The organism is Pedobacter sp. A2324 (genome assembly GCF_059693705.1).
The window spans coordinates 797,981-855,651 of sequence record NZ_JCASSK010000001.1 but is presented as its reverse complement, the minus strand read 5'-3'; the positions used below and the strand labels follow the sequence as shown (position 1 = coordinate 855,651).

Here is a 57,671-nt window from a genome sequence, read left to right as displayed (position 1 = left end):
ACGCATACCACCAATTGTAAAACGCCCATCATTGTTAGTGGATACGGAGTAAACAGTTCCGGTAGGTGTGTGTGTTGCCTTAACACTGGCACCCGGTAATGCGCCTTTGGCGTCTCTAATTGTACCAGTCATTGATGAAGTGGTTACCTGTGCGTTTGCACCAAAGGTAAGGCCTACTAAAGCAACAATAACGAGTACAAATCTTAAAAGTAAAGATTTCTTCATACTTTTTTTTTTAATTGTTTTTTGTTGTTGTTTGATAATGATCGTTAGTGATTGATTACCACAAGCTGACGGTGTTTACAACCGATTCAAATTGCGCACAAATGTAATTAATAAAATTTAACAGATTTTAACATTCGCATTAAAATATTTAACAATTAACACTAACTTAACATTGGATTTATGGCATATAACTCTTTATATATCAATAAAAGAGCAAATTCATTGAGAAAAGAATGCACAAAAGTGGCTTTAACTATAAATTCGGTTCAGATAATGCTTTTTTTATATCATTTTTGAAATTCGCACATCCAAATAGTAGAGTTAGTTAGGAAGGATGTGGTGCATTATCTATGGTACTTTCTTGAAATTGAGTTCGGATAGGAAACGCTGGATTGTCGCTGCGTTAACTGTAAGTAAAGAAAAAATGGGTTTTGTAATGAATTTCTATTTATGATTCATTAACAAACATTTTTTTTTAGTTTTGGGGATTGTAAGAAACTGATGTTTCTACATTGTAATGCTGATGTGTTTCATAGAAGCGAGGGTAATCTTTCCGGAGAGCCTCCTCCTGCCCAGGAGATTACTTAATATAAAACAATTAAAAGAAATCTCTTTATATAGATATGAACTACGACGTTATTGTTTTAGGCAGCGGCCCAGGTGGTTATGTAGCTGCAATCAGAGCTTCACAATTGGGAATGAAAGTTGCCATTGTAGAGCGCGAATCATTAGGTGGTATTTGTTTAAACTGGGGTTGTATCCCAACTAAAGCGCTTTTAAAAAGTGCTCAGGTTTTTGAATATATTAACCATGCTGCTGATTACGGAATTACTACTTCGGGAGCCACTGCAGATTTTGCAGCTGTGGTAAAACGCAGTCGCGGTGTTGCCGACGGAATGAGTAAGGGCGTTCAATTTTTAATGAAGAAAAATAAGATTGACGTAGTAATGGGTACTGGTAAAGTGAAACCAGGAAACAAACTAGAAGTTAAGGGTGCTGATGGTTCTCAAAAAGAATTAACAGCAAAAAATATTATTATCGCAACAGGTGCGCGTTCGAGAGAGTTACCTAACCTGAAACAAGACGGTAAAAAAATCATTGGCTACCGTCAGGCAATGGTGCTTCCTGAGTTACCAAAAAGTATGGTAGTGGTAGGATCGGGTGCTATCGGCGTGGAGTTTGCTTATTTTTACGCCACGATGGGAACTAAGGTGACGATCGTAGAATTTATGGAGAATGTTGTTCCGGTTGAGGATGAAGATGTTTCCAAACAATTATTGCGCAGCCTGAAGAAAACCGGTATCGATGTAATGACTTCAGCATCTGTTGAAGCGGTTGACACGAGCGGTGCAGGTTGCAAAGTTTCGGTAAAAACAGCATCAGGTATGCAAACGATCGAAGCTGACATCGTCCTTTCTGCTGCTGGTATTGTGGCCAATATCGAAAACATCGGTTTGGAAGAAACAGGTATCAAAACGGAGAAAGGCAAAATTGTTACGGATGAATTTTATAATACTTCAGTAAAAGGTTATTATGCCATTGGTGATGTGGTTGGCGGACAAGCTTTAGCACACGTTGCTTCTGCGGAAGGTATTATCTGCGTAGAGAAAATTGCTGGTCAGCATGCTGAGCCATTAGATTATAACAACATCCCGGGATGTACTTACTGTACACCAGAGATTGCTTCTGTTGGTTACACTGAAAAAGCAGCTAAAGCAGCTGGTTATGAATTAAAAATTGGCAAGTTTCCATTCTCCGCATCTGGTAAAGCGAGTGCTGCCGGTGCAAAAGATGGTTTCATTAAATTAATTTTTGATGCGAAGTACGGCGAGTTACTGGGTGCACACATGATTGGTGCGAATGTTACCGAGATGATTGCTGAAATTGTGGTTGCCCGTAAACTGGAAACTACCGGTCATGAGATGATTAAATCAGTACACCCTCACCCAACCATGAGCGAGGCGATTATGGAAGCTGCTGCAGATGCATATGGAGAAGTGATCCACTTATAGTTGGAATTCCTTTCGGAAATCTGATTCGTATAAATAAAAAAAGAAAACTCTTTAGATAAACTGAAGGGTTTTCTTATTTTTAATGCTTTCATACTTGATGCCAGCTAATTGATACTGAACACCTGATACTGTCTTGACAATACCTGAATAACTGACCCTAAATACCTGTAAATGAAACTTCACACCATAAATACCGGATTATTCAAGCTTGATGGTGGCGCTATGTTTGGTGTTGTACCAAAAGCCATTTGGCAACGTACGAACCCCGCCGACGCAAACAATCTATGTACCTGGGCAATGCGGTGTCTGCTCATTGAGCATGGTGACCGTTTAACTTTAGTGGATACGGGTATCGGCAACAAACAGGACGAAAAGTTTTTCAGCCATTATGATTTACATGGTGATGATTCGATGGAGAAATCACTGGCAGCACTGGGTTTTGGCAAAACCGATATTACAGATGTTTTTTTAACACACCTGCATTTCGACCATGTAGGTGGGGCAGTGATCCGTGAAGGGGCACAACTCACACCAACGTTTAAAAACGCGATATACTGGAGCAATGAGAAACACTGGCAATGGGCCACGGTACCCAATGCAAGGGAAAAGGCTTCATTCTTAAAAGAAAATATATTACCGATTCAGGAAAGCGGACAATTACAGTTTATTGACGAAACTGATGATATTGAGTGGCAAAAAGATATTCATATTGGCTTTGCCTATGGGCATACAGATGCTATGATGCTTCCGAAAATCAGTTACAAAGGCCGCACTATTGTTTACATGGCGGATCTACTTCCATCAGTAGGACACCTGCCCCTGCCCTATGTAATGGCATATGATATGTTTCCGTTAAAAACATTGACAGAAAAACAAGCCTTCCTCGAAGAGGCTGCCGACAACAATTATATCTTATATCTGGAGCACGATCCGGTGAATGAGTGTTGTACGGTTCAGCGGACTGAAAAAGGAATCAGGGTTTCAGAGACTTTCCGCCTGGCAGAGCTGGGGTAACCGAAACATCAAGGGCATAAATTTATTTTCACTTTTATTTGTATTTAATCTAAATAATGTGAATTTTTGTGTCCGATGGAAAAAGCTTGTATTGATATCAATCAACTCGTTAACGTGTTCTCTAATAATCATGGTTCTGTTTATCAATCTGATAAGCTAAACTGTTTTTATATCGATTTCGGAGGTAAGTTTGCCCGTTTCAATTGCCTTTCTCTTCAAAAACTTAAGAAGACTGTTGAAAAAATTGATATCGAAGATCTTTTACTAAATACTAAAAGAGCAGATTTCGAATTAGTTACTTTCAATGGGTGTGAGCACATCTATCTGCTTAGTGCGCTTGAAATTATCGCATTAAAGGATCTTTTGCATGGCACTTTTACCATGTTTAAATTAAACCACCTGGTGAACGATTGCCTGTACAGACTGGTTTACTAAACAAACCAGCGTATTTAAGACAAGGGAAACGGAGACAAAAATCTTTCTCTTTGTATCCAACCTTACCCCCATCTTACTGCTAATCAAACAGAATCCGTATAGCGTTATATCATTTGTTTTACATGCGATTGTCGCTATTTAAAATCATTACAAATAACTTATTATCAGCAATTTAGACTAATTTCATATTGCAAATAAATTCTACAAATGAACAAATTCGGTTTACATTTGTATTGTTATTAAAGCACAGAATTATGAAAGATCTAATGCGTATCAAATGTTTAATATCACAGGATATTGAAACACTTTTAAATCAGCAAATTAAAAAAGAGGCTCACTCTTCATCACTATATTTAGCAATGGCATCATGGTGTAACCAAAACGGTTATGACTACTCGGCCGATTATTTCACCAAGCAATCTGACGAGGAGAGAATGCATCAGCTTAAGTTATTCAAATATGTTTTGGATATGGGCGGTAATGCAATTTCTCCGGAAGTAACTGGTATCAAAACAGAATTCGGTGGATTCAGAGAAGTTTTCGAAGATGCACTTGAAGCTGAAATTGCCATTACTCAAAGCTTTAAAAATTTAGCATCAAGATGCCATAAAGAACAGGATTTCGTAACAATGGAATTTTTAAACTGGTTCTTGAAAGAGCAACGTGAAGAAGAGTACAAAGCGCGCAGAGCACTCGAATTATTCGAAGTGATTGGTGAAGAAGGTACTGGAAGATGGGAAATTGACAAGCATGTTAATGACATCACCTATTCTGAAGACTAGAATAACAACTAACAAAACATATATGGAAAAGCTGTTTCGAAAGAAATGGCTTTTTTTTGTTTTGAAATGAATCTATGTTAAAAAAGAAGCTCCTATGTTTTACATAGAAGCTTCTTTTAGTTTAGGTTGTTTGGTTTATGTTGATTATGAATAAGTCTTGTAAGCTTTATAAAAAAAGCGCCGTTACCAGCGCTTTTTTTAAACCAAATATATAATAATAATTAACGAGCATTACAAAAGTACACATATTATTTAAATACACAAGTGTTTTTCATAAATAAATTAAATATTTCTAATAAAAACTTAAATAAAAGGAAAAACAAGCGTATAAATATCATTAAAATACGTTCGAAAATGAATTATCAGATATTTTTTAAGACAAAACTTGCATTTTTAAATATCAAAATCATACTTTAAGCAAATATTTAAGTCTTATGGTAGAAAATTTTATAAAAAATTACTTAAATCAACCCAATACTTACGATGAAATGTTTTTGAATAGTGACAACTATCGAAATCATTATTCAAACTTCATTAACAACTTCTCAAAGGAATCGCTCGAAAATCTGAACAAAAAAGAAGAACTGGCAAAAAAGTTATTTATGAGCCAGGGAATTACCTTCACTGTATACGACAGCGGAGAGGGAATTGAGAAAATATTCCCCTTTGATATCATCCCCCGTATTATTACCTCAACGGAATGGTCATTCATTGAAAAAGGCATCAAACAACGGTTGCGGGCATTGAACCTCTTTTTGAAAGACGTTTACAGCAATCAGTTTATCATCAAGGATCAGATCGTTCCGATTAATGTGATCTATTCCTGTCCGCATTTTTTACGGGAAATGCACAATGTCAATGTGCTTCACGACATCTATATCCATATTGCCGGTATCGACCTGATCAGAGATCACGACGGGACCTTTTATGTGTTAGAAGATAACCTGCGCACGCCATCAGGCGTAAGCTATATGCTGGAAAACAGGGAAATTACCAAAAGACTTTTTCCTGATCTGATTCCACAATGTGGCGTAAGAAGTGTAACAGAGTACCCGGCCATATTGTATAAGAATCTAATGGCGCTTTCGCCAAGAGCCGTTTCAAATCCTACGATTGTACTGCTGAGCCCGGGGATGTATAATTCTGCTTATTATGAGCATACCACACTGGCCAGACTTATGGGTGTAGAACTGGTCGAAGGCAGGGACCTGGTGGTGAAGAATCAGAAAGTATTCATGAAAACCACTACGGGCTTGCAGCAGGTTGATGTGATTTACCGCCGTGTAGATGACGACTACCTGGACCCGTTGGTATTTAACCCGAACAGTGTGCTAGGCGTTGCCGGTTTAATGGGCGCGTATCGCAAAGGAAATGTGGCCATCGTAAATGCAGTAGGAAATGGTGTTGCTGATGATAAGGCCGTGTATACCTATGTTCCGGATATGATCAGGTATTACCTGAATGAGGAACCGCTTTTAAAAAATGTACCCACCTATCAATTAAGTAACCAGGATGAATTAAATTATGTTTTTGAGAACATTAATAAGATGGTGATCAAAAAAACAAACGGCAGCGGTGGTTATGGCATGCTTATGGGGCATTCCGCTACCGAACAGGAAACTGAAGAGTATAAACTGGAAATCCTGAAAGATCCCAGAAACTTTATCGCACAGCCCACCATCAGTTTGTCTTCTGCCCCCTGCTTCATCAATGGTAAACTGGCTCCCAGAAGGATAGATCTGCGTCCTTTTGCGCTTAACGGACCTGATGGAATATCTATCGTTCCCGGAGGCTTGACAAGAGTGGCCCTGAAAGAGGGATCGCTGGTGGTGAACAGCTCACAAGGCGGAGGCAGCAAAGATACCTGGGTTTTAACTTCTTAGAATAATAATATGTTAAGTAGAGTAGCATCAAGCTTATACTGGTTAAGCAGATATGTGGAGCGCAGCGACGGCATGTTGCGTATGTTGAAAATCAATTACGCCTCATCACAGGATACCATACAGGAGTTTACGTGGAAACCAATCATCAGAATTTTCTCTTCTGACGATGAGCCGGAACTGTTAAACATTCAGCACGACAGCCGGGCCGTAATCGAATATTTGCTTTTAAATAGGAACAACCCGAATTCCATTTTAAATATTGTTACCCTGGCAAGGGAAAATGCCCGCAGCGTACAGGAACATATCCCAAAGGATTTATGGCAATGCCTGAATGAGTATTACCATACGGTTAAGGATGAGAAACTGCTTTGGTATGTTCAAAAAGATGACCCCATTACAGCGTTGGATATCCTGATTAAACAGGTAATGTTGTACCATGGAACGGCAGATAGCGCAATGGAACGCGGAGAAAGCAGGAGCTTTATGAAAATAGGCAAGCATCTTGAACGCAGTATACAGTCTATTGATATCCTGGATATCAAATTCAGGTTTATTACGGATAATCCTGATTTACTTACGGATATTGCTTACTGGAAACACCTGCTGCTTTCCATTGGAGGCTACGAGCTGTACCTAAAGACTTACCGCCAGGGATTTGATGCCAAGAACATCATTGAGCTGGTGATGCTGAACAACGATTTCCCCAGATCTGCACTGTACTCCATGAACAATATCGACAGGTATTTCAGCAGATTAAAAAGTGAAAGCAACATTGAACACTATAACAATCTGTTGTTTAAAATCGGTAGATTGAAAAGCATGATTACCTATAGCTCGGTGAATACGATGGAAGAAGAGCAATTGCACCAGTATTTAACAGAAATCAGATCTGAACTTTACGGCATCGGTAATTTATTAAACGAATATTATTTCGCCAATTCATAAAATAAGCCAATAGCATTAGAAACCATATCATATGCCAGTTTTCAAAATCAAACATATCACAAATTACAAGTATGAATCGCCTGTTCGCGACAGTGCCAATCAGATTATCTTATTTCCAATAAAGGACGACTTCCAGAAAGTGGTTAAACACGACCTAAATATTTCAGGAAGCCCGGAAATTGAGCTGTTCATCGACTATTATGGAAATGAGGTGGGTACATTTACACAAAATGAACCCCATACCCAGCTTAAGATATTTTCGAAAGTAAGTGTGGAGACCTTTCCGAAACCATTACCGCAAGATGATATGTTCAGCAGTGAGCAATGGAACAGTCTCGAATATCTAAAATATGAAGTTCCCTATATAGATTATCTACGCCAGGAACCTTTTGATGGCATTATCCAGCTGAAGGAAACTGCCTTAAGTATCAAAAACGGTGAAGATACTCCTTTTCAAACGGCTATAAAATATTGTGCCCACGTTTTCAGCAGCTATGAATATATTAAGGGAATTACGGCAGTAGATACCACTATCGACGAGATTTTGAAGCTGAAAGCCGGCGTTTGTCAGGATTTTGCGCATGTACTTACTGCGATGCTTAGGCTAACCGGAATTCCTGCCCGTTACGTGAGTGGCTATATTTGTCCGAACCGCGATGGCATGCGGGGTGAAGGTGCAACCCACGCCTGGGCTGAGGCATATTTACCGGAATATGGCTGGCTGGGCCTCGATCCTACCAATAACTGTATTGCAAATGAGAACCACGTGCGCCTTGCAGTTGGCAGAAACTTTACTGATTGCTCTCCTGTTAAAGGCGTATACAAAGGTGGTTTTGAACATATTATGGAAGTTAATGTTTCAGTTGGCTATAATGATGAAGACCTGGACAGTGATAACTATTTTCAACCAAAAGAAGTAAATTATTCCAAGCCATCAGGATTGGCTACCACAGCAAGGACCCAAAACAGTTACCAACAGTATATGGAGGCCATGCAGCAACAGCAACAACAGCAATAGCAGGCCTTTGAAAGGGAATGTTTAAACTCAAGGCCCAGGAGTAAAAAAAGAAAATTGAAGATCACAAACTGACAACTCGTAGTGTTTTTTTTCTAAATTTGCGGCTTATTATAAATAACAATATGATTAAGAGACAGCAAATTAAAGATTTATTAAAATCGACAGCATTTGACACCGAGGTAACGGTTATGGGATGGGTTAAAACCTTCCGTAATAATCAGTTTATTGCATTGAATGACGGATCTTGCATGAGCAATATCCAGGTTGTGGTTGATTTTAATAATTTACCTGAAGAGCTGTTGAAACGAATCACAACCGGAGCATCTATTTCTGCGACAGGTAAACTTATTGAATCATTGGGAAAAGGTCAGACTGTGGAGGTTAAAGCTACGAATCTGGAGATTTTAGGGGACAGCGATCCGGAGAAATTCCCTTTACAACCTAAAAAACACAGCCTGGAGTTTTTGCGTGAGATAGCTCACCTTCGTTTCCGCACCAATACCTTCAACGCGGTTTTTAAAGTTCGCCACGCGCTGGCTTTTGCCATTCATCAGTTTTACAACGAAAGGGGTTTCGTTTACATGCATACGCCGGTAATTACCGCGAGCGATGCTGAGGGCGCAGGTGAAATGTTTAAAGTCACCACTCTGGATTTTGACAACACGCCCCGGACTGAGGATGGAAAGGTTGATTTTTCACAAGACTTTTTTGCACGTGCGACAAATCTGACTGTTTCGGGCCAGCTGGAAGGTGAGCTTGCAGCAATGGCTTTCGGAAAGATTTATACATTCGGACCAACATTCAGGGCTGAGAACTCTAATACAACCCGACACCTGGCCGAGTTTTGGATGATTGAACCCGAATTTGCTTTCGCAGACCTGGAAGATAACATGCAGCTTGCGGAAGATATGATGAAGTATGTAATCAAATATGCTTTAGACAACTGCAAAGAAGAACTGGAGTTTTTGAATACACGTTTAGCTGAAGAGGATAAACAAAAACCACAAAATGAGCGAAGTGAGTTTGGATTACTGGAAAAGCTAGACTTCTGTTTAGCAAACGATTTTGAGCGTTTGACTTACACAGAGGCCATCAGAATTCTAAAGTCATCGAAACCAAATCAGAAAAAGCAGTTTAAATATTTAATCGACGAATGGGGTGCAGATCTGCAAAGTGAGCATGAGCGTTACCTTGTTGAAAAACACTTTAAAAAACCGGTAATTTTAACGGATTATCCTGCAGACATTAAATCCTTCTACATGCGCCAGAATGAACCAGATGCGGAAGGCAGACAAACGGTAGCTGCTATGGATATTTTATTTCCGGGAATTGGCGAAATGATTGGCGGATCGCAAAGGGAAGAACGTTTAGATCGTTTGACCAAGCGTATGGAAGATATGAATATTCCTCAGGACGAACTTTGGTGGTATTTAGATACACGCCGCTTCGGTACAGCACCACATGCCGGATTTGGATTAGGTTTTGAGCGTTTGGTACTTTTCGTTACCGGAATGACCAATATCAGGGATGTAATTGCGTTTCCGCGCTTCCCGAAGAACGCAGAATTTTAAAAAAAAAGAGAGCCATTTGAAAATCAAATGGCTCTTTTCTGTTAATGACAGGTAGGTTGTGAAATGAATGTGAGTAAAATAAAGAGGAGCAAAACCTGAGTCTCACTCCCCTACCTTAAACTAAACATCAATTATCTCTATAGATAGATTTTTTTAACTTAATTTTTTACCTGCTTTGATGAACAGGTTGGCAATCTTTTTAACATCAGAGCCTGTTAAGAATTCATCAAAACTTTCAGCAGCCTGGGATTGAGTAGTAGCAGTACCATTGATTCCTGTAATCTGAATCCCGGCCTGAGTAGTATTTTGTTCACCTGCGTAAACGGCATCAACAGCTGTTACACCGGTATCATTACCAGTAGCGGTATAAGCGATCCAAGGTTTTAAGGCACTTGCACCTGTAACGTTGGCTGCAACCATCTGGCGAATGTGTGAAGCATGACGTGCTTCTACTGAGTGAATTTGCAATGCTGTAGTTAACACCGCATTACCTTTCAATATTGGCGCCTGACCTTTATAAGCCCTTACACCTGTATCTTCAAAAGCCAATGCCACTTTTAGGAAGGTTTGATAGTTGGTATCAACATCAGCAAATCCACCACCAGCAGTGAAATCAAAGTCATTGTAAACATAACCATCTGCGCCTGTAATTTGCAAAGCTCCTTTTAATAAATCAACGTGTGCACGTTCGTGATCGCGGATGGTTGTGATTGCAGCTCTTGGTGCACCTGTTGGAATATAAGTAGCAGTAGCTAAAGATAATGCGTGATTATAATAGTTGTACTCCAGATATTCTAATGCCAAAGCGAAGTTTAACACGTCGGTTACCGTACCTGGATTGGTTTGTCCGTAAGCCTTCTGGAACATAGATCCCATGGCAAGTGGTAAAGCAGCAAGGGAGATTTTTTTACCGATATTGTAAAAGTCTCTCATCGCTTTACGGCGAGGGTTTAATCTCTCATAGATCTCACCATCAACTTTTTCTATTTCGTCTAATATATTTAGGATATTCATGATTGTAGATTTTAAAGATTAAAGGTTAATTACGTTAATTTTCGTTTTGATGTATTTTCCGGCAATACCTAAAACCTTATCCGGAGTTAAGGCACCATCCAAACCGCTTGCATTTACTGCACCCAGGGCAGTCATACTTGCCAAATCTGCAAAAGATCCGTTCGAGATGATATCTCTTACATAAGCAGCGTGACGTGCTTCAACCGAAACGATCTTACCTGCCAATACCAGATAATCTGTACTCTTAATTCTAACCCCTGCTCCATTGTAGGCTGCAACACCTAAATCTTCAAAAGCCATTGCTGTAGCTAAAACACTTGATGCGCTGGTAAAATCGATAGAAGAAAAATCTACTTCTAAACTTCCTATAGCAGCTGTGCTTAAAGCATTTTTAAAGAATTCGCGGTGAGCAATTTCATGAAACTGTATATCCTGGAAGTAAGCTCTTTGAGCGGTTGTGAAAGTTGATGGTGGAGCAGAAGCTACTTTTACATAAAATGCAGCCTCAAGCTGTTCTAATGCATAAGCGTAGTTTAAAACCCCGAAATCATCTTTAAAATCTAAAGTAGCGCCAGTTGAGATATCGCCAAAGTTGCGGTCTTTTCTACATCCTGCTGCTACCAGGGCAAGAGCAGCGGCACTTGCACCTGCATATTGCAGAAACGATCTCCTGCCAACTGCACTGTTTAACAAACTTTCGTCAAGTTCATTTTTGGTTTCTAGTTCATTGTTTTTCATAATGAGAATTTTTAGGTATTTTGATTTCGTTTGATGATACATACGTGACAATTTTCAAACTGGTTTTTGTAATCGTATTTTTTTTTGTGGGGCTATTTTAATACATTCACCAACACAACACCATGAACACATTAAAAGCCATTATTGTTGACGATGAAGAGTTTGCGAGATCTTCATTATTTTTCCTTCTTCAGCAGAACTGTCCGGAGATAGAAATTACCGGAATTGCTCGTTCTGTACAAGAGGCAAAAGAAATTTTATTCAACCATCCTATCGACCTGATTTTCTTAGACATAGCCATGCCAGGCGGAAATGGTTTCGACCTGATTCCTGATGCACAAAAACACAAAGCGGCAGTTATATTTACGACGGCTTATGACCAGTATGCCCTGAAAGCAATCAAGGCAAATGCACTGGATTATTTATTGAAACCAATTGATATTGATGAACTGAAGACAGCAGTAGAAAAAGTTACCCAACATATTAAACTATTTCAAAATCAAAATGAAAATGATGAGCGGGTGAGCAATCTGGCCAATAGCTTGAGTGCCAAATCAGAGATCAGAAAGCTAACACTTCCTTATGGGCAGGGCTTTAAAATGATCGACGTTGATGAAATTATTTACATTGAGGCAGACAGCAATTACTCAGTTGTACACCTGATTAACAAGGAAAAGATTACGGTTTCTAAGGTATTGAGAGAATTTGAAGAATTGCTTCCGAATGATCAGTTCGCCAGGATTCACAAATCAAGTATTATCAACCTAAACCACCTGAAAGAATACAATTCAAAAAACGGACTCCAGGTTTTCTTAAAGAGCGGTGAGAGTATCAATATTTCCCGCAGGCGGGCAAGCGATTTTTTCGAAAAAATAAAATTATTTACCAAAGTGAGCAGTGATCATTAAAAGAATAAATATCAGCACTAAAGGCAATCGGATCTCAACACGCATTGCAGCGCTTGTATTTGCATTTTCATTCACTGCCGCTATTTTGTTGAGCTGTCCATCTGCCTTTGCTCAAACCACTTACCTACCCCATTACACATCGAAAAACGGCCTTGCCAGCAACAATTGCTATTATATTCTGCAGGATGCCAAGGGATTTATATGGATATCTACAGATAATGGCCTGAGCCGTTTCGATGGCACCAATTTTCAAAATTTCACGATTGAAGACGGCCTCCCGGATACACAAATTTTGCGCATGGCCGAAGACAAAAACGGGCGTATCTGGTTTTTTGCCTTAAACGGACAGTTGAGCTATTTGCAGGATGGAAAATTCTACAATCAGGATAACAATGCGCTCTTAAAAAAACTGAGTTTAAATACAGTCATTGTATCTTTCATTATCGACAAAAAAGGAAGGATCTGGTTGGGTACCAATTCGAATCTGATTGTATGCTGGGATGGGAAAATGATCAAAAAATACATTTCCCCTAACCATGAAGACAAGTTTACCAATGCCTTTATCCACGAAGATGAACAGGGAAATATATATGCCTTCAGTGACCAGAGCGTTCAGAAATTTAACGGTAAAACTTTTAACGTCATTAAATCAAATGTTCAGCCCATTTCATATCTGGCTGCCGACACACAGCCTAACCATTCGCTATCTTATATTGATCAGAAAGGTTTCAAGTTATTTAAGAATGGCAGAATAGAGTCAATGGTTTCTATACCGCAGAATCTGATTAAAAATATGTCGGGTTACTTCTACTACAATAGCAGTTCCGGGGAAGTATGGCTGGCGAACGCGAATGGTGCATTTGCGCTTGACAAGAGTGGTAAAACCGTTCAATATTTGCAGGACATCTCCGTAAACCAGGTATTTAAAGACAATAATCAGAACATGTGGTTTGCTACTAATATCGGGATATTCATGCTTCCGAACGTTAATAACAGACTATCTATCATTGATGCGGAATCAGGTTTGAGCAGTAATGTAATCAAGAGCATTACTAAAGATGGAAAGAACAGGCTATGGCTTGGAACAGACGATGCGGTGATTGATATTTTAAACATCAGCAATTATCAGGTGGAAGAATATGGGCTGGATGATTTTAAAAAATACAAGACGATTAAGCAAATTAGTTTCGACAAAAAAAATCAGTCGGTTTACTTTTCATCGGATTACGGGATGGGTGTTTTTAAAAACATCTATCAATCAACGAACGACGTTAGCTACTTAAAAGAATCAAACAATCTGATGTTTGTCATCAAGCATTTTAGCCTGGACGACAATAATAGCCACCTGGCTCTGGCGCTATCATCAGGAGTGGTATTCCTATCAGACAGGATTAACAATTTCGAATTTAATTCATTTAAATACAAAGAGAAGGAAGATTTTTTCAAAGACCGTTCTTACCATGTTTTTTACGACAGATCGGGAAGTTTATGGTTTTCAAATGTGAGCGGTTTATCGCAATTTATTTCTGGAAAACTCATCAAACACTTTGAAAAACATCCTTTGCTCACCAAGCGGATTAACGACATCCAGCAACTGGACGACGGCACCCTGATTCTTGCGACAGATGGCTATGGACTGATTTTCTATAAGGGCGGTCAGATTGTGAAACAGGTGACGCAAAAAGATGGTCTTACCAACAACATTTGCACAAAAATCTTTATAAAAAACAATGAAATCTGGGTACTGACAAACAAAGGGGTAAATAAGATTGCTGACTATCCGGATCACCCGAGTGTTGCTAACTTTGATTATGGCAAAGACTTGCTTGGCGACGACATCAATAACCTGTTTATTGATGACAGCACGGCTTATTTTGCGACGAATAAAGGTTTGATATTATTTAAGTACAACAATGCTAATATCAGTAAGAATCTGCCCAAGGTGTATGTCACCTCAATTATTAAAGATAATGAACGACTGCCCGTTAACAAAGGCAACTTCGTTTTTGAAACAGGCAATAACACTATACTCTTCACCTTCAGTGCCGTTGATTTCACAACTGGCGACATTACCTATCGTTACCGGTTAAATGAGCGCTCTGCCTGGGTGGAAACCAGAACCCGGCGGCTGGATTTTTCATCATTACAATCGGGAGATTACGTTTTTGAAGTATGTGCCAAGAGCCAGAATGGCAACTGGGGGCCATCAGCGAAGATTCCGTTCACCATTAAAAAGCACTTCTGGCAAAGCTTATGGTTTCTATCTCTATTAATTCTTTTAGTTGCTTACATTTTCTACAAAGTTGCCGTAAACATCACCCGGAAGCAAAAGGATAAGGAGCAGGAGCAGCTGCTGGTTAAAAATAAGGTTTTAATGCTTGAACAACAGGCATTGCAGGCCATGATGAACCCTCATTTCGTTTTCAATGTAATGAATTCGATTCAGCATTATATCAATACGCAAAATACAGCTTCTGCTAACCGGGTATTGACAGGCTTCGCAAGATTGATCAGAAAGAATTTGGAGATCTGTACTAAAAGCTATATCTCACTGGAGGAGGAGATTGAATACCTGAATCTGTATTTAAAACTTGAAAAGAACCGATTTGGCGACAAGCTTCAATATATTTTTGAGATTGAGGAGGATATTGACAGAGAAGAAACCTTTATTCCATCAATGTTGCTGCAGCCTTATGTTGAAAATGCGATATGGCATGGCATAATGCCCAAAGAAACAGGAGGACAGATCCTGATCAGGATTAATTTAAAAAACGAACATTACCTTAAGATCGAAATTATTGACAATGGAATTGGCATAGAGAATTCATTGCGGGATAAAAAAGGAACACATGTTAGCAAAGGAATGCAACTTACAAAAGAGCGTTTGAATCTTTTAGGACAGATTGGAGCAAATCCTATACACCTCAATGTGAGGCAGAACCATGAAAACGGCACAACAGTATCGATATCCATACCACTGAAATAGCATTTTTACCGTTTACTCAATTATTAATACCACTTACTAAATAGAAGTTACACCACACCCTGTTTAGCCTTAAACTTGTGTTAGAAATAAACGATAGTGTTTATCAAAACGTTCTTATAGAATTGATATAGATATTTAATAACCTAACCTAAAACTATATCTTAATTCAGGTTTCATTTGTGTGTTGAAAGCGGTCTTGTTTTTTAAAGCGAGACCGCTTTTTTTATGTCAAAAATTTTAATTTTGTATATGCCACAAGCCAATCTTACGCAACATGTTGAAGCATTGATCTTCTCATCTGTTCAAAGCATTAGTGTACACGAAATTATTTTAGCCCTTAACGCCGTATTTAATAAAGAGTACATTGAAACAGAGATTTTTGAATGTTTAGATGCGATAAAAGAAAAGTACAGTGATGTAAGGTTTGCGTTAGAACTGGTGAACCTCAACAAAGGTTATCAGTTTCTGACTAAGAAGGAATATCATGAAACAGTAAACCAATTGCAGCTGCACCGGTCAAAGAAGAAACTGAGTCAGGCAGCTATGGAAACATTGGCCATTATTGCTTACCGGCAGCCCATTACCAAGCTGGAAATAGAGCAAATCAGAGGGGTAAATTCAGATTATTCTGTTCAGCGTTTGCTGGAAAAAGAGCTGATCAGCATTGATGGAAAAGCAGAAACTCCTGGCCGTCCGATTCTATATCGCACGAGTGCACTTTTTATGGATTACTTCGGTCTAAATCATTTAAATCAACTTCCGCAGCTAAAAGATATTGCCAGGGAAGAGAATACAGTAGGCGAAATTATGGAGTAGAAGATTTTAATTTATTTGATCTCAACCCTTTATTAAAAAAAGTTTTTTTGTATTTTTAAACTATAAAAGCAATTTTTATTTTTGTGTTATGAAAGCGCCAAAGAAACTCCCTACTAAGCCAACTACCAAAAAACAGGTAGATGAAGATGATGATCTTGAAGATGACGACGTTCAAACTACGAAAACGAAATCTCAGGATGAAGATGAAGATGATTTTGATATGCCATTAGATGATCTGGACAATTTCGATAATTTTGATGATGACGATGACGATTACTAGTAGATAAAAAACTATATATTTGGAAAAGCATCCTGCCTTTTGGCAGGATGCTTTTTACTTTAAAATGTGCCCATGCAAATTATATCGGTAAGCAATACTTCATTACAGAAAGACTTTTTAAAAGTTCCAAAAATCCTTTATAAAAACGATCAAAATTGGATTTGCCCGCTTGACAGCGAGGTAGAAAATGTTTTCAACCCTGATAAAAACATTTTTTTTAACCACGGCAAATGTACACGCTGGGTTTTGAAGGATGATTCAGGGCATCTTATTGGAAGAATTGCGGCTTTCATAAATGAGAAAAAAGCTTTTAATTACGAGCAGCCTACAGGAGGCGTTGGTTTCTTTGAATGTATTGATGATGAAAAAGCTGCCTTCCTGCTATTTGACACCGCAAAAGCCTGGTTGATCGAAAATGGCATGAAAGCGATGGACGGACCGATTAATTTTGGGGAAAACGATTCATTCTGGGGATTACTTGTTGAAGGGTTTACCCCTCCGTCATTCGGCATGAATTATAACTTCCCTTACTACCAGAAGTTTTTTGATGCTTACGGGTTCTTGACCGAATATGAGCAGCTGACCAATCACATTAATTTAACCATTCCCTTCCCGGAGCGCTTTACGAAAATTGCGAACTGGGTAAGAAATAAACCTGGCTATACTTTTGAGTATTTCAGCAAAGCAAATTCAGAAAAATACATCGATGATTTGATGGAAATCTACAACGATGGATGGCAGGATTTTGAAAACTTTGTTCCGATAAAGAAAGAAACCCTGCAGGAAAGTTTTAAAAGTATGGAGCCCATTATGGATGAGCATTTGATTCAATTTGCTTATTTTAACGGAGAACCCGCCTCTTTTGTGGTTTTGATTCCAGATGCTAACCAGATGATTAAAGGTTTTGATGGTAAACTGGGATTAATTGAAAAACTAAAATTTGCTTACAGAAGGTGGGTTGGCGTTACACGCATGCGGGCAATTGTGATGGGCACTAAGCCTAAATTTCAAAAGCACGGACTGGAATCAGTTCTTTTTATCAGACTTGGGGAATATGTACTGCCTAAAAACCAATATAAGGAACTGGAATTAAGCTGGGTGGGCGACTTTAACGAGCAGATGATTGCGATACACAAGGCTACGGGTGCTACGTTCGGGAAAAAGCATTTAACGATGCGCAAGGTGTTTTAGTACAAGGGGCGCTGTGTGACCACAGCGCCCTCATGCAAATTATTTCTTAAATGCTGCCCGTGCTTCAATCATCATACAGCCACTAGCCTGAGCCGTGAGCTGTGCTTCGGCTAATGGCTTTTCATTCCATGACGGGCCGAACAGAAATGTTGTAGGATATACGCCTTTGGTCCAGGCAATCTGAGCATTGTTATTAAAAAATGTCTCGAACTTTGTCCTGTAGGCATCAGTGAGATCACCTTGCTGAAGCAGAATCAGAAAATAACGCATAAAGATACCCTTAAACAACGCATTATCTCCGTCACCTTCGTTCCTCAGGATGTTATTACTGGTATCTATACATTTAGTGAGGGTAAAATTCGCTATTTTTTGTGCATCATTCAGATAGGCTTTATCACCTGTAACCTTATATAGCTCCACGGCAGATGCCATAAAAGTTCCCTGGTTGTAAGTTAAAGCAACCGTACTGATGGCATTGGTATTACCATTGATATTATCATAGACTGCACCTGTTGCCCTCTCGAACAAAGTATTTTTCTGCCATTCATAAATTTTTAATGCCCATTGTTTATAGATTTCTTCTTTTGTCAGATTAAACAACCTGATGGCAAGCAAACTGGCAGGACCATTTGAACAGGCGTTTTTACTATATAACTGGGTCTTCATCCAGGCTATTCCCCCCCCGGCATAGGTCTCATTCCATCCGGCAGCAATATCCGTCCAAAGGGTCTTAACAGCAGTTAAATATTTTTCTTCTTTGGTTACCTGATACAATCTGAGCATGGTAAGTGCATTCCACTCCATATCATCATAAAAGGTATTGAAATACGTACCACCATTCTTTACCTTGATGCCGGCGAACCATTTATCAAAGTATGATTTGTAAGTCTCATTTCCTGTTCTGATGTATGCGTCGATTACTACATCCATTGCATGGGCATTGGGCCAGTACTGAAACCCTTTATCAGATCCATTACTGCCGTAGTTAAAATAGCCGTCATTATTCCAGAACTGTGAGATCAAAGCATTTGTACTGCTATTGGCTGCTAATGTCCAATCTACGGCTTGTGGCTCACCATATCGGTACTCATCTTCTATTTTGCTGCAGCCTGCCATAAAAACGGCAAGGGCTAAACATATTAATAACTTTTTCATCCTTTTCAGTTTAAAGCGGCACACGTTTATATCATATGCCGCATCGATACTAGTTTACAACAATTGTATGGGTATAGGCAGCATCACCCTTTAATACTAAAGAAATGCTGGATGATTTACCATCTATTTTATCTGCGAATTTCCATTTATCATCCCACTGGGTAACGTTTGCGAGCAGTTTAACAAAATAATATGATGGTGCAGAAGCATCATTCGGGGCAGAATCGGTTCCGTTAAGTGTACCGAATTGTTTTACCACATCGTTCCCCCCAACGGAAGTAACAATTTGAAATTTGTAGCGTTGATCTTTGCCCCAGCTTTCGGTTTTAAAGTTGACTACACCAGTGCCTGTCCACACACCCTTACCCTGATAGGGCATATTTAAAGTAATTGCATTACTTGGGGAAAACCATAGTCCGACACTTTTTATTTCCGTATATGCGAGGGTTGCGGTAGTGAAATCGAGGTTAATGCGATAGACAGCTGTTTTTGAAGGCGTAATTGTTCCGGTTTGTGCAGCTTCGCGAAGCGTTGCATTATCAGTGGAATAGAACACGCGTGGTGTACCGGTTTTACGATCAACGAAGTAATAGATTTTACCAGCCTCCAGTTTGGTGTAGATCTCGAATTCTCCGGGTGCGTTCAGCTTGAACGGTAAGGCAGCAGAAAGTGTGCTACCTCCTTCTGACCCTTCACCGGTAATAAATACCTCATCAGGAATATCTACGAAGCCATTTAAGCTGGTTACGCTAATGGTTCTCCGCTCATTGGCCATAACCGTTTTGATACCACGCGATGAGGCAACAGTCCAGATCAGATTTCCTGTTCCACCCGGCTGGATTCCTGCCAGTGAAGCAATTTTATTCATAATTTTATGGGTAACCGTAGCGCCGTTCGAGTAGCCATTATTATCTGAGGTAGTACGATAGATCGGTTTGCTAAAATCACCACCTGCTTTGTCGAAAATAACTTCATACAATGCGGCACCACTATCTTCTACTTTTACTGCTTCCCAGTTGAAATAGAGAGAAGCAGAAGCCGAAGATAGTAGCTTGATCGTTTTATTGTTAATTGGCTCGTAAAGTGCGTTTACTGGACTTACATTGGCGTCTTTGTAGATCATATCATCAGATTTACAAGCGGCAAAATTGCTCAGTATAAAAAGGAAAATTCCGATTTTAAAGTTTGTTTTCATATTAGTCTTTTTTAAAGTCGTTAAAAATTAGTTTGCGTACCCTGGGTTATTGGGCTGGAGGTTACGATTTAAGTCCATCTGTGAACGTGGAACAGACCATAAATAATCCCTTGATTCGTCGAATTTCCGATTATCCAGACGAATGTCTTCTGTATTATTATTGAGAAATCTGGCACCGTAAACATAGCCATTGAGGTATTGTGTGCCTGCTTTCCAGCGTACAATATCAAAATATCTGAGGCCTTCCAAAGCAAATTCACTACGGCGTTCATTGCGGATGAGGCTGCGCATATCAGCTGTGGATAGTGTAGATGGATAATCCAGGGCGGTAGCCGCTGTGAAGCCTGCGCGGTTCCGTATGGCCCGTATGGTTTGGTTCCATACTGTGGCATCAAGCTGACCCATTTCGAATTTTGCCTCAGCATACATTAGAAGGATGTCTGCATAGCGGTACATGATGATATTTAACCCAGATGCGAAAGTTGCCGTAGCAGTTTGGTCATAGTATTTTTTCACATAATAACCTGTTGGGGTGGAATTTGAACTCGCGCTAACATAGTTGTCGGCACGTTCAGTGCTATTACTTCCTGTACCCGGCCGGATATAAATTGTAGATTCAGTTCCGTTAAAGTTTGTCCATTTTCCTGCGTGAAAAACTACCGTAGCTGCCAGCCTTGGGTCGCGGTTAACATAAGGATTGCCGGCATTGTATGACGGATCTTTATCTATTGCTAGGCCATTTATGGTTAGATAGTTGTTAACAAGACCCTGAACCGGCGCGTAGGCATTTAGGCGGGCACCCACCGACAGCGGTGCTGCGTCATATAACTTCGACCAGGTTTTAACCGCAGGAACATAACCATAATCCAGAATTACTTCTGAGTTATACTCATTAGCTGCAGTAAATAATCCTGTATAACTGGAGAACAAATTATAAGTCCCGAATTCTGCACCATTGGTGATTAGTTTCTGACAGTATTCTGCAGTTTTAGCCCAGTTACTTTCATAAAGATAGGCCCTTGCCTGGAAAGCACAGGCTGCTCCTTTGGTAATGCGACCGTTATCGGCAGCTGAAACGTTTTCTTTTTTAGGCAAAAGCGGTATAATTTCGTCCAGTTCCTGGTGTATAAAGCTCATAATAGTCGCTTTAGGGGTCCTACCTACTGTACCGGATTCATCCAGCGTAACATCCTTGGTAAAAAAAGGTACTGCACCAAAAAAATTGACCAGTCTGAAATAGATAGATGCCCTAATGAAGCGGATTTCAGCTTTTCTTTTATTCTTTAGTACCGGGTCCATACCTGGAACCAGATCAATATTGGCGAGGTATACATGGCAGCTCTTAAGTCCTTCGTAACCCCACTTCCATTCGCTGCTGAAAAGATCAAGGCTCGGATCGGCGATGCCGTTTCTGATGGATCGCTGCGCAGTATTGGTTCGTCCTTCAAAAATATTGTCGCTCAACGCCTCATCATTCCACATTTTGTCGGCAGAAAACATCTGGTTATAAGCCATATTAACCATTTGTTCAGAGTTCTCTACAGATTGCCAGAAATTTGCGTCTGTAAATTTGTTCGTAGGTATAGTATCCAGCTTATTGCAGGCACCAAATACCATCAGGAATAAAATACCGGCAAATAGCGGAGTGGTAAGTTTTCTTTTGTTTTTCATATTCTCTCCTGTTAAAGTTCTATGTTGAAGCCTAAACCATAATATTTTAATGTCGGATAGTTTCTTGCACTATTGGCAGAACCCGACATATTTGAATCAAATTCTGAAGATTCAGGATCGATCCAGGAATTTGCGCTAAACGTAAGCAGGTTCTGCGCATTGGCAAACACCCTTAATTTTTGCATACCTATTTTTTGAGAAATATTTTTGGGTATAGTATAACCCAGTTGAATATTTTTTAACCTGATGTAACTACCTTCAAAAAGATAGAGATCGGATCCCATTTGATAGTTATTTTTTGTAGGTGTAGCCCCTGCAGGTGTTAAGCGAGGTTGAGTGGCATCGGTATTGGTTGGTGTCCAGTAGTTCAGCTGGTGCTTATAAATGACGTAAGAATAGTTTTCATGGAAGGGCTCAATTAATTCGCCACGAACAACCATATCGCGTTTACCTACACCCTGCCAAAGCATCCCGAAATCAAATCCTTTATAATTGAGGTTATAGTTGAACCCAAAGGTGAACCTTGGGAAAGCGTTACCCAAGACAAAACGGTCTTTAGAATCGATTACTCCGTCGCCATTTCTGTCTGTATACCTCACATCTCCGGGTTTCAAATCAGACGCGCTCATGCCTACGGGTAATGCTGCAGTTTCGAGTTCTTCCATGCTCTGGAATAAGCCACTGATTTTATAGCCATAATAAGAATTGAATGGGAGGCCAACACGTGTAATTTTACTGATATTATCGGCAGTGGTGATTTGCTCATCTCCAACGAATTTCAGGACTTTGTTTCTTGAATCGCCGATATTACCGCTGAAGTTGTGATTGAAGCTTCCTGTTTTAACCTGGTACCCAACTGTGAGCTCCCAACCCTGGTTTCTCATTTGACCTGCATTATACTTGCCCAATGTTGTGCCGAATACGGAGGGAATTGTGGGGCTTATTAGAATATCTTTTGTGGTTTTACTGAAGTAATCAAATGATACTGTCAAAGCTTTCCTGAAAAAATTAGCATCTACACCGATATTGAGTGTGTGGGTTACTTCCCAAAGTAAATTAGGGGTTCCGAAAGTAAAACCGGCACCTGTGACACCAACATTATTAAATCCATAGGAATTGGTGTAAGGTGTGTAGGAAGTGAGGAACTGATAAGAGTCGATATCCTGATTACCGAGCAGTCCATAGGAGGCCCTTAGTTTCAGGTCGCCGACTTTTTCTTTATATCTGGCAAAAAAAACTTCGTCTGAGAGCGACCATCCTACTGATCCGGAAGGGAAAAAGCCCCATCTGAGCGCTTTTTCAAACTTGGAAGAACCATCATAGCGGAAATTAAATTCAGCAGTATAGCGGTCGGCATAGGCATAGCCCGCCCGTCCAAATAATGAATTGATACTATTTTCGGTTGTTGCCCCGAGAGATCCGTAACTGGTGGGATCAATCTCTGTACCTGTTGTGGGAGTTCCCAGGATGGGATCGGTAAATTTATACTTGATCTCATTTGCACGCCTGGTATAGGATTCATTACTCGCACCAAATAATCCGGTAATGCTATGTTTTCCTAGTGTTTTTGAATAATCCAGTAAAAGCTGATAATTCAGTAAGGAAACCTGTTGATTATAATCCTCTGTGTTTCTTGTAGAATTCATGAATACCAATGGCGTTGTTGCGGCCTCAGATGAATAGAGTGGAATTTGTTTTCTTCTGGTAAAGCGATGATCATTGATCACGTCGGCTCCGAACACCCCTCTAAACTTCAGGCCGTCAAATAGTCTGGCTTCAACGTTAAGATTAGCATTGAAATAGTTGTTATCAGAATTGATATATCCTCCATCCCTCAATTCAGCAAGGGGATTCTGGTCGGTTAACACGTCGTTGACAAGATATTTACCATTTGGGGCAACCATTTTATAATAGTAATATGTTGGTATACGTGATGAATTCACAATGGCATTGCTTGCAGTATTTGCATTTGAATTGTTTCGGGTGTAGGTTAATATAGAGCTGAATTTAAAGCGCTTGTACTCGGCTGTGATGTTTGAGCGCAAATTGTAACGCTTGATGCCATAATTACCCTCGTAGTTGCTTCCCTGATCATAAAATCCGCCGGAAAAAAGGTAAGTGGTATTTGCACCTCCGCCTGATACGTTAACATTATAATTTTGCTGGGTAGCTGTTTTAAGGATCTGGTTAAAATACCAGTCTTCTTCACCTTCATGGGCATACAAATCCTGGATCTGCGTGGGGCTAAATTGCGGGGCCATTCCTACGTTGGTAAGCGATAAATTCTTTAATGTGGCATTCTGGTAGCCGGTAACCGGGTTAAATAAAATTTTAGGATCCTGTAGCCCAATCTGACCATCTAACCTGATTACCGGACCCTGGTTTTTCATCCCCCTTTTGGTGGTAATTAATAACACACCATTGGCAGATCTTGAACCATAAATTGCCGATGCGCCTGCATCTTTGAGGATAGACACCGTTTCGATGTCTGCCGGGTTAAGTTTATTTAAGCTGCTGCCATCACTGATGAGTCCATCTATTACGATAAGTGGCGTATTGCTATTCATAGTGCTTACACCACGAATGTTAAGGTTTGTAGTATTCCCGTTCGGATCCATGCTACGCTGCTGAATACTTAAACTTGGGGCTGCACCCTGAAGGGCCTGGGTGAGGTTGGCCGTAGGACGATTAGCAAGCTGTGAAGCCCTTACCTGATCAACTGCGCCGGCGATCTTTTTTCTGGTAGTTGTTCCATATCCAACAACAATTACATCTTCCATGGTATTAATGGCAGCTTTGATCACAATCCTCATCTTACCGGTAGTTACCGCTTTTTCAAGAGTTTCAAATCCAACGGCCGTGAATTGCAGAATAGCCTCCTCATCAGGCACCTGTACCGAAAATTCACCATTGTTATTGGTTTGACCAACCAGGGCACCACCTTTTATTTTAATACTTACTCCAGGTACCGGTAAACCCGATTCATCAACAACCTGCCCGGTAACGGGCATCGCCTTCGTTTGTTCGGGCTTTAACCGTTCAATAATCACGATGTTATCCTGGATACTGTATTTTAAAGATTTATTGCTGAAAACAACATCCAAAACCTCTCTTAGTGGTTTGTTGGTCATGTTCAACGTTTCACTCTGATAAGCTGATAATTCGTCGGGCTCGTAGAGAAACTCGTAGCCAGTTTGTTTGATTAGCAACTGAAGAATTTGGGTAATGCTAGCCTTTTTGATGTTTAAGCTCACATTTTGCGCATAAGTTGGCTTTGCACTGACTTCTACTACAGTCAGAATCATCATCATCACAACTAGTTTAGTGAGGATTTGCGGTGAAAGCTTAGCCAACAATTTCTGGCTGTATTTAAGCAAGTAGTTTATATTCATATCTTATTGGAAGATTTAAGCGATAATTATTTATTAAATCATGTTAAGCGAATTATTTGCAGGGCTCCCCTGAATAATGCTATAGGCAGCAAACCTATTCCGAATTGAAATATTGACTCATAGTGATCAGTTATAGTTGGTTAGTAATAATTAGCTAAAACGTTTTATTTTATAGAGCCAAAGACAACAGGGCTATCTTCTGGAAGTAATCTCGAAAACATTTCCATGAACCTGAATGCTGAAACCTTTAAGTTTACCCATATAGGTGAGAATTTGCAGGAGGCTTCTTTTGTTAGAAAATTTACCGGCAATGGTTGATTTCTCCAGCTTTTGATCTAGGGTAATTTTGACCCCATACCATCGGGAAAGTGTTGCCATCACATCCTTCAATGGATGATTAAATATGAAATATCCCGACTTCCAGGCAATTGCATTTTCGATATCAGCTTTTGATTTTATTATTGTATGATTGGGAATGTTACTGATTGCCTCTTCCCCGGGGATAAGTTTGACTGAACTGTTACCATAAGCTACATTCACGCTTCCCTCTAACAGGGTAGTTCTCACATCGTTTTCTTCCGGCAGTGACATGATATTGAACTCGGTACCAGTTACCTCTACTGAACTTTGCTTGGTTTTGACAATGAATGGGTGGGTCTTATCTTTGCTTACTTCAAAGTAGGCCTCACCTGTAAGGTAAACCACTCTTTGGGCATCTCGAAATGCTACCGGATACTTAACAGAAGATACCGCATTAAGCCAAACATTTGTACCATCTGATAATGTGATCTTAAATTGTTTGCCGGCAGGTACATCTACCTGGTTATATGATTCTTGTGTCGGTTTTCCGGGAAGCGCCTGGTAATCTAAATTTCCAACCTCTTTACTTTTAACCGTTGCACCAAGTTCCTGTACAGCGCTGGCAAGAACACCATTTTTTAAATTGATCTGGTTTCCGTTCGCAAGGGTAAGTACAATATCCTTACTTTTTTGATTCTGCTTTTCTACAAATTGTGGAAATTTGTTTTGACGGATTAGCTGGCCTGAAAATATAAAATAAGCAAGTGTTATACCTGAAATCAATATCACCGCGGCTGCATATTTTAAGAAAAAAGGATTAAGGGTACGTGAACGCTTTTTATTACCGAGGTTTTTCAAAATTCTGGATTGCAGATGCTTTCCCAGTGCTAAATATTTTTCATCTGATAGCTTGCTTGTAAAATCCTGAGATTGCTCAAAGGCGTTATAATAAGCATGAAGGAAATCTGTTTCATTTTTACCCGCCTGACCATTCAAATACTTTTGCAATATCTGGTCGAAATCGGCCTTATCCAGTTTCATAATCTATTTGGTTATATACTAAAGATACAATAACTAAAATTTTGCCCGTGAAAGCGAATGAAAAGATAATAGATATACGTTAAGCTATTGATTTACAGCGATATTAATTTTATTGTAAAAAGCAATAAATTATTACATTGATCGCGAGCAGGCTGGAGCGCAGCTTGAAATTAATTTTTCCAATTTGGTTACGGACAGTTTTCGGTGATAAATTAAGGTGTTCGGCAATTTCATCAGGCGAAAAGTCCTGTGCGTATTTCAAGTCGTAGATCATTTGTTGTTGTTCCGTTAAATCGAGTATCAATGCGGCGTATGCCTGGGTTAGTTCTTTGAAAAGCAATTCAGCATCTGAGCTTTGGGAACAGCGCTTGTCGAGTTCATTAATGACATCTTCGATTGGGACAAACCTGGATTGCTGCTGAAGTACACGAAATACACGATTGCGCACTGATACATACAAATAGCCTTTGAAATTTGAAATAAGAGTTGTTTTAGGAATATTCCATAGTTGTATAAATACATCATGCGTAATATCCTCCGCTAATGCATTGTCTCTTACGCGTTTGTAGCTAGTATCAAATACGTAAGACCAATACTTTTTGTACAAAATATTGAAAGCAGATTGATCACCCTTTTTGAGTTTGATCAATAAATCTACATCATTGTCCAGGTCAAAAGGGGCAGACATTTAAATATTTGGTTAGTTTCTTAATCCAAATATAAATGAAAAATCTTTTGTTTAAGCGATATGAGCTGGATATTGGAAAATTTTGTGGAACTGCCTGCTGACTATATCCCAAGTTTATCGTAAAGATCAATTACCTTTTTACGCAGCTTATGGATTTCTTCTTCTTTTTGTCCGAGCTTTTGCTTTAGGGATACGATATCTTCATTATTTGTGGAGTGGACGGGCTTACCTGAAATCAGGGTAATGACATCTACATCGAAAACCTTTGCAATCTGATAGAGCCGCGAAAGGTTCAGATCAGTTTGCCCTGTTTCGATCTTGCAAAAAGCAGGGGTAGAAATATTGAGTAGTTTTGCGGCACCTGCCTGACTTAACCCAAGCCCTACCCTGCACTCCTTAATATGGTTTCCTATGCTTTTCATTCTGCTTATAGATTGATATATGAGACTTGAGATATAAGTTGAAAAATGTCCAATCCGGCTGGCGTATTCTCAGGTCCCCAATCTCGTTTTTCAAGTCTAGTATCTTATACCCACTATCTTCCTACCTGGATAATTCAGCGGCCAGTTCCGGCAAATCAAAACCTGCATAATTGCCGGAGCTCATCATCAAAAGATTGGTATCTTTATAATTTAAGCTAAGCAGGTATACTTTCAGATCAGCAGCACTATTAAAAAACTTCAGTTTTGGATTTGCGAAGGCCTTTTGCACATCTTCTTCTGAAAAGGGTTTCATCTGTTTTTGTTCAAAACTCTTTAAATCAATAAACACAATGGCCTCGTCGGCTTTATCCATTGCGCCGCTATATTCCTTTAAAAAATCTTTATTTAAACTGCTGAAAGTGTGCAATTCGATGCAGGCAACCAATTTACGGGTAGTGAACTGAGTTTTGACTGCATCTATCGTTGCTTTAAGCTTGGAAGGAGAGTGAGCGAAGTCTTTATAAACATTTGTCGACTCATCGGCAGATATCACTTCCAGGCGTTTTGCTGCACCTGTAAATGTAGATATAGCCAGATCAAACTGTCCCTGACTAATTTCAAGCTGCTCACATACCAGTTTTGCCGCATTCAGGTTCATCAGGTTATGATCACCAAAAATTTTAAGAGGCGTTTTTTCTGGTAATAAATAAGTGATTCCATTTTCAATTTCATGATCCGGAATGGCGTAACCAATTTTATTAATCTTTGCATTTGATTGCTCAACAATGGTATTTAAATCCATGTCGGCTTTGCAATAAATCAGCGTTCCGTTTTCTTCAATGGTATCTATAAATTTCTCAAACTGTGCGGTGTAGTCGGCATAGGTTGGAAAAACATTAATATGATCCCATGCAATACCACTGATAACAGCCACATTTGCCTTATACAGGTGAAATTTGGGCCTTCTGTCAATTGGTGATGACAGATACTCATCCCCTTCAATAATCATTACAGGCGCTTCTTCAGTAACTTTAACCATGGTATCAAAACCGGCAAGCTGTGCCCCTACCAGATAATCGAAATCGCGGTTATAGTGGTTGAGCACATGCAAAATCATGCTGGTAATGGTAGTTTTACCGTGACTTCCGCCAATGACTACGCGAATTTTATTTTTACTTTGCTCGTAAATATATTCAGGATAAGAATATATCTTAATCCCCTGTTCCTGTGCTTTTAGTAATTCGGGGTTATCAATTCTGGCATGCATCCCTAAAATAACCGCATCAAGATCTATAGTGATGCGGCTTTCATCCCAGCCCATTTCTGCAGGCAGTAACCCATATTTATCCAGGCGTGATTTTGCAGGCTCAAAAATGACATCATCTGAACCAGTGATTTGATACCCCTTTTTATGAAGTGCAATGGCCAGGTTGTGCATAGCACTTCCACCAATTGCAATAAAATGTATACGCATGATGCTGTTATTTTTATATACTATCCTTCTGCCCTTTTCTCAAACTGAGCGGCAACCCAATCGCCGTTTTGCTTATGATCAATATATTTAATGCCATATTTTGCACATTCAGCAGTGATCATGCTTAAATCAGGCTCTAAATAAAATCCGCTAAAAAATATTCTACCGTCGTTTTTTAATACTTCGGCGTAACGCTGAATCTGATCGAGCAAAATGTTTCTGTTGATATTGGCAAAAATCACATCATATTCTTCGTCAGGAATCACTTCCTTACTTCCACATATGGCTTTAAGGTTACTGATGTGGTTAAGTGCCGCATTTTCTATTGTGCTCTCATAACATATATCATCATAATCAATTGCGACTAAACTTTTTGCACCAAGTTTACCTGCCAGAATAGCCAGAATAGCTGTTCCGCAACCCATATCCAGCACTTCTTTATCTTTAAGATCGGCTGACAGGATATACTGCATCATCATGGTGGTAGTTTGGTGATGTCCGGTCCCAAATGACATTTTGGGGTCAATTACAATCTCGTATGGATAAGAAGGCTGGGGCTCATGAAAAGTTGCCCTAACATAGCAAACATCATCAATGATGAGCGGGCTAAAATTCTTTTCCCACTCTGCATTCCAGTTTTCATCTGCTACATCTTCCAGGCTGTATTCAGCTGAAAAATCATCAGCATAAGTATCTAAAAGGTCTTGCAGGGTGGTTTCTGAAAAGTTATCTTTAATGACAAAGGCAGTAAATCCTCCCTCACTATCCTCGAAAGTATCGAAGCCTAATTCTGCAAGATCGCTAATGAGCAAATCCTGTTGATAGTCTTCGATATTTTCGAATGTAAATATTGCTTTTGTGTACTGCATTTAGCTGTTGAATGCTTTAATAATATCTGTAAAGTCACGTGATTTTAATGATGCGCCACCAATTAAACCACCATCGATATCTTTTTGTGAAAACAGGCTTGCTGCATTACCAGGGTTACAGCTTCCGCCATAAAGAATAGATGTATCATCTGCAACATTAAAGCCATAGTTTGCTTCAATTTCGGAACGGATAAAGGCATGGATATCCTGAGCTTGCTCTGGTGTTGCGGTTAAACCTGTACCTATGGCCCAAACCGGCTCATAAGCGATCACTACTTTTCTAAAATCTTCTTCGGTAAGACTGAACAATCCTTCAACCAGTTGTTTTTTAATTACTTCATAATAACTTCCGTTATTACGTTCATCTAAAGTTTCACCGATACAAAAGATAGGCTTTAAATCATTTGTCAGGGCTATTTTGGTTTTTGCTGCCAAAAGTTCATTGCTTTCAGCCTGATATTGTCTGCGTTCCGAGTGACCTAAAATCACATATTCAACACCTACTGACTTCACCATTTTGGCAGAAATTTCGCCTGTGTAAGCACCACTCTCTTTATCATGAATATTCTGAGCACCGATTTTTACATCGCTACCACCTAATTTCGCTAAACTGTTTAAATGAATAAACGGAGCGCAAATTACAGCAAGCTGATCGCCTTTGCGTTCATCTTTTACCATGTTTACGATTTCACTGAATAACAAAACACCTTCGTTATAATTTAAATTCATTTTCCAGTTTCCGGCTACAATTTTTTTTCTCATTATATTATTGATTAATGATCTCGAAAAGATCGTGGTTATATTAAAACTGTCTGTGAGCTGTTGTTAACTCATAAACATTAGTCAAAATTTCTTTTTCGGTTTGATCGAAAGCTATATTTTTTCTGGCGAAGACTTTTTCTGTAGTTTCGAACATCTTATCCAGTTTGTATTTTTCGAATCCATTGGCCCCGCCCCAGCTAAAGTCGGGAATATGAGTTGGGGGCAAGCCTCCACCGAAAACATTCGCACTTACGCCAACAATGCTTCCTGTATTAAACATGGTGTTGATGCCTGATTTGGAATGATCTGCCATAATTAAACCGCAAAACTGCAAATTCGTATTGCGCATCTTTTTGCTTTCATAATCATATAGCTTAACTTCGGCATAGTTATTCTTTAGGTTCGAATTATTGGTATCGGCCCCAATGTTACACCATTCGCCCAGTACTGAATTGCCCAGGTACCCGTCGTGACCTTTGGCTGAGTTACCCCAGATTACGGAGTTATTGATTTCCCCTCCTGCACGGCTATTAGGGCCAATTGTTGTACCGGAGTAGATTTTGGCGCCCATTTTAATTGATGAGTTCTCACAGAGTGCGAAAGATCCACGGATCAGACTTCCCTCCCATATTTCGGCATTTTTACCAAGGTATATCGGGCCATAGCCGCTATTTAACACGCTACATTCTGCTTTTGCACCTTCTTCAAAAAAAATATCCTCACCCAGTAATTGATTTGTACTGCTGATTTTGGCTGATGTACGCCCTTTGGTTAACAATTCAAAATCTTTTCTTATTTCGGCTGGATTATTGGCGAAGATGTGCTCGGGATAAATAATTCTGGTAAGTGGACGCTTATAAGTCACAGACCTATACTGTTGCCTGGCTTGTTCATAACTTAATCCGTCTGTGGAATTAAAAGCAACAACTACATTGCCTGACAAAATCAATTCACCTTCCTTTAGTGATGAAACTGCGTTTAGCAAATCCTGATCAGGGCAGACAGACCCGTTTATAAAAAGATTCGCATCAGACTCAGCAGCGTATTTTATGGAGAGATAATCCTGGGTAACGAATCCGAACGATGCGTTCAGGTACTTCGCCCACTTTTCTGCTATAGTTAAAATACCAATACGTAAATCGGCAACGGGCCTTGTAAAAGTTAGGGGGCGAAGGGATGCCCAGGAAGAATCATCAAAAAGATTGATTGTCATAAGCAGCAAAAATAAAAAAAGTCCCGATGCTTTTGGCAAAGGGACTTTAAAAAATACTTTTTAGTGCTAAAATTATTTCTTAGCGTAACGGTTTTTGAATTTATCGATACGTCCTGCTGTATCAACCAATTTCATTTTACCAGTATAGAAAGGGTGTGAAGTATGAGAAATCTCTAATTTGTAAAGAGGATACTCATTACCATCTTCCCATTGAATTGTTTCTTTAGTATCTACGCAAGATTTTGTTAAGAAAGCATATTCATTAGACATGTCTTTGAAAACAACTGGTCTGTAGCTTGATGGGTGCAAATCTTTTTTCATTTGAATATTATTTTTAGTTATTTGTGTGAAAGCATCAAGAACATTTTTGCAATTTGCTGGCAACAACGCTTATGACAGTTTCTATTAGTCTTTTCTTACCTCTATTTTAGAGGATGCAAATATCCTAATTTTATTTTTGATTTACAAACCTATTTTATATTTTTTCTGGAACCACAAACGGATACAAAATATCATCTGAATCAATATCCTCAAATCCATTTAATTTCCTGACAAAGTTCGATCAGCACACCATTGGTATCTTTTGGGTGTACGAAGCATACCATTTTATTATCTGCACCTTTTTTTGGGGCTTCATTCAGCAGGGTGAAACCATTAGCTTTAAGTCGTTCCATTTCAGCGAGAATATCATCTACTGCAAAGGCAATGTGGTGCAGCCCCTCTCCTCTTTTATGGAGGAAGTTAGCGATTGTACTCTCAGTAGACGTTGCTTCCAAAAGCTCAATCTTGTTTTCACCTGTTTTTAAAAAAGCAGTGTTTACATGCTCGGCAGCCACTATTTCAGTTTTGTAGCATGACGTGTTCAGTAAAAGTTCGTAGAGTGGAACAGACTTACTAAGGCTGTTCACAGCAATTCCAATATGCTCTATCTTGTTCATGATTTTAAAACGGTTGGTTGAATGTAAAAATGCAGCTTTTCTCTATAAGCTCATAGCTATTAATTATAATTCTTCAAAAAGTTTTTTCGTATCTTTGTAGTCATAATTAACAGAATAGAGATGAAACAGCCGATATATTTAGATAATAACGCAACAACACCTTTAGATCCGCGTGTGTTGGAAGCGATGCTACCTTACTTTACTGAGAAATTTGGAAATGCCGCAAGTCGTAACCATGCTTTTGGTTGGGTTGCAGAAGAGGGCGTAGATTATGCTCGTGAACAGGTGGCCAAATTAATCGGCTGTACTGAAAAAGAAGTGATTTTCACATCAGGTGCTACTGAGGCTGATAACTTAGCCATTAAAGGTGTATTTGAAATGTATAAAGAAAAAGGTAACCACATCATTACTGCGGTTACTGAACATAAAGCCGTACTGGATACTTGCAAGCACCTTGAAAAAAATGGTGCCCGGATAACCTATCTTGGCGTTAAAGAGGATGGTTTAGTTGATCTTGCGGAGCTTGAAGCTGCCATGACTCCTGAAACCATTTTAGTTTCCATTATGTACGGAAATAATGAAATCGGAGTTATTCAGCCGGTAAAAGAAATCTCTGCTATTGCGCACAAATATGGTGCTTTATTTATGACAGATGCTACGCAGGCTGTTGGTAAAATCCCTGTTGATGTTAATGCAGACGGTATCGATTTAATGGCTTTCTCTGCACACAAGATGTACGGCCCTAAAGGTGTTGGTGCGCTTTATGTACGCAGAAAAAACCCAAGGGTTAAAGTAACTTCTCAAATGGACGGCGGTGGCCACGAGCGTGGAATGCGGTCTGGTACGCTAAATGTTCCTGGGATTGTTGGTTTAGGTAAAGCTTGTGAACTTTGCCGTTTAGAAATGGAAAGTGAAGCACAACGCTTATCAGGTTTACGTGACCGTTTGGAATCTACATTGAATCAAATGGAAGAAAGTTATGTTAATGGTAATGTTGAACACCGCTTACCGCATGTAGCGAACATCTCTTTCAAATATGTTGAGGGTGAAGGATTAATGATGGCCATGAGCGATTTAGCAGTGTCTTCAGGTTCGGCTTGTACTTCGGCTTCTTTAGAACCGTCTTACGTATTGAAAAGCTTAGGTCTGTCGGATGATTTAGCACACTCTTCTATCCGTTATGGTTTAGGTCGCTTTACTACTGAAGAAGATATTGATCATGCAATTGAAATTACTCAAAAAGCAGTTAATCACTTAAGAGAACTTTCCCCACTTTGGGAAATGTTTAAAGAGGGAATTGATTTGAGTAAAATTGAGTGGGCAGAACACTAAAAAGGTTGAAGGTGTTAAGGTTTAAGGTAAAAGGTTAAACGCTTAACATTAAAAAATTAAAAGAAAATTGCTCCGGTAAGGAGATTAAAAACATAAAATCATGGCATATTCAGAAAAAGTAATTGACCATTACAATAACCCACGTAACGTAGGTACATTAAATAAAGACAGTAAATTTGTAGGTACAGGATTAGTTGGTGCACCTGAGTGCGGTGACGTAATGCGTTTACAAATTGAGGTAAGTGAAGACAACGTAATCACAGATGCAAAATTTAAGACATTTGGTTGTGGTTCGGCAATTGCTTCTTCTTCTTTAGCTACAGAATGGTTAAAAGGAAAAACTATCGATGAGGCATTAACAATCGACAATATGGATATTGTTGAAGAACTGGCTTTACCTCCTGTAAAAATTCACTGCTCGGTGTTAGCAGAAGATGCGATTAAATCTGCCATTAACGATTACCGTGTTAAAAATGGTCTAGAAGCTATCGTATTGGAAAAATCACATCACTAAATAAGTAACAAGAAATCAGTGTCAGATATCAAGTCTTGAATTCCAATCTTGATACTTTATACTAAATACTCGATACTATGATAACAATAACAGATAAGGCAAAAGACAAGATTGATAACCTAATGCAGGATTCCGAAATGGGTTCTGATTACTTTTTAAGGGTTTCAGTAAAAGGCGGTGGTTGTTCAGGATTATCTTATAATTTAGATTTCGATAATGAAGAAAAGACCGGCGATCAGTTTTTCGAAGACAGGGGGATTAAAATTGCATTGGATATGAAATCTTTCCTTTATCTGGCTGGTACTGAATTAGACTTTACTGATGGTCTGAATGGTAAAGGTTTCAATTTCGTAAATCCTAATGCCAGTCGTACTTGCGGTTGCGGCGAGAGTTTTTCCGTTTAGTATAACTTAATACATATTTTAAAGGGCCCCGATATTTTCGGGGCCCTTTTGCATTTTTAAACCAAAAAGCATTATAATTGTTAAAATAACGAACACCAAATAAACAGCGATGCCATTAATTAACGAGTTTTCTACAATACCTACACTCTTGAGGAATGTGATTAAAAACATTCACAAGCCCGAGGATACCTTTTTGATTCACAAGCAGGGTGCTGAATGGACTGAAATTTCTTATGAAGATACACTCAAAAGGGCTGATGCCGTTTCTGCTTATTTTCTTGAAAGGGGCATTAGGAAAGGGGATCGCTTAGGTTTAATGATCGAAAATTCGCCAGAATATGTTTACTACGATCAGGGTGTACAACAGATTGGTGCGATTAATGTGTCCATCTACCCTACGCTATCTGAGCAGGAAGTGGCGTACATCATTAACGATTCGGGGATCAAATCGATTCTTGTGGGAAACAATTTCCTCTACCGCAAGGTGCTTAAAGTTGCTGCTAACTGCAAAGACCTGAAATATATTATCCCAACTTTTAAAGATTTTGAAAAAGTAACTGTCCCCGCAGATGTTAACGTGGACGTAATTGCTTTTTCAGATATTCTGGCACTTAAACATCAGATTACTGCGGCCGAAAAGGCAGAAATTGAGCAATGCAGAAGCATGGTCCTGCCGGAAGATGTTTCATCATTAATCTATACATCCGGAACAACCGGAACACCTAAGGGTGTAATGCTTACGCACCATAATTTTGTTAAAAACGTTGAGGTTTGCCTACAACAGATTCCAGTTATTGATCAAACCGAAACATTTCTGTCGTTTCTGCCATTATCTCACGTATTCGAACGTACAGCCACCTACCATGTTTGCTGTGCTCAGGGTTGTAAAATTGCCTTTGCACAGAGCTTAGAGCTACTGGCAAAAAACATGGGTGAAGTTCGTCCAACGGTAATGAGTTGCGTGCCAAGACTGTTAGAGCGTATTCATGACAAAGCCATTAAATCAGGAACTGCAGCCGGTGGTACAAAAGCCAAAATATTTACCTGGGCATTGGAAACTGGAAATAAGTACCGTATTGCTAAAGAAGCCGGAGAAAACCCCGGTTTAATCCTGTCGGCTAAAAAAGCTATAGCCGAGAAATTGGTTTTCAGCAAGATCAAAGAAAAAACGGGTGGCCGACTGAAATTTATGATTTCAGGGGGAGCGGCTTTGCCTAAAAACGTAGGCGAGTTTTTTGGCGACCTTGGCATCAAAATTTTAGAAGGCTTTGGTTTAACAGAGACCTCTCCCGTAATGTCGGTAACGGAATACCACAGACAGGTATATGGAACTGTTGGCCGGGTTATTCCAGGAATTGAGGTTGGGATTCAGAACGTGGATACTAAAAAGATCATTAACATTCAAACGCATCACACTTTCGACGAATCTTTCGAATGTGCAGAGGGCGAAGTAATCGTACGTGGGCATTGCGTTATGAAAGGCTATTTTAACAAGCCAGCAGAAACGGCGGAGGCGATTGACCGCGACAGGTGGTTTCATACCGGTGATATAGGACGTTTTTACAAAGGAAACCTGCAAATCACAGATCGATTGAAAAACATGATTGTTAATGCTTACGGGAAAAATGTTTATCCTACTCCTGTGGAAAATATTTATCTAAAAAGTCCAAAAATTGATCAGTTGTTTTTAATCGGCGATAAACGTGAATTCATCACAGCGATTATTATCCCGAACAGGGAAACCCTGGAAGAAACCTTTAATTTAAAGCCATCATTCTTTGAGGAAGCAGATCCATTTATACAGGATAAGGAAATTATAGAATGGGTAGAGCAGGACATTAAAAAGATTTCAAATGAATTAGCCAAATTCGAAAGGATTAAGAATTTCAAAATTAAACGAAATCCATTTAATATTGATGAGGGTGAGATCACACCAACGATGAAGATAAAGCGTAGAATAGTGGAAAAGAAATATGCCGGTGCTATCAATGACATGTATGAGGAGGGTGTTGAGGCCGATTCTTAATATAACTGCAGCTGTAAAAGCGAAACACTTCTAACAAAAAAAATGAATTTCTAATGCTTTAAGACTGCTTCATTCCTCGCAATGACGAATGAAATCATTACTTTTGCAAAAAATACCCGAAATGAGTATAGGATTATCAGAACAAGAAATATTACGACGTGAGTCGCTAAAACAGTTGCGCCAATTAGGCATTGAACCTTATCCAGCAGAGGCATACGATATTAATGTGACCGCTGCCGATATTCTGGCTAATTACGAGAAAGATAAAACAGCTTATAAAACCGTTAGCCTGGCGGGCCGTATCATGGGCCGTAACATCATGGGTGCGGCATCATTTGCCGAACTACAGGATTCTACGGGTCGTATACAAGTATATCTTAAAAGAGATGAGCTTTGTCCCGGTGACGATAAAACCTTATATAATACAGTATTTAAAAAGTTATTAGACATTGGCGATTTTATCGGCATAAAAGGATATGTGTTCACTACTCAAACCGGTGAAATCTCTATCCACGTTACAGAATTTAAAGTCTTAGCCAAATCACTGCGCCCGCTTCCTATCGTAAAACGCGATGACGAAGGAAACGTTTATGATGGGTTTACCAATCCTGAATTGCGTTACCGTATGCGATATGTAGATTTAACGGTAAATCCAGACTACAAACAGATTTTCATCAAGCGTAGTAAGGTTATTAACAGCATGCGCAATTATTTCGACAACCAGGGTTGGATGGAGGTTGAAACTCCAATCTTACAGCCCATACACGGTGGTGCTGCTGCACGTCCTTTTGCAACCCACCATAATACGTTAGATATGCCACTTTATTTGCGTATTGCAAATGAACTATATTTAAAGCGTTTAATTGTTGCAGGTTTTGATGGTGTTTATGAATTCGGTAAAATGTTTCGTAATGAAGGAATGGACCGCACGCATAACCCTGAATATACTTCGATGGAAATTTATGTTGCCTATAAAGATTATATCTGGATGATGGCAATGGTGGAAGAATGTCTTGAAAAAGTTGCCATTGCAACAAACGGATCTGCCGTAGTAAAAGTTGGTGAACATGAAATCAACTTCGAAGGACCTTATGAGAAGTTAAGCATGTACGAATCAATACAAAAATATACGGGTATTGATGTTTCAGCAATGACTGAAGAGCAGCTTCTTGAAACCTGTAAAAACCTGGGTATAGAAACAGATTCTACGATGGGTAGAGGTAAACTGGTAGATGAAATTTTCAGTGACAAAGTAGAAGCGAATTTGATTCAACCTACCTTTATTACAGATTATCCGATAGAAATGACGCCACTCGCAAAAAAGCACCGTTCAGCAGAAGGATTGGTAGAGCGTTTCGAAATTTTTGTAAACGGGAAGGAGATTGGAAATGCTTATTCAGAGCTCAACGATCCAATAGACCAGAAGGAGCGTTTTGAAGATCAGTTAACGTTGGCAGATCGCGGTGATGCGGAGGCTATGGCAATGGATGAGGATTTCGTTCGTGCTTTAGAGTACGGAATGCCACCAACATCTGGTCTGGGTTTTGGTATCGATCGTATTGTAATGTTAATGACCAACCAGAGTACGATTCAGGAAGTATTATTCTTCCCGCAGATGCGTCCGGAGAAAAAGAAAATTGAGCTTACTCCCGAAGAAACAGTACTTTACTCGCTAGTAAAAGAAGGTGAAGAACATCTGCTATCTGACATCAAGACGTCATTACCAGAATGGAGCAATAAAAAATGGGATACCACTTTAAAAGGTTTAACAGGCAAGGGAATATTAAAAGTTGCCAAAAAGGACGAAGGATTGTTCTTATCGCATAAATAGAACGCGGGAAGTTAACCGGGCTCATCAAATAAATGATGTAAAGGCATGGGTTAAGATGTTCAGACCAGCATTGTGTTAACACAAACATAACAAAAACTTAAAAGGCTTGCTAACAAATAATTAGCAAGCCTTTTTTACTTTTACAACAATCGATAATAATTTAAAGATTGTGAAATGAATATTTCAAGCCTAGAAATAAACGAAAGAGAATACTGCATCAAGCTAAGCAAGGATGCGTTCGATTTAACATTGGTTCGTCAGTTAATCAAAAGAATCCAGGCCGAAGCCTTGTTTTTCTCGAGAAATCAGGTTGAAGAGGATGATATCCTCAGCAAAAGATCTCAAAGAGAAGAGCTTGAAGGATTTGATTATTTAGGAGATAAATAGGCTGCTGTTTATCAGCAGCCTAATATGATTTTAAAAATAAACGGCAAGGGGGATTTAAATCCAATCCATTAATCAATATCCAGACTTCCTTCAACCGAATCGTCCATTGTTTTTCCGGTAACTACTGAAGCAGCCATTTTTAAGAATGCTACAGCGGTTCCGTGCTTGGTATCCCAATAATATCCCTCAGATGGGATTACTTTAATCAGTGTGATATTCGGATCATCTTTACCACCCTGAAACCAGGTTTTGATTAACGGACTCCATAGTTCATCTATTTTCTTCTGATCTCTGGTGATTTCAGAAATACCATAAATGTTTACAAATCCTGAATGTGCGCCCGCCTGAAAGAGCAGATGCGTAAACGGGTCGGCAGAAATTTCTTCATTTTTATGGCTGTCTTTTAAGCTCATAAACCAGATGTTCCCTTCATCATCCACCTGTTGTATGGCCATAGGCCTTACAGACAATGGAATTCCTGTTTTTATATTTGTACAGAAGAAACAACTTTCTGCTTTTTCTGCCAGGTCCCGGAGTTTTTCAACAGCCTCTTTGCCGCCTAAATCTTTGATATTATCTTCTTCCTGAGTATTATTAGTACTTCCTTCTTGTGATGTTGCCATAGGTGTGATTATTTGTTTCTATATAGTACATCTAAGAAATGTGTTTGGTTTTGAATTTTTATCATATATCATAAGACTGCAGAAATGTCAATGCATAAAAAAAGCCATCTCAATTAAGAAATGGCTTAAACGAAAATATCAGTTTAATTACCGGTAACGAACTTGCTGCTGCTTGTCCATCATTCCCATTTGATCCTTCATTTGTTTGATCTGATCGGCCAATAACTTATTCTTATCTGCCTTTTTTGCTTCTGCAAGATACATTGTTGCCTCCCGCTTATTACGTTTTGCCATTGCAATTCCTGCTAAGCTAAGTTTTGCCAAAGCAACATTGTGGTCCATTTGCATACCTAAAGCAAGCGACTTCTTAAAATATTTTTCACTCTGTAATGGTGCTGTTCTACTTTCGATTAATCCTACTAACAGATTATAATAACCATGCTGAACTTTTATAAGTTGTTTCTCATAATCAGTTATACGATTTAAAAACTGTTTAGCTTTTGGCATATTATCCTTTCTCAGGAACCACTGTGCTAAAAGCATATTCTCATTAAAGAAATAGGTAACCAATACAATCAGGCCTAATAATATGGCAATAATGCCCCATGGCCAAAAGCCGAAAATAAATAAAGCTACTGCGCCACCCAGTAAAGCAAACCCCGCAATTAATCTAATAATATTTGGCATAAATTTTTATTGTAATTATTTTTTTTGCAAATATCGTTTTTAAATGGCACAAATTAGATTTTAAAACAATAATTTCATTAAAAAATTAAAAGAACTCAAATTCACTTGAATGACCATGAAATACTTACTTTCGATAACATTAATCATACTTACAATGAATGTTTCTGCACAAGAAATCAATAAAAAAATACACGACGAAGCAAAAGGCAAGGATATTCTGATTAACAAATGTACGCGAGAAGGCATCACCTCTTTCCCGGAATTCAAGGAAATGTTTGATCCTTTATATGCCGCTTACACTCCAGATGCCGCTACACTGATTGAATTGAAGAAACTGATCAAGGATGAAAAAATTACAATCGTATTTGGCACATGGTGTGGCGATAGTAAGGTAAATGTTCCAAATTTTTATAAGATTCTTGATGACCTTCACTTCAAAGAAAAAAACGTGAGTTTAATTGCTGTAGATGGTCACAAAAAAGCCGAAAACGGCATTATTGATGGCTTGGATATCAGCCGTGTACCTACTTTTATTGTATTCGACAAGAAAGGAAAAGAGCTCGGCAGAATTACCGAAGGGCCTAAAACTACACTTGAAGAAGACCTGTTAGCCATTTTCAAAACAAAATCTTAAAACTTTTATTTTTATTATGAGTTCTCATTTCGTTAAACGTTCACCTTTCCACTTACATTAAAATAGTATGTCTGCAACTTTAGAGCCAGGATGGCTAGCCGTTTTAGAGAATGAATTCGAAAAGGATTATATGAAAAGCCTGAAAGCTTTTCTGCAAAAAGAAAAAGAAACTGGAGCAACTGTCTATCCAAAAGGTTCAGATATATTTAACGCATTAAACACAACGCCATTTGACCAGGTAAAGGTTGTAATATTAGGACAGGATCCGTATCATGGCGCCGGCCAGGCACATGGTTTATCTTTCTCGGTGCAGCGCGGTACTGCAGTGCCCCCATCATTAAAGAACATATACAAAGAGCTTGAGTCGGATATCGAAGGCTTTAGAGCGCCTGGTCACGGAAACTTAACACACTGGGCAGAACAGGGTGTTCTGCTACTGAATGCAACATTAACAGTACGGGCCTCTGAGGCTGCCTCCCATCAAAACCGTGGCTGGGAGGTTTTCACAGATGAGATAATTAAATCATTGTCGCAAAAACGTGAGCACATCGTTTTTTTATTATGGGGTAAATCCGCACAGCAAAAAGCAGCGTTAATTGATGAGAAAAAGCATTATATACTCACCGCCCCCCACCCCTCTCCTTTTTCTGTGCATACAGGTTTTTTGGGATCCCGTCATTTTTCCAAAACAAATCAACTGCTTATTCAAAATAATTTAATACCGATAGACTGGAGTTTGCCGGTATAACGGTATGAATGCTTATTTCATCAGCGGACTTGGAGCCGATAAGAGGATTTTTTCGAAATTAAGCTTAGATCAGGGAATCAATATCATCCATGTTGATTGGATTGCTCCATTTGCAAATGAATCTTTACGAAGCTATGCCAAAAGGTTAAGTGGGGTCATAGACATTACTCGACCCTTTGCATTAGTTGGGGTTTCATTTGGAGGTATGATCGCTGTAGAGGTAGCCAAAATTTTAAACCCCATGTGCACCATTGTTATATCAAGTACGATTCAAAGCAGTAACCTACCTTTATTATATCAAGTGGCTGGCAGATTGAATTTGATAAAAGCAGTCCCATCCTGTTTGATTAAGGCATCTAACAGACTTACTCGAAACCTCTTCTTCGGCACAAAATCAATTACTGAGAAGAAGCTTCTAAGCCTGATTATAAAAGATACTGATGCCAAATTTTTGAAGTGGGCAATTGGTAGCATATTGGGCTGGAGGAATGAAACAACGCCTGAACAACTGTATCATATACACGGAACCCATGACAGAATTCTGTATTCGAAAAAGGCTAAACCCGATTTTGTAATCAATAATGGAACACATTTCATGGTATACCAGAATGCGGTGGAAATTTCGAAAATTATTAACGTACTGCTGCTGGGAAAAGATATTGCCACATCCTGACTAAGAATCAGTACAGGCATTGAACAAAAAAGAGCATTTACCTGTAGACGCTGGGATCTAAATCAATACTCCAAAGGCACTATTGGCTCTTTCTTGGTAGTAGACATGATCATCATCGTTTGGAATGTTTTAACGACAGAGATTTTACTGATTTTCTCCATGATTAAACGCTCATACGATTTAATATCTTTCACATAGACTTTTAAAAGAAAATCTGCCTGACCAGTTACGTGATGACACTCGGTGATTTCTTTGATCTGATTCACCTCATCTAAAAAAATTTGTATGGTATTGTTTTTATGAAAATCCAACTGAATCTGAATAAATGTTTTGATTCCTAATCCAAGTTTTTCTTCATCAACCAAGGCATGATAGCTCTTGATGTAACCCGCCATTTCAAGCTTACGAACCCGCTCTAACGTAGGTGCTGGCGATAAACCAATTTCTTGTGAGAGAAGCAGGTTCGTAATTCTACCATTTTCCTGTAAGATTCTTAAGATTTTAAAATCAATTTTATCTAATTCTGATGCCATATTAATTCAAAGGAATTGAGAATACAAACATAACCAAATTATATTCTAAATTTTAACAAAATTTATCTAATATATTTTAATATATTTTTTTTAGATTTACCTAAAAATAAAATTAGAGCAACATAAATGCAGAGCTTTACTGAAGAGAATTATCTTAAGATTATATATCATTTATCTGAATCGACCAATACTGTTCAAACAAATGCAATAGCCGAACAAATACAAACTAAACCGGCATCAGTTACTGACATGATTAAAAAACTTGCGGATAAAGGTTTTGTAGACTACATCAAATATCAGGGTGTAACTTTAACCGAAAGAGGCAAAAATGCGGCAATAGATATTGTTCGAAAGCACCGGTTATGGGAGGTATTCCTAGTAGATAAACTAAATTTTAAGTGGGATGAGGTTCATGAAGTTGCCGAAGAATTGGAGCACATTAAATCAGAAGCATTGATTGAACGTTTGGATGAATTTTTAGGTTTTCCAAAATCTGACCCCCATGGCGACCCGATTCCTGATAAGAATGGTCGGTTTGCCAAGACACAGTTCATCAAACTAATTGATCTAAAAATAGGCGACGGCGGAACGATAACAGGCGTAAGTCAACACAGTTCAGCATTTTTAAAGCATCTGGAGAAACTAGGTTTAACACTTGGGAAACAAATTCAGATTACCGATGTTACCGATTTCGACGGTTCTGTGGAAATACTGGTGGAAAATAAACAAATTAACATTAGCAGAGAAGTTGCAAAACATATTTTAATCAGCACTAATGGCAAAAACTGAATCGTTAAGTGAAGTACATCAAAGCGTAGATACAAATAAAAGAAAAGGTTGGCGTAGAATTCTGGCATTTATCGGCCCTGCCTACTTGATCAGTGTTGGCTATATGGATCCTGGGAACTGGGCTACAGATTTAGCCGGGGGAAGCAAATTTGGCTATCAGTTAATATGGGTATTACTCATGTCGAATCTGATTGCCCTTTTACTCCAATCTTTGAGTGCAAGACTGGGAATAGTAAGAGGGCTGGATCTGGCGCAGGCTTCCAAACACGCTTATCCACGTTGGGCCAATATACCATTATTTGGCCTTGCGCAAACAGCTATCATTGCATGCGACCTGGCCGAAATCATAGGAATGGCAATTGGTTTGCAACTACTTTTCGGATTGCCGCTAATCTGGGGTATTTCCATTACCATATTCGACACTATCCTACTACTCTTTCTGTTAAATAGGGGAATGCGCGCGATGGAAGGTTTTATTGTCTCAATGGTTTTTATTGTGGGTATATCCTTTCTGGTAGAAATGTTTATTGTTGAGCCTTCATTAAAGGAAATTGCAAGGGGCTTCGAGCCCTCACTTCTGGGTGGCGATGCACTTTATATCGCTATTGGCATTATCGGCGCGACCGTAATGCCCCATAACCTGTACTTGCACTCATCTCTGGTACAAACCAGGAAAATTGAAAGGACTAACAAAGGCATCAAGGAAGCTTTAAAATTTAATCTGATTGATACCACCGTTGCGTTGAACCTGGCATTTTTTGTAAATGCAGCCATTTTAATTCTTGCCGCAGCCGCTTTTTACACAAATGGGTTACATGAAGTAGCCGAAATTCAGGATGCCCATAAATTGCTTTCTAATATTTTCGGAAATGTGGCCCCTGCACTATTTGCAATTGCACTGATTGCCGCAGGGCAAAGCTCCACGGTTACTGGTACCCTAGCTGGCCAGATCATCATGGAAGGCCATATCAACCTTCGGATTCAGCCCTGGTTACGCCGATTAATAACCCGCTTGCTGGCAATTATACCTGCATTTTTTACTATTCTTCATTATGGCGACGACGCATTAGGGGGCTTACTGGTTTTAAGTCAGGTTGTTTTGAGCTTACAATTAGGTTTTGCAATCATCCCGCTGATACACTTTACATCAGATAAAAAACTGATGAAGGATTTTGCCATTAAAACATGGGTGAAGGTACTGGCGTGGGGAAGCGCCTTAGCCATTATTGCCTTAAATGTGAAGCTCGTGATAGAGGAGATCGGAGGCTGGGCGACGGGAGCAAATAACTGGTGGATTTACGTATTTGTAGTACCTGCCCTTATTGGAATTGTGTTCCTTCTTTTATACGTTTTCTTTCATCCGCTTATCGAGAAGAAAAACCGCGAAAGGCAAATGGTTCCACACGGCAATGCACTGGAGATTGGCAAAATTGAGAAAATCAGCTACAAGAGAATTGGTATAGCAGTCGATTTTTCCAAAAATGATGTTAATACCATCCGGCATGCGTTGATCCAAGGTGGAAAGGATGCCCATTATCACCTGATCCATGTTGTAGAAACCGCCGCTGCAAGATACCATGGCAAAAATACAATGGATCATGAAACGCAAAGCGATGCTGATAATCTGGAGAAATACAGGATAAATCTGGGAGACCTTGGTTACGATGCTACGCCGTTTATTGGTTTCGGGAGTACAGCGAAGTCCATAGCCGACATCACCAACAAAAACGAAATTGAACTATTGGTAATGGGCGCTCACGGTCACAAAGGACTGAAAGACCTGATTTTTGGAACAACGGTTGACTCTGTTCGTCATAAAGTAAACATCCCGGTATTAATTATCAGATAGTTTATTTTTTGTTTATCGTTTTAATCATCTTTTTAATGCCACCATCACCGGCGTTATAAGCCAGTAATTTTGCTGCCGGAGAATAGAGATACATTGCCGGATACATTTTCGGCAAAAATGCAGGAATAAACATTTGCTTTTTATCTTGAAGCACAGTTACATTCGGTTTACTATTAAGCCCCCTTGCGTAGGAATTAAAAAACTGAGGAATGATATAAGCATCATCTAGCGTAATCATGTAAATATTTACGTTCTTAAACTGCGCATAATTTTCATTCAGCAATTTAGTTTCCCGCTGGCAATGTTCGCAGGTGCAGTCAAAGAGAATAAAAAGGTTGGGTTTACTTTGTGTTAAGTCTTTATTGGAAAACGGCTTTCCATCCAATTTAAAGAAAGTAAACTGAGGCAAAAGCGTTGGCTGTTGAGCGTTGGCATGAATGCATAGCCCAAGAAATAATGCGAGGATCAGGTATCTAAATTTCATTTTGAAGACTTAATGTTCAAACTTAATTATAATTCGCAACGAAAAGATACATCATTTTACCTTTTACAAACCGATGAGTTTTCTTTTTGTTGTTTCGTAGGCGAATGAAATAAAAGATAATCAAAATTATCACATCAATTTTTAAGATATTTGCAACCCGGCTTTTTAGCTGATTTTATATTTATAACATTCAAGTTTTGAAAAACGATATTAACATAAAAAATAAAAGAGCATATTTTGACTACAATTTACTAGATAAATACGTAGCGGGCATTGCACTTTTAGGAACTGAAATTAAAGCCATCAGGCAAGGTAAAGCTAATATGACTGATGCTTTTTGCATGTTTATTGGTGGAAATTTATATGTACGCAACCTTCATATTTCGGAATATTCGCACAGCTCTTTTTACCACCATGATATCAAGAGAGACCGTGCGTTGCTTCTTCAAAAAAAAGAGATCAGGAAGTTAAAATTGAAAGGAGAGGAAAAAGGCTATACTATTGTTCCTTTACGCATTTTTATAAATGAGCGTGGTTTTGCTAAAATGGAAATTGCACTTGCTCAGGGTAAAAAGGAATTCGACAAACGAGACAGTATTAAAGACAGGGATACAAAACGTGAACTGGATCGGGCTATGAAAAGATAGTACCCCACTTCGAAGTTTAGTAGTGAATGTTCAGGTAATAAATTCTAACCATTACCACGCCTGATCGCCAACTAATGGCACAAACCTGAAGGTGTCCAATACAATCTTTTCAAAATCAGTTTCGCTCACACGGATCACAGTGACCATTTTCTGGGTCTTCTCATCCCCTACCGGGATCACGAGGATACCACCGACTTTTAATTGTTTCAAAAGAATTTCGGGAACAAGTGGTGCTCCTGCTGTAACGATAATCTTATCGTAAGGGGCATGTTTTGCAATTCCTTTTGATCCGTCACCACAGTAAAACGTTGGTTTGTACCCCATACCGGGAAGCACCTGAACAGTTCTCTTATAAATATTTTCCTGCCTTTCAATGGTAAATACCTGAGCACCAAGCTCCATCAGAATACAGGTTTGATATCCAGATCCTGTACCTATTTCTAAAACTTTGTCATCTTTTTTAATATGGAGCAACTCGCTTTGGTAGGCTACAGTGTAAGGCTGTGAAATGGTTTGTCCATCGCCAATAGGGAAAGCAATATCCTTGTAAGCCTGATTCCAAAAGGTTTCATCAAAAAAGAAATGACGTGGAACTTTACCGATTGCCTTCAGCACATTTTCATCTTCAATACCGCGAGACTTCAGTAGTTCAACCAACTTCTTTCTCGCTCCACGTTCCCGGTAATTATCAACAAATTTATAAGCCATGAAGTCTCAAAATTAGCTTTTTTAAACGGTGATTCAAGGGTGGCGTCTCAATTATTGAGTGATTAAATAACGATTAGCTGAATTTGAGAACGATAGATTATCCACACAGCTACTTCTCGAATCAGTGAACAACTCTTAATAAGGATCAACGTCTATTTGTATGAAAATACCCTTGAATTCTTTAGTTGCATTAAACTCTGTAAGTGTATCGCGCAAGGCGTCTTTTACCTTTTGTATAGCAGTATGCCTGTCTGCCTTAATAATGATTTGTTTGATGTACAGGTTACGTACCCTGCTCACAAGTGGCTGCTCAGGTCCCAGTACCCGCTTGCCAAACTTTGCCTTTAAAATATTTGCCAACGTAAGCGCTGCATGATCCAGGACGTGCGAATCTTTATGCTTGATATAAAGGAAGATCATTCTGGAAAAAGGAGGATATAGAAACCTTTCCCTTTCAGCAATCTCATCGTTATACATACCAACATAGTCATTTTCAACTACCTGTTTAATAATCCGGTTATCTGCATCATAAGTCTGGATACAAACGTTGCCCTGATCCGCCCTTCTGCCAGCCCTTCCTGCCACCTGAGCAAGTAGTTGAAAACTTCTTTCATAAGCCCGGAAATCCGGATAACCTAAAAGTGTATCAGCATTAATTACGCCGATTAAATTTAAATTATCAAAATCCAAACCTTTGGCTACCATTTGCGTACCGATTAGTATATCCGTCTTTTTGTCCTGAAAATCATTTAGAATCTGCTGCAAACCATTTTTTGTTCTGGTACTGTCCATATCCAGCCGGGCAATATTCACATCCGGATAAAGCAATTTCAACTCTTCTTCGATGCGCTCAGTTCCAAAACCTTTTTGTTCAACGTGCACTGAGCCACAGGCCGGACAAATATTAACACTACTCTGGTGGTAGCCACAATAATGGCAATGGAGTTTTCCGCTACTTTTATGATATGTTAAACTCACATCGCAGTTGACACATTTCGGCGTATAGCCGCAAGTTGCACAGATCAAAATGGTGGCATAACCTCTCCTGTTTTGAAAGAGAACAACTTGCTCTTTTCTGGATAGTGCAAGATCAATATCTTTGATCAGAACACTGGAGAAATAAGAAACCATTGATTTGTTTTTAGTTTCTTCGGATATGCTGACCACTTGCTGGTTAGGAAGCTGAACGCCTCCGAATCTTTCTCTCATTTCTACAAGGCCATATTTCCCCTGTAAAGCGTTATAATAACTTTCCAACGATGGGGTTGCCGACCCCAGTATTACTTTCGCCTGGTGCAGATAAGCTAAGTAGATCGACGCATCCCGGGCCTGATAGCGTGGTGCAGGATCATACTGTTTATAAGATGGCTCATGTTCCTCATCGACAACTATCAACTTCAAATGCTGAAAAGGAAGAAAAACTGCGGAACGTGCGCCTAAAATTACTTTAAAAGCACCTGTTCTTACCTTATTCCAAATCTCTACCCGTTCGCTGTTGTTGAACTTGGAGTGATAAACGCCAATTGCATTTCCAAAGTAGCGCTTTATCCGTTCAACTATCTGAGTAGTTAATGCAATTTCCGGTAGCAAAAACAACACCTGTCCGTCGGTATTCTGAATAATTTTTTCAATCAGTTTGATATAAACCTGTGTTTTGCCCGATGCTGTAACGCCATGCAAAAGCACAACATCCTTTTCTTCAAAAGCCTGATTAATTTGGTTCAATGCAGTTTCCTGACCTGCATTCAGCTGAAAACTGGAATGAAATTCATCGTCGTTGAAAGCCAACCGACTTACGGGGCGTTTCATCACCATAAAAATATCTTTATCGGTCAAAGCTTTTAATGCACCTGCACCACAATTGCTTTCTTCCAACAAAGTCTCTTTGGCTATTTGCAGATTAGATTTCTGCAGCTTTAAATAGGCTAATAAGGCATCCAGCTGTTTAGGGGCACGTTCTAAAACGGCAAAAAGCTGCTTTAAATTATCCTGGTCGTTATAAAAATCATTTAACACAATGAACGATTTAAGCAGGGGTTTATATTTCTGAACCACTTCCTCTGCAACCAAAACCAGCTCTTTATCCAGCAGACCATTAATGATGGGGTATATCGTTTTCTGACCCAAAAGTTTAGAAACATCATTAACCGTAAGTTTCTGTTGTTTTTTTAAGGCCGTAATAATCACTTCCTCTTTTTCACTCAGTGCGATTTCATCACTGAAATCATCGCGGAGTACCAGAATGGTTTCGCTGGCCAGTTTTAAACTTGCAGGTAAAGCAGCCGACATGACATCGCCCTCATTGCACATGTAATAACCAGTCATCCAACCCCAGAATTTAAGTTGTGTAGCGGTAATTACCGGCTCAGCATCTATCACATCAATAATGTACTTGGCTTCATAAACAAGCGGTGGCTGCTTTGAAATTGCCTTAATGAGTGCTGTATAAATTTTGTGTTTACCAAACTGCACAACTACTCTTTTGCCAATCTCTATCTGGTCATTCAGGTCGAAAGGCACACGATAGGTATAGTTTTTCGCCAGAGATAAAGGCAAAATAACTTCAACAAAAAGTGTTTCTCTTTCTGAAAAAATATCGGTCCCGAAATTGTCCATTATTTATCTTTAAATGCTGCAAAAAACAACATTACCCAACCTAATACAAAAAGCAAGCCTCCAATTGGTGTTACCGGTCCAATTAAATTTACAAAATCCAGTTTCAATATACTCCGGGTAGCCAGCAAATAAAGCGAACCTGAAAACAAAATAACCCCGAATGTAAAACAGAAATAAGCAATATTAATCAGCTTATTACGGTAACGTGCAAAGGTAGAGAGGTATAATAGCGCAAAGGTATGGTAAAACTGATAATCAACTCCTTTTTGCCAGATTTCAAGCGAAGGGCCATCAATCAGGGCTTTTAAACCATGTGCTCCGAAAGCACCCAGTAAAACAGCCACAAATCCAAAAAAAGAAGCAGTAAGTATTATTCGTTTATTCATATCTGTTTGCGTCCAAGGCAAACGCTAAATTAATAAATTGGCAAAGAACTTCTCACTAATCAATGTAATAAATTAAATTTGTTGCATAGCAAATGAAAAAGATCATCATTTTAGTAACCGCTTTATTTTTAGGAATTGCCTTTATGGCGTATTACTATTTTTCTAAATTAAACAATGAAAACAACGCCAAAGACCTTGCTTTACAATCGGCTACCAATAATGCGGCGATGGTATTTTCATTCAAAAACGATAAAAGTTTCTACGAAATCATAGGGAGTCAACACATCCTGCAGCAAGTACTTGGCAATGAAAAAACCATGTATTTAAATACACTCAAAGAAAGTATAGTGCATGATGTTACATTAAACAGTTTTATTCAGGATCAACCAATATATATCAGTATTTTACCTGATTCGAATAAAACACTAAACTATTTATTGACTGCACAGATTAAACCGGATTTTAAAATCGAAAAACTCTACAGTTATCTGAAGATTCGCCGCACGATAACAGAAAAGGAGAAAAATCTTTATGTACTCAAATTAAATGAAAGTTTAAATGTATTCCTTGGAATTCATGGAAAGGTGATTACTTTATCCACATCAATAAACCTGGTAAAAGATGCAGCAGTAAGACTCATTGAAAATCCCTTCACAGCCTACATTAAAGCAAATAGTCAAATCAGCACGAACACTCTGCTAACACTTTATATTAATTTCAATAAAGCTCCCCTCCTACTTACAAACATAATCGCAGGAAATATCAATGGAGAATTGTCCGTATTCAACCGACAGAACAGCTTTGCGTCATTAAATTACAATTTCAGTAAGGAAAAGATTCTTTTTAATGGGAGCACCCAGATTGATGACCGTAACAACTACTTCACTTTGTTTGAAAATATGCCTGCCCAAGCCACGAGCATTCAGAATATTCTACCAGAAAATACGGCTAATTTTACACTGTTTTCTTTTGATAACTATCAGAACTGGTTAAAAAAACTCATCAGCCTTCAATCTAAAAATCAAGAAAATAAGAAAGTACAGGCAACTATACAAAAAATCAGAAATGAATACCGGATTGACCTGAATACTGTTTTCCCTGCTTACACTAAAAACCAGTTTATACTTTTTCAGCTGAACACAACCGAAAAACTCGGCGCCATTGCTCTGACCAATGGTGAAAAGGTTAAACAATTGTTACTGGATGCCAGCGCTGACTATAACGAGGATGTGAAGCTATTTAAAGCGCCGGATATATTATTCAGTTATTTTGGAGATCCGTTTAAAAAGTTTGGCAGACCCTATTACACCATTATTGATAATTATTTAATTGTCGCAAACAATGCAAGCACTGTGCAGGTGCTTTTAAATAATTATAAGAACAACCGCTTACTGATTCAAACGCCAGCCTATCTTGATGCCATGAATCAGATTACAAGCACTTCAAATGTTTTTTACTATATCAGCACTAAAAATGCAGCAGACCTATTCAGAGCTAACATTAACCTACCGTTCTACCGTCATTTAAGAGCCGATAGTGGCTTAAAAAGCTTTGATACTTTTTGTTATCAAATGAGTGCAGATAAGAACAAATTCATAACTAACCTGCTATTAAACAAATATTTAAAACCACCAATACCAGATTCGTTAAGCAACCGTTAATAAGAAAACAAGCCAGAAAACTAATTTACATGAAGAAACTTTTATTTATGTTGCTGGCTTTGGCCGGCTTCCAGTATACAAATGCACAACAATATGCGCTTTTTGGCAGCAGAACTATGTTTGATGCTTTCGAAAACCCTTCACAAAAATCTTTTACTTTAGACTCTTCAAGAAAATTCTCCTCTAATTTTTTCCTACCCTATTTCGGCACAAATTCACTTAATAAAGGAACGTCCAAGTATGCATTGAGGAGACTTACTCAAGAAGGTATTTATGATACCCGATCGCTACCGCTTGGCACCGGCGAATACAACCATTTTTATCAAAACAGCAATATTTATGTAGCTGCGTTCCGGTTATTTAAATCATATAAATACCAGAAAGAACTGGGTTTGTCATGGCAAATCAGATCAGATGCGCAGATAGATTACACCAATGAAAGTCTGGCAATATTTGATTCATATAAACGGTTTAACGAGGGGCAGGAGTATAATGATATTTTTAACTCAAAAGGATATGAGCAAACCTACCATCAGTTCAGTATTACCTATCGTGAAAACTGGAATAAAAGACTCGCTTTTGGCGTTAAAGCAAGTTTGTTGAGTGGTATTTTATACAACAAATTAGACGTGACCGATTCTTACCTTTATGTAGATCCAGAGTCAGAATCATTACTGATTGGTTTAGCCGGAACATACTCAGCGAATTTCAGTGACACCAAAGAAATAGAGAAAAAGACATTTTTCCCAACGTTCAAAAACCCGGGGGTATCACTTTCCTTCGGTACAAATTATACAACTAAAAAAGGTTTGTTTTTAATGGCCAATATTAAAGACCTGGGATTTATCTGGTGGAGAAGCAATACGCAGCGTACTACAATAAACCAGTTCAAACCGATAAACGATCTTGAATTTGCAGATACCGATCAGCAGATTACCGATTTATTTTTGCTGAATCAGACTCCACAGAAATTCCTTGCACCTACAAATGCCAAACTCGATGTGTATGCATCAAGAAGGTATGGGTTCTATAAGCCAGCTTTTGTAGCATCAAAAAACCTGTTTTATAAAGGTGGTGACATTGCATTTGTAAACGAATTCATCACCAATAATTTCTCGGGTAGCATTACGCCATTATACAACCTGAACGATATTTTTATGGTTGGTTTACAAGCCAAATACCAGACCCCAAATTTTGAGCTCTTTTTAGGTACCGACAATCTTGTAGCAACAAGTTTTCAAACCATTGGCACTATTAAAAGCGATGCTACTGTTGGTTCTGGTCCGAATGGAGCCTCTTTTTATATGGGTGTAGGCATTAAATTTGGCAATACTGTTAACCATCCTCAGTTCAGCGATATCATGCCAGGTATCAATGATAAAAACGAGGGAAGCTTCTTCAGAAATCTTTTTGGAATTTTTAAAAGAAAGTAATCAGACTTTACTTTTAGACTGGGTTACGACAAAGTCTTTTAAATAAAAAGGCTCAAAGTACGCCACATCCTCAAAACTCCCGCTTTGGTAGGCTTTGTCTGCCAAAGCACACATATATTTGGAGGAGTTAAAATTACCGCCATTGAATTCCGCATTTGCAGAAACCAGTGTTGCTGCACACTTCGCAGCTCCATCACCGATAAACGTAACCTGATGCTGAGATAGTGTATCGCTGAAGCTGGTTTCGTCTATGATTTTGGCCGACGTAGGTTCCAGAACATCCAGGCTGGCGTTGTAAATACTGGTATATACCTCCATTCGCCGGGCATCAATCATCGGACAAATCAGGCCAGAATAGTCCAGATTTTCGGTCATAAATCCTGCTGCCATCATCCGCAGTGTTTCAATACCAATCAAGGGCTTCTCCAAGGCATAGCATAATCCTTTTGCTGTAGAAACACCAATTCTCAATCCTGTGTACGACCCTGGCCCCTTGCTTACTGCAACGGCATCCAGGTCAGGATAAGTTAAAGCTGCCGATTGCATAACCTCTTCAATAAATAAAGTGAGGTTACTTGCGTGTAAATTTTGTCCGCTTTCCTCTTTAACAGAAACTATTTTCCCATTAATTGATAAAGCAACAGAACAAACCTGCGTAGCTGTTTCTATTAAAAGTATTTTAGCCATGCGGCAAATATAAGGTAAAAGGAGGAAGGTTAAAAGCTGAGCGGGTATTATGGGAACTTACGATTAAAATCAGGGTACAGGATCGTGCCCGTGTTTACCCCAGGGATGACAGCGGCCTATGCGTTTCAACGCCATCCATCCGCCTTTAAACGGACCATACTTCCGGATAGCTTCTATGCCGTATTGCGAACAGGTTGGCGTGAACCGGCAGTTAGCTCCAAGTAAAGGTGAAATGGCATATTGATAAACTTTTATCAAGCCTAGAAATATCCAGCCAAATACTTTATTGATGATGCTCATCAGGACGAATGAGTGTTTTAAAACGTTTAAACGTAGCGATTAGTTTCTTTTGCATAAAAGCAAACTCGTATTTGCTTTTGCCTACAAATTGAATGGAAAAGAGTAACAAACCTTTATCTGAAGGCAGCTGATTGTAGAATTCTTCCTGCTTATTAAGGCGATAGGCCTCGCGGATGCGGCGTTTAAGTAAATTACGATCTACTGCCCGCTTATATCTTTTTTTAGGAACGTTAATCACCACCTGAGCTTTAACCTCAGCAGGCGATTCGATAAAAAGATAGGAAATACGAAAGGGGTATAATAAAAAAGAAGAACCGTTCTTAAACAGCAGATCTAAATGTTTTCTGCTGCATAACCGTTCTTCTTTATTGAATGTGTACATATATTCTTGATTGATAATTGCAGATTTGATCTGCAGATTCCGGAAGTCCGGAAAAGCAATCAAAAATTATGCTTTATGCTTGCGTTCGTCAGAAACTGTTAATCTTTTTCTTCCTTTAGCACGACGTGATGCTAATACTCGTCTGCCGTTAGCTGTTGCCATTCTTTCGCGGAAGCCGTGTTTGTTTCTTCTCTTTCTTTGCGAAGGTTGGTATGTTCTTTTCATGACTGTATATTATCTTATTATAATTTCAAAATTAAGAGGTGCAAATATAAAGCGATTTCTCTACAATTGCAAGTCTGATTAATTTTATTTTTTAATTAAAACCAAATGTAGCAATTCTTTTTAAAAGCCTGACCTTTCTATCTCCGATCAAGAAAAACTGAATAAAACGAATCTCCAATGGCTATGAAGTCACCTAAAGCGATCTTACAACCCTAAGGCAGCTTTCAATTTTACATAACCCGTTTTACTCACAGGCAACCAGATATCAGATTTGAGCAGCACCACGTAACTATCCTTTTCTTTAAGTTCGATTTTGGTAACCTGGGCTAAATTGATGATATAAGAACGGTGGATACGAATAAACTGACTTGGATCTAAAGTCTGCTCAAAATAACTCATGGTCTTATTTTTAAAAAATGTGCCATCAGTTGTACTCAGCTTTACGTAGTCATCATCAGCTTCGAGGTAGTTAATATCTCCTGTTGGAATAATTTTGATTACGCCATCCTTTTTTACCACTACCCTATTGTTTTGTGCAGGGCTCAATGCTGCTGCATCTAAAACTGCCTCCGTACTTTCCGTCTGGTTGAGTCGCGATGGTAATTTTTTCATCGCCGCATCGAAACGGCCTTTGTCAATTGGTTTTAACAAGTAATCAACCGCATTAACTTCAAAGGCCTTTATTGCATATTCATCAAAAGCAGTTGTAAAAATTACAGCAGGCTTATCTTCTACAAGTTCCAGCATTTCGAACCCACTTATTTTTGGCATCTGAATATCCAAAAAAATTAGATCTGGTTTATGGGCTGAAATTGCTTTTAATCCTTCAAACCCATCGCAACATTCGGCAACAACTTCAATTTCAGGATGATCCGTAAGATAAAACTTAACAATATCTCTGGCTAAAGGTTCATCATCAATTAGAATCGTTTTGATCATCTTTCTGCGGGATTTTTAGGGTGGTAATATATAAATTATTTGCCTCAATTTCCGTTTGCAATAAATGAGGATTGGCAAACAGCAAATATAATCTTCTTTTGATAGCGCTCAATCCAAATCCGGTACCGCCTGCAGCTTTCATTTCAGGATCAAATGGATTCTGAACACGCAACTCGAGAATATTACGATCTACAGTAACATCAACTTTAATCGTAATCCCTGCAGATGTATTATACAATCCAAATTTAATCGCATTCTCGACAATTGGCTGAAGCAAAGTTCCCGGCAAGCACAAGTTAAGTGTGTCTTCTGCTACGTTTACCTCTATATTTAACCGGTGACTGAACCGTACCTTTTCTATATCGAGGTAAAGCTGAATATATTCCATTTCTTCCTCAACAGATACCCATAATTCGTCATCGCGTTTCAGGGTTCCGCGAAGAAATGAAGCCAGCTTGGTAATCATGACTCCGGCCTCTTTAGGATTTACCATCGTAAGCGCAAAGACAGAGTTTAAGCTATTGAACAAAAAGTGCGGCTGAAGCTGATGACGGAGCTTATTTAATTCTGCTTCCTTCGCCAGGGTTTTGGCGGCCGATAATCTTTCATGCGTTTCGGACTGTTCTTCAAGTCTGTACCAGAGGATATTGGCCAATGCGCACCAACCTAAACACATAAAAGATATTAATCCCCGAAATGCAAATGAAAAATTATAGAAATCGAGGTATTCCTTAAAATCAGAAAACACATATAATATGGTGTACTTGGCAGCGTATATAATGACGAAAGTTAATGCCAAAGTAATAATCAGTACATACAAAATACGTTCGTTTTTGGGCTGATAATATCCAAGCATATTGCTTATTGCAATGCAGGCCATCACCAGCAAAAAGTTACTTACAAAACTGTCGGCAAAAGAAATTAACCATGAAAAGTTAACTACATAATGCAACCCGACAGTGCACAACACAAACCATGCAATGGCTATGGTAAGGGCTGTTTTTTGTATTCGGGTTACGGAAAGAGGTCTAGTTGTCAAAGCGTGTTTAGTTAATGGTAGTTCGTTTACTAAACCAGGCAGAACGAGTTCTGCCTGGCATTTTGTTCAAATACTTTAAAAACTTTTAATTTCAATTCCACCGAACAGAACTGTACCATCAAGATACAATGTTTTTTGCATCTGATCTATCGGAAGCATGTGCCCGCGCTTATCTTCTACACTTCCAAAAATTGCG

Annotated in this window: 57 protein-coding genes (2 of these 57 running past the window's edge); 27 read left to right on the top strand and 30 right to left on the bottom strand. The window is 39.0% G+C overall.

Annotated features, from left to right (window positions below):
- Positions 1 to 225, bottom strand: partial view of a TonB-dependent receptor gene (locus AC570I_RS03675; protein ID WP_316798326.1) — the 5' portion only. Its footprint begins 3,120 nt before the window's first position; only the first 225 of its 3,345 coding nucleotides appear in the window; it begins with the start codon at positions 223 to 225; its stop codon lies off the left edge, out of view.
- A gap of 623 nt (positions 226 to 848) precedes the next feature.
- Between AC570I_RS03675 and lpdA the strand changes: the two genes are divergently transcribed.
- The 8 genes from lpdA to asnS all read left to right on the top strand — a co-directional run bounded on the left by lpdA (position 849) and on the right by asnS (position 9,885).
- A complete protein-coding gene (gene lpdA / locus AC570I_RS03670) occupies positions 849 to 2,237 on the top strand; it encodes a dihydrolipoyl dehydrogenase (protein ID WP_047797342.1) in 1,389 nt (462 codons plus the stop codon).
- A 171-nt stretch (positions 2,238 to 2,408) separates the two neighbouring features.
- Positions 2,409 to 3,251: an MBL fold metallo-hydrolase gene (locus tag AC570I_RS03665; RefSeq protein WP_497404384.1), complete on the top strand. Its 843-nt coding sequence runs from the start codon at positions 2,409 to 2,411 to the stop codon at positions 3,249 to 3,251.
- Between the two features lie 75 nt (positions 3,252 to 3,326).
- Positions 3,327 to 3,686, top strand: a complete 360-nt coding sequence (locus tag AC570I_RS03660; RefSeq protein WP_047797344.1) for a hypothetical protein — start codon at positions 3,327 to 3,329, stop codon at positions 3,684 to 3,686.
- A 254-nt stretch (positions 3,687 to 3,940) separates the two neighbouring features.
- Positions 3,941 to 4,468: a ferritin gene (locus AC570I_RS03655; protein ID WP_047797345.1), complete on the top strand. Its 528-nt coding sequence runs from the start codon at positions 3,941 to 3,943 to the stop codon at positions 4,466 to 4,468.
- 434 nt (positions 4,469 to 4,902) lie between these two features.
- Positions 4,903 to 6,351, top strand: a complete 1,449-nt coding sequence (locus AC570I_RS03650; RefSeq protein WP_497404383.1) for a circularly permuted type 2 ATP-grasp protein — start codon at positions 4,903 to 4,905, stop codon at positions 6,349 to 6,351.
- A gap of 9 nt (positions 6,352 to 6,360) precedes the next feature.
- Positions 6,361 to 7,296 (top strand): alpha-E domain-containing protein, encoded by a 936-nt coding sequence (locus tag AC570I_RS03645; RefSeq protein WP_497404382.1) that lies wholly within the window; start codon positions 6,361 to 6,363, stop codon positions 7,294 to 7,296.
- A 31-nt stretch (positions 7,297 to 7,327) separates the two neighbouring features.
- The gene (locus AC570I_RS03640; protein ID WP_497404381.1) at positions 7,328 to 8,314 is read left to right on the top strand and encodes a transglutaminase family protein; all 987 of its coding nucleotides are present in this window, start codon (positions 7,328 to 7,330) and stop codon (positions 8,312 to 8,314) included.
- Between the two features lie 122 nt (positions 8,315 to 8,436).
- Positions 8,437 to 9,885 carry an asparagine--tRNA ligase gene (asnS, locus tag AC570I_RS03635; RefSeq protein WP_497404380.1) on the top strand — a complete coding sequence of 483 codons (1,449 nt, stop codon included), beginning with the start codon at positions 8,437 to 8,439 and terminating at the stop codon, positions 9,883 to 9,885.
- 153 nt (positions 9,886 to 10,038) lie between these two features.
- On the opposite strand, the gene AC570I_RS03630 is transcribed toward asnS, so the two are convergent.
- Both AC570I_RS03630 and AC570I_RS03625 read right to left on the bottom strand, forming a co-directional pair.
- Positions 10,039 to 10,899: a ferritin-like domain-containing protein gene (locus AC570I_RS03630; RefSeq protein ID WP_497404379.1), complete on the bottom strand. Its 861-nt coding sequence runs from the start codon at positions 10,897 to 10,899 to the stop codon at positions 10,039 to 10,041.
- Between the two features lie 18 nt (positions 10,900 to 10,917).
- Positions 10,918 to 11,637 carry a ferritin-like domain-containing protein gene (locus AC570I_RS03625; RefSeq protein WP_047797679.1) on the bottom strand — a complete coding sequence of 240 codons (720 nt, stop codon included), beginning with the start codon at positions 11,635 to 11,637 and terminating at the stop codon, positions 10,918 to 10,920.
- 122 nt (positions 11,638 to 11,759) lie between these two features.
- Between AC570I_RS03625 and AC570I_RS03620 the strand changes: the two genes are divergently transcribed.
- The 5 genes from AC570I_RS03620 (at position 11,760) to AC570I_RS03600 (ending at position 17,818) form a co-directional block, all read left to right on the top strand.
- Positions 11,760 to 12,545 carry a LytR/AlgR family response regulator transcription factor gene (locus AC570I_RS03620; protein ID WP_497404378.1) on the top strand — a complete coding sequence of 262 codons (786 nt, stop codon included), beginning with the start codon at positions 11,760 to 11,762 and terminating at the stop codon, positions 12,543 to 12,545.
- A complete protein-coding gene (locus AC570I_RS03615; RefSeq protein ID WP_497404377.1) occupies positions 12,535 to 15,531 on the top strand; it encodes a sensor histidine kinase in 2,997 nt (998 codons plus the stop codon). The genes AC570I_RS03620 and AC570I_RS03615 overlap by 11 nt, the downstream gene beginning before the upstream one ends.
- A gap of 225 nt (positions 15,532 to 15,756) precedes the next feature.
- Positions 15,757 to 16,347 carry an SMC-Scp complex subunit ScpB gene (scpB, locus tag AC570I_RS03610; RefSeq protein WP_497404376.1) on the top strand — a complete coding sequence of 197 codons (591 nt, stop codon included), beginning with the start codon at positions 15,757 to 15,759 and terminating at the stop codon, positions 16,345 to 16,347.
- 88 nt (positions 16,348 to 16,435) lie between these two features.
- Positions 16,436 to 16,627 carry a hypothetical protein gene (locus AC570I_RS03605; RefSeq protein ID WP_047797352.1) on the top strand — a complete coding sequence of 64 codons (192 nt, stop codon included), beginning with the start codon at positions 16,436 to 16,438 and terminating at the stop codon, positions 16,625 to 16,627.
- Positions 16,628 to 16,699: 72 nt separating this feature from the next.
- The gene (locus AC570I_RS03600; RefSeq protein WP_047797353.1) at positions 16,700 to 17,818 is read left to right on the top strand and encodes a hypothetical protein; all 1,119 of its coding nucleotides are present in this window, start codon (positions 16,700 to 16,702) and stop codon (positions 17,816 to 17,818) included.
- Positions 17,819 to 17,857: 39 nt separating this feature from the next.
- On the opposite strand, the gene AC570I_RS03595 is transcribed toward AC570I_RS03600, so the two are convergent.
- The 13 genes from AC570I_RS03595 to mce all read right to left on the bottom strand — a co-directional run bounded on the left by AC570I_RS03595 (position 17,858) and on the right by mce (position 32,938).
- Positions 17,858 to 18,973 (bottom strand): glycoside hydrolase family 76 protein, encoded by a 1,116-nt coding sequence (locus AC570I_RS03595; protein ID WP_497404375.1) that lies wholly within the window; start codon positions 18,971 to 18,973, stop codon positions 17,858 to 17,860.
- A gap of 49 nt (positions 18,974 to 19,022) precedes the next feature.
- Positions 19,023 to 20,168 carry a SusE domain-containing protein gene (locus tag AC570I_RS03590; RefSeq protein ID WP_497404374.1) on the bottom strand — a complete coding sequence of 382 codons (1,146 nt, stop codon included), beginning with the start codon at positions 20,166 to 20,168 and terminating at the stop codon, positions 19,023 to 19,025.
- 27 nt (positions 20,169 to 20,195) lie between these two features.
- Positions 20,196 to 21,839, bottom strand: a complete 1,644-nt coding sequence (locus AC570I_RS03585; protein WP_497404373.1) for a RagB/SusD family nutrient uptake outer membrane protein — start codon at positions 21,837 to 21,839, stop codon at positions 20,196 to 20,198.
- A gap of 11 nt (positions 21,840 to 21,850) precedes the next feature.
- Positions 21,851 to 25,231, bottom strand: coding sequence for a TonB-dependent receptor (locus AC570I_RS03580; protein WP_497404372.1), 3,381 nt, complete (start codon positions 25,229 to 25,231; stop codon positions 21,851 to 21,853).
- 192 nt (positions 25,232 to 25,423) lie between these two features.
- Positions 25,424 to 26,572: a FecR family protein gene (locus AC570I_RS03575; protein WP_497404371.1), complete on the bottom strand. Its 1,149-nt coding sequence runs from the start codon at positions 26,570 to 26,572 to the stop codon at positions 25,424 to 25,426.
- A gap of 109 nt (positions 26,573 to 26,681) precedes the next feature.
- Complete coding sequence (locus AC570I_RS03570; protein ID WP_497404370.1) at positions 26,682 to 27,260, bottom strand: RNA polymerase sigma factor; 579 nt, start codon at positions 27,258 to 27,260, stop codon at positions 26,682 to 26,684.
- Positions 27,261 to 27,361: 101 nt separating this feature from the next.
- Positions 27,362 to 27,682, bottom strand: coding sequence for a helix-turn-helix domain-containing protein (locus tag AC570I_RS03565; RefSeq protein ID WP_497404369.1), 321 nt, complete (start codon positions 27,680 to 27,682; stop codon positions 27,362 to 27,364).
- 121 nt (positions 27,683 to 27,803) lie between these two features.
- Entirely contained in the window at positions 27,804 to 29,156 is a 1,353-nt protein-coding gene (locus AC570I_RS03560; protein WP_497404368.1) for a UDP-N-acetylmuramate--L-alanine ligase, read from the bottom strand.
- A gap of 20 nt (positions 29,157 to 29,176) precedes the next feature.
- Positions 29,177 to 30,025, bottom strand: coding sequence for a 50S ribosomal protein L11 methyltransferase (gene prmA, locus AC570I_RS03555; protein ID WP_316798305.1), 849 nt, complete (start codon positions 30,023 to 30,025; stop codon positions 29,177 to 29,179).
- Complete coding sequence (gene tpiA / locus AC570I_RS03550) at positions 30,026 to 30,787, bottom strand: triose-phosphate isomerase (protein WP_497404367.1); 762 nt, start codon at positions 30,785 to 30,787, stop codon at positions 30,026 to 30,028.
- A gap of 40 nt (positions 30,788 to 30,827) precedes the next feature.
- Positions 30,828 to 32,000, bottom strand: a complete 1,173-nt coding sequence (locus AC570I_RS03545) for a GlmU family protein (protein WP_497404366.1) — start codon at positions 31,998 to 32,000, stop codon at positions 30,828 to 30,830.
- 72 nt (positions 32,001 to 32,072) lie between these two features.
- Complete coding sequence (locus tag AC570I_RS03540; RefSeq protein ID WP_121949814.1) at positions 32,073 to 32,321, bottom strand: type B 50S ribosomal protein L31; 249 nt, start codon at positions 32,319 to 32,321, stop codon at positions 32,073 to 32,075.
- Between the two features lie 209 nt (positions 32,322 to 32,530).
- A complete protein-coding gene (gene mce / locus AC570I_RS03535; protein ID WP_497404365.1) occupies positions 32,531 to 32,938 on the bottom strand; it encodes a methylmalonyl-CoA epimerase in 408 nt (135 codons plus the stop codon).
- Between the two features lie 120 nt (positions 32,939 to 33,058).
- On the opposite strand from mce, the gene AC570I_RS03530 reads away from it, so the two are divergent.
- The 6 genes from AC570I_RS03530 to AC570I_RS03505 all read left to right on the top strand — a co-directional run bounded on the left by AC570I_RS03530 (position 33,059) and on the right by AC570I_RS03505 (position 39,432).
- On the top strand, positions 33,059 to 34,270 hold the full coding sequence (locus AC570I_RS03530) for an IscS subfamily cysteine desulfurase (RefSeq protein ID WP_497404364.1): 1,212 nt from the start codon (positions 33,059 to 33,061) through the stop codon (positions 34,268 to 34,270).
- A gap of 100 nt (positions 34,271 to 34,370) precedes the next feature.
- Positions 34,371 to 34,784 (top strand): Fe-S cluster assembly scaffold IscU, encoded by a 414-nt coding sequence (gene iscU, locus AC570I_RS03525; protein ID WP_047797365.1) that lies wholly within the window; start codon positions 34,371 to 34,373, stop codon positions 34,782 to 34,784.
- Positions 34,785 to 34,861: 77 nt separating this feature from the next.
- Positions 34,862 to 35,188, top strand: coding sequence for a HesB/IscA family protein (locus AC570I_RS03520; RefSeq protein WP_047797366.1), 327 nt, complete (start codon positions 34,862 to 34,864; stop codon positions 35,186 to 35,188).
- Between the two features lie 109 nt (positions 35,189 to 35,297).
- Positions 35,298 to 37,214, top strand: coding sequence for an AMP-dependent synthetase/ligase (locus AC570I_RS03515; RefSeq protein ID WP_497404363.1), 1,917 nt, complete (start codon positions 35,298 to 35,300; stop codon positions 37,212 to 37,214).
- 121 nt (positions 37,215 to 37,335) lie between these two features.
- Positions 37,336 to 39,045, top strand: coding sequence for a lysine--tRNA ligase (gene lysS, locus AC570I_RS03510; RefSeq protein ID WP_497404362.1), 1,710 nt, complete (start codon positions 37,336 to 37,338; stop codon positions 39,043 to 39,045).
- A gap of 174 nt (positions 39,046 to 39,219) precedes the next feature.
- The gene (locus AC570I_RS03505; RefSeq protein ID WP_047797369.1) at positions 39,220 to 39,432 is read left to right on the top strand and encodes a hypothetical protein; all 213 of its coding nucleotides are present in this window, start codon (positions 39,220 to 39,222) and stop codon (positions 39,430 to 39,432) included.
- Between the two features lie 68 nt (positions 39,433 to 39,500).
- On the opposite strand, the gene AC570I_RS03500 is transcribed toward AC570I_RS03505, so the two are convergent.
- Entirely contained in the window at positions 39,501 to 40,055 is a 555-nt protein-coding gene (locus AC570I_RS03500) for a pyridoxamine 5'-phosphate oxidase family protein (protein WP_047797370.1), read from the bottom strand.
- A 147-nt stretch (positions 40,056 to 40,202) separates the two neighbouring features.
- The gene (locus AC570I_RS03495; protein WP_047797371.1) at positions 40,203 to 40,742 is read right to left on the bottom strand and encodes a YgaP family membrane protein; all 540 of its coding nucleotides are present in this window, start codon (positions 40,740 to 40,742) and stop codon (positions 40,203 to 40,205) included.
- Between the two features lie 115 nt (positions 40,743 to 40,857).
- Here AC570I_RS03495 and AC570I_RS03490 point away from each other — a divergent pair, with 115 nt between their 5' ends.
- From AC570I_RS03490 to AC570I_RS03480, 3 genes are all read left to right on the top strand, one after another.
- A complete protein-coding gene (locus AC570I_RS03490; RefSeq protein ID WP_497404361.1) occupies positions 40,858 to 41,376 on the top strand; it encodes a thioredoxin family protein in 519 nt (172 codons plus the stop codon).
- A gap of 67 nt (positions 41,377 to 41,443) precedes the next feature.
- Positions 41,444 to 42,124 (top strand): uracil-DNA glycosylase, encoded by a 681-nt coding sequence (gene ung, locus AC570I_RS03485; protein WP_497404360.1) that lies wholly within the window; start codon positions 41,444 to 41,446, stop codon positions 42,122 to 42,124.
- Positions 42,125 to 42,128: 4 nt separating this feature from the next.
- A complete protein-coding gene (locus AC570I_RS03480) occupies positions 42,129 to 42,797 on the top strand; it encodes an alpha/beta hydrolase (protein ID WP_497404359.1) in 669 nt (222 codons plus the stop codon).
- Between the two features lie 62 nt (positions 42,798 to 42,859).
- On the opposite strand, the gene AC570I_RS03475 is transcribed toward AC570I_RS03480, so the two are convergent.
- A complete protein-coding gene (locus tag AC570I_RS03475) occupies positions 42,860 to 43,330 on the bottom strand; it encodes an Lrp/AsnC family transcriptional regulator (RefSeq protein WP_010602066.1) in 471 nt (156 codons plus the stop codon).
- A 126-nt stretch (positions 43,331 to 43,456) separates the two neighbouring features.
- Here AC570I_RS03475 and AC570I_RS03470 point away from each other — a divergent pair, with 126 nt between their 5' ends.
- Together AC570I_RS03470 and AC570I_RS03465 are read left to right on the top strand one after the other, a co-directional pair.
- Complete coding sequence (locus tag AC570I_RS03470) at positions 43,457 to 44,119, top strand: metal-dependent transcriptional regulator (RefSeq protein ID WP_497404358.1); 663 nt, start codon at positions 43,457 to 43,459, stop codon at positions 44,117 to 44,119.
- Positions 44,106 to 45,968: an Nramp family divalent metal transporter gene (locus AC570I_RS03465; RefSeq protein ID WP_497404357.1), complete on the top strand. Its 1,863-nt coding sequence runs from the start codon at positions 44,106 to 44,108 to the stop codon at positions 45,966 to 45,968. Before AC570I_RS03470 ends, AC570I_RS03465 begins: the two co-directional genes overlap by 14 nt.
- A gap of 1 nt (position 45,969) precedes the next feature.
- On the opposite strand, the gene AC570I_RS03460 is transcribed toward AC570I_RS03465, so the two are convergent.
- Positions 45,970 to 46,452, bottom strand: a complete 483-nt coding sequence (locus AC570I_RS03460) for a TlpA family protein disulfide reductase (protein WP_047797376.1) — start codon at positions 46,450 to 46,452, stop codon at positions 45,970 to 45,972.
- A gap of 197 nt (positions 46,453 to 46,649) precedes the next feature.
- Between AC570I_RS03460 and smpB the strand changes: the two genes are divergently transcribed.
- Positions 46,650 to 47,099 (top strand): SsrA-binding protein, encoded by a 450-nt coding sequence (gene smpB, locus AC570I_RS03455; protein WP_047797377.1) that lies wholly within the window; start codon positions 46,650 to 46,652, stop codon positions 47,097 to 47,099.
- A 51-nt stretch (positions 47,100 to 47,150) separates the two neighbouring features.
- On the opposite strand, the gene AC570I_RS03450 is transcribed toward smpB, so the two are convergent.
- The 3 genes from AC570I_RS03450 to AC570I_RS03440 form a co-directional block, all read right to left on the bottom strand.
- Entirely contained in the window at positions 47,151 to 47,807 is a 657-nt protein-coding gene (locus tag AC570I_RS03450; protein WP_047797378.1) for a protein-L-isoaspartate(D-aspartate) O-methyltransferase, read from the bottom strand.
- A 135-nt stretch (positions 47,808 to 47,942) separates the two neighbouring features.
- Positions 47,943 to 50,423: a replication restart helicase PriA gene (gene priA, locus AC570I_RS03445; RefSeq protein ID WP_497404356.1), complete on the bottom strand. Its 2,481-nt coding sequence runs from the start codon at positions 50,421 to 50,423 to the stop codon at positions 47,943 to 47,945.
- Complete coding sequence (locus AC570I_RS03440) at positions 50,423 to 50,809, bottom strand: DUF423 domain-containing protein (protein ID WP_047797380.1); 387 nt, start codon at positions 50,807 to 50,809, stop codon at positions 50,423 to 50,425. Before AC570I_RS03440 ends, priA begins: the two co-directional genes overlap by 1 nt.
- Before the next feature lie 92 nt (positions 50,810 to 50,901).
- On the opposite strand from AC570I_RS03440, the gene AC570I_RS03435 reads away from it, so the two are divergent.
- Together AC570I_RS03435 and AC570I_RS03430 are read left to right on the top strand one after the other, a co-directional pair.
- Complete coding sequence (locus tag AC570I_RS03435) at positions 50,902 to 52,470, top strand: hypothetical protein (RefSeq protein ID WP_497404355.1); 1,569 nt, start codon at positions 50,902 to 50,904, stop codon at positions 52,468 to 52,470.
- A 29-nt stretch (positions 52,471 to 52,499) separates the two neighbouring features.
- A complete protein-coding gene (locus AC570I_RS03430; protein WP_497404354.1) occupies positions 52,500 to 53,903 on the top strand; it encodes a DUF5723 family protein in 1,404 nt (467 codons plus the stop codon).
- Here the strand turns inward: AC570I_RS03430 and tsaB are convergent, their stop codons facing one another.
- The 7 genes from tsaB to AC570I_RS03395 form a co-directional block, all read right to left on the bottom strand.
- Positions 53,904 to 54,590: a tRNA (adenosine(37)-N6)-threonylcarbamoyltransferase complex dimerization subunit type 1 TsaB gene (gene tsaB, locus AC570I_RS03425; RefSeq protein ID WP_047797383.1), complete on the bottom strand. Its 687-nt coding sequence runs from the start codon at positions 54,588 to 54,590 to the stop codon at positions 53,904 to 53,906.
- Between the two features lie 69 nt (positions 54,591 to 54,659).
- Positions 54,660 to 54,890, bottom strand: coding sequence for a membrane protein insertion efficiency factor YidD (gene yidD, locus AC570I_RS03420; protein ID WP_047797384.1), 231 nt, complete (start codon positions 54,888 to 54,890; stop codon positions 54,660 to 54,662).
- The gene (locus AC570I_RS03415) at positions 54,874 to 55,272 is read right to left on the bottom strand and encodes a ribonuclease P protein component (protein ID WP_497404353.1); all 399 of its coding nucleotides are present in this window, start codon (positions 55,270 to 55,272) and stop codon (positions 54,874 to 54,876) included. The genes yidD and AC570I_RS03415 overlap by 17 nt, the downstream gene beginning before the upstream one ends.
- A 66-nt stretch (positions 55,273 to 55,338) precedes the next feature.
- A complete protein-coding gene (gene rpmH, locus AC570I_RS03410) occupies positions 55,339 to 55,497 on the bottom strand; it encodes a 50S ribosomal protein L34 (protein ID WP_010601723.1) in 159 nt (52 codons plus the stop codon).
- 204 nt (positions 55,498 to 55,701) lie between these two features.
- Positions 55,702 to 56,436, bottom strand: coding sequence for a LytR/AlgR family response regulator transcription factor (locus AC570I_RS03405; RefSeq protein ID WP_047797385.1), 735 nt, complete (start codon positions 56,434 to 56,436; stop codon positions 55,702 to 55,704).
- On the bottom strand, positions 56,414 to 57,475 hold the full coding sequence (locus AC570I_RS03400; protein WP_497404352.1) for a sensor histidine kinase: 1,062 nt from the start codon (positions 57,473 to 57,475) through the stop codon (positions 56,414 to 56,416). Before AC570I_RS03400 ends, AC570I_RS03405 begins: the two co-directional genes overlap by 23 nt.
- Before the next feature lie 75 nt (positions 57,476 to 57,550).
- Positions 57,551 to 57,671, bottom strand: partial view of a LiaF transmembrane domain-containing protein gene (locus tag AC570I_RS03395; RefSeq protein WP_047797386.1) — the end only. It continues 659 nt past the right edge of the window; 121 of the gene's 780 nt are visible here — the last part of the coding sequence; the start codon falls outside the window, past its right edge — the gene reads right to left on this strand; the stop codon is at positions 57,551 to 57,553.

What these genes read in the sequence shown, in the direction of transcription:
- AC570I_RS03595 (WP_497404375.1), bottom strand. Translation starts at nt 18,973, where the DNA reads ATGAAAAAGTTATTAATATGTTTAGCCCTTGCCGTTTTTATGGCAGGC.
- priA (WP_497404356.1), bottom strand. Translation starts at nt 50,423, where the DNA reads ATGGACAATTTCGGGACCGATATTTTTTCAGAAAGAGAAACACTTTTT.
- AC570I_RS03515 (WP_497404363.1), top strand. Translation starts at nt 35,298, where the DNA reads ATGCCATTAATTAACGAGTTTTCTACAATACCTACACTCTTGAGGAAT.
- AC570I_RS03605 (WP_047797352.1), top strand. Translation starts at nt 16,436, where the DNA reads ATGAAAGCGCCAAAGAAACTCCCTACTAAGCCAACTACCAAAAAACAG.
- AC570I_RS03650 (WP_497404383.1), top strand. Translation starts at nt 4,903, where the DNA reads ATGGTAGAAAATTTTATAAAAAATTACTTAAATCAACCCAATACTTAC.
- AC570I_RS03540 (WP_121949814.1), bottom strand. Translation starts at nt 32,321, where the DNA reads ATGAAAAAAGATTTGCACCCATCAAGCTACAGACCAGTTGTTTTCAAA.
- AC570I_RS03560 (WP_497404368.1), bottom strand. Translation starts at nt 29,156, where the DNA reads ATGCGTATACATTTTATTGCAATTGGTGGAAGTGCTATGCACAACCTG.
- AC570I_RS03655 (WP_047797345.1), top strand. Translation starts at nt 3,941, where the DNA reads ATGAAAGATCTAATGCGTATCAAATGTTTAATATCACAGGATATTGAA.
- asnS (WP_497404380.1), top strand. Translation starts at nt 8,437, where the DNA reads ATGATTAAGAGACAGCAAATTAAAGATTTATTAAAATCGACAGCATTT.
- AC570I_RS03500 (WP_047797370.1), bottom strand. Translation starts at nt 40,055, where the DNA reads ATGGCAACATCACAAGAAGGAAGTACTAATAATACTCAGGAAGAAGAT.
- AC570I_RS03660 (WP_047797344.1), top strand. Translation starts at nt 3,327, where the DNA reads ATGGAAAAAGCTTGTATTGATATCAATCAACTCGTTAACGTGTTCTCT.
- AC570I_RS03465 (WP_497404357.1), top strand. Translation starts at nt 44,106, where the DNA reads ATGGCAAAAACTGAATCGTTAAGTGAAGTACATCAAAGCGTAGATACA.
- tsaB (WP_047797383.1), bottom strand. Translation starts at nt 54,590, where the DNA reads ATGGCTAAAATACTTTTAATAGAAACAGCTACGCAGGTTTGTTCTGTT.
- AC570I_RS03475 (WP_010602066.1), bottom strand. Translation starts at nt 43,330, where the DNA reads ATGGCATCAGAATTAGATAAAATTGATTTTAAAATCTTAAGAATCTTA.
- AC570I_RS03625 (WP_047797679.1), bottom strand. Translation starts at nt 11,637, where the DNA reads ATGAAAAACAATGAACTAGAAACCAAAAATGAACTTGACGAAAGTTTG.
- iscU (WP_047797365.1), top strand. Translation starts at nt 34,371, where the DNA reads ATGGCATATTCAGAAAAAGTAATTGACCATTACAATAACCCACGTAAC.
- tpiA (WP_497404367.1), bottom strand. Translation starts at nt 30,787, where the DNA reads ATGAGAAAAAAAATTGTAGCCGGAAACTGGAAAATGAATTTAAATTAT.
- AC570I_RS03470 (WP_497404358.1), top strand. Translation starts at nt 43,457, where the DNA reads ATGCAGAGCTTTACTGAAGAGAATTATCTTAAGATTATATATCATTTA.
- AC570I_RS03565 (WP_497404369.1), bottom strand. Translation starts at nt 27,682, where the DNA reads ATGAAAAGCATAGGAAACCATATTAAGGAGTGCAGGGTAGGGCTTGGG.
- AC570I_RS03570 (WP_497404370.1), bottom strand. Translation starts at nt 27,260, where the DNA reads ATGTCTGCCCCTTTTGACCTGGACAATGATGTAGATTTATTGATCAAA.
- AC570I_RS03490 (WP_497404361.1), top strand. Translation starts at nt 40,858, where the DNA reads ATGAAATACTTACTTTCGATAACATTAATCATACTTACAATGAATGTT.
- prmA (WP_316798305.1), bottom strand. Translation starts at nt 30,025, where the DNA reads ATGCAGTACACAAAAGCAATATTTACATTCGAAAATATCGAAGACTAT.
- rpmH (WP_010601723.1), bottom strand. Translation starts at nt 55,497, where the DNA reads ATGAAAAGAACATACCAACCTTCGCAAAGAAAGAGAAGAAACAAACAC.
- AC570I_RS03430 (WP_497404354.1), top strand. Translation starts at nt 52,500, where the DNA reads ATGAAGAAACTTTTATTTATGTTGCTGGCTTTGGCCGGCTTCCAGTAT.
- AC570I_RS03630 (WP_497404379.1), bottom strand. Translation starts at nt 10,899, where the DNA reads ATGAATATCCTAAATATATTAGACGAAATAGAAAAAGTTGATGGTGAG.
- AC570I_RS03435 (WP_497404355.1), top strand. Translation starts at nt 50,902, where the DNA reads ATGAAAAAGATCATCATTTTAGTAACCGCTTTATTTTTAGGAATTGCC.
- AC570I_RS03480 (WP_497404359.1), top strand. Translation starts at nt 42,129, where the DNA reads ATGAATGCTTATTTCATCAGCGGACTTGGAGCCGATAAGAGGATTTTT.
- AC570I_RS03450 (WP_047797378.1), bottom strand. Translation starts at nt 47,807, where the DNA reads ATGGCTTATAAATTTGTTGATAATTACCGGGAACGTGGAGCGAGAAAG.
- AC570I_RS03415 (WP_497404353.1), bottom strand. Translation starts at nt 55,272, where the DNA reads ATGTACACATTCAATAAAGAAGAACGGTTATGCAGCAGAAAACATTTA.
- mce (WP_497404365.1), bottom strand. Translation starts at nt 32,938, where the DNA reads ATGAACAAGATAGAGCATATTGGAATTGCTGTGAACAGCCTTAGTAAG.
- ung (WP_497404360.1), top strand. Translation starts at nt 41,444, where the DNA reads ATGTCTGCAACTTTAGAGCCAGGATGGCTAGCCGTTTTAGAGAATGAA.
- AC570I_RS03545 (WP_497404366.1), bottom strand. Translation starts at nt 32,000, where the DNA reads ATGACAATCAATCTTTTTGATGATTCTTCCTGGGCATCCCTTCGCCCC.
- AC570I_RS03440 (WP_047797380.1), bottom strand. Translation starts at nt 50,809, where the DNA reads ATGAATAAACGAATAATACTTACTGCTTCTTTTTTTGGATTTGTGGCT.
- lysS (WP_497404362.1), top strand. Translation starts at nt 37,336, where the DNA reads ATGAGTATAGGATTATCAGAACAAGAAATATTACGACGTGAGTCGCTA.
- AC570I_RS03645 (WP_497404382.1), top strand. Translation starts at nt 6,361, where the DNA reads ATGTTAAGTAGAGTAGCATCAAGCTTATACTGGTTAAGCAGATATGTG.
- AC570I_RS03590 (WP_497404374.1), bottom strand. Translation starts at nt 20,168, where the DNA reads ATGAAAACAAACTTTAAAATCGGAATTTTCCTTTTTATACTGAGCAAT.
- scpB (WP_497404376.1), top strand. Translation starts at nt 15,757, where the DNA reads ATGTCAAAAATTTTAATTTTGTATATGCCACAAGCCAATCTTACGCAA.
- AC570I_RS03495 (WP_047797371.1), bottom strand. Translation starts at nt 40,742, where the DNA reads ATGCCAAATATTATTAGATTAATTGCGGGGTTTGCTTTACTGGGTGGC.
- AC570I_RS03665 (WP_497404384.1), top strand. Translation starts at nt 2,409, where the DNA reads ATGAAACTTCACACCATAAATACCGGATTATTCAAGCTTGATGGTGGC.
- yidD (WP_047797384.1), bottom strand. Translation starts at nt 54,890, where the DNA reads ATGAGCATCATCAATAAAGTATTTGGCTGGATATTTCTAGGCTTGATA.
- AC570I_RS03405 (WP_047797385.1), bottom strand. Translation starts at nt 56,436, where the DNA reads ATGATCAAAACGATTCTAATTGATGATGAACCTTTAGCCAGAGATATT.
- AC570I_RS03460 (WP_047797376.1), bottom strand. Translation starts at nt 46,452, where the DNA reads ATGAAATTTAGATACCTGATCCTCGCATTATTTCTTGGGCTATGCATT.
- AC570I_RS03585 (WP_497404373.1), bottom strand. Translation starts at nt 21,839, where the DNA reads ATGAAAAACAAAAGAAAACTTACCACTCCGCTATTTGCCGGTATTTTA.
- AC570I_RS03505 (WP_047797369.1), top strand. Translation starts at nt 39,220, where the DNA reads ATGAATATTTCAAGCCTAGAAATAAACGAAAGAGAATACTGCATCAAG.
- AC570I_RS03620 (WP_497404378.1), top strand. Translation starts at nt 11,760, where the DNA reads ATGAACACATTAAAAGCCATTATTGTTGACGATGAAGAGTTTGCGAGA.
- AC570I_RS03530 (WP_497404364.1), top strand. Translation starts at nt 33,059, where the DNA reads ATGAAACAGCCGATATATTTAGATAATAACGCAACAACACCTTTAGAT.
- AC570I_RS03600 (WP_047797353.1), top strand. Translation starts at nt 16,700, where the DNA reads ATGCAAATTATATCGGTAAGCAATACTTCATTACAGAAAGACTTTTTA.
- AC570I_RS03640 (WP_497404381.1), top strand. Translation starts at nt 7,328, where the DNA reads ATGCCAGTTTTCAAAATCAAACATATCACAAATTACAAGTATGAATCG.
- AC570I_RS03520 (WP_047797366.1), top strand. Translation starts at nt 34,862, where the DNA reads ATGATAACAATAACAGATAAGGCAAAAGACAAGATTGATAACCTAATG.
- lpdA (WP_047797342.1), top strand. Translation starts at nt 849, where the DNA reads ATGAACTACGACGTTATTGTTTTAGGCAGCGGCCCAGGTGGTTATGTA.
- AC570I_RS03580 (WP_497404372.1), bottom strand. Translation starts at nt 25,231, where the DNA reads ATGAATATAAACTACTTGCTTAAATACAGCCAGAAATTGTTGGCTAAG.
- AC570I_RS03575 (WP_497404371.1), bottom strand. Translation starts at nt 26,572, where the DNA reads ATGAAACTGGATAAGGCCGATTTCGACCAGATATTGCAAAAGTATTTG.